The 57671-nt window shown below is 37.9% G+C and carries 68 protein-coding genes (1 of these 68 only partly in view); 51 read left to right on the plus strand and 17 right to left on the minus strand.

What is annotated here, in order from left to right; genetic code table 11:
- The 20 genes from sov to tsaB form a co-directional block, all read left to right on the plus strand.
- Positions 1-2823, plus strand: the final stretch of a protein-coding gene (gene sov / locus RM549_RS05835; protein WP_311682730.1) for a T9SS outer membrane translocon Sov/SprA. 4350 nt of this gene lie to the left of the window's left edge; only the last 2823 of its 7173 coding nucleotides appear in the window; its start codon lies off the left edge, out of view; its stop codon occupies positions 2821-2823.
- A 62-nt stretch (positions 2824-2885) separates the two neighbouring features.
- Positions 2886-3266, plus strand: a complete 381-nt coding sequence (gene gcvH / locus RM549_RS05840; RefSeq protein WP_311682732.1) for a glycine cleavage system protein GcvH — start codon at positions 2886-2888, stop codon at positions 3264-3266.
- Positions 3256-3651, plus strand: coding sequence for a VanZ family protein (locus tag RM549_RS05845; protein ID WP_311682733.1), 396 nt, complete (start codon positions 3256-3258; stop codon positions 3649-3651). The genes gcvH and RM549_RS05845 overlap by 11 nt, the downstream gene beginning before the upstream one ends.
- Before the next feature lie 170 nt (positions 3652-3821).
- Positions 3822-4544, plus strand: a complete 723-nt coding sequence (locus RM549_RS05850; RefSeq protein WP_311682734.1) for an energy transducer TonB — start codon at positions 3822-3824, stop codon at positions 4542-4544.
- 121 nt (positions 4545-4665) lie between these two features.
- Positions 4666-6813: a gliding motility protein RemB gene (locus RM549_RS05855; RefSeq protein ID WP_311682736.1), complete on the plus strand. Its 2148-nt coding sequence runs from the start codon at positions 4666-4668 to the stop codon at positions 6811-6813.
- Positions 6814-6900: 87 nt separating this feature from the next.
- The gene (gene cyoE, locus RM549_RS05860; protein WP_311682737.1) at positions 6901-7803 is read left to right on the plus strand and encodes a heme o synthase; all 903 of its coding nucleotides are present in this window, start codon (positions 6901-6903) and stop codon (positions 7801-7803) included.
- The gene (locus RM549_RS05865; RefSeq protein WP_311682739.1) at positions 7794-8375 is read left to right on the plus strand and encodes a cytochrome c oxidase subunit 3; all 582 of its coding nucleotides are present in this window, start codon (positions 7794-7796) and stop codon (positions 8373-8375) included. Before cyoE ends, RM549_RS05865 begins: the two co-directional genes overlap by 10 nt.
- A gap of 45 nt (positions 8376-8420) precedes the next feature.
- Positions 8421-9401: a cytochrome c oxidase subunit 3 gene (locus RM549_RS05870; RefSeq protein ID WP_311682741.1), complete on the plus strand. Its 981-nt coding sequence runs from the start codon at positions 8421-8423 to the stop codon at positions 9399-9401.
- A gap of 20 nt (positions 9402-9421) precedes the next feature.
- Positions 9422-9784, plus strand: a complete 363-nt coding sequence (locus RM549_RS05875) for a cytochrome C oxidase subunit IV family protein (protein ID WP_311682743.1) — start codon at positions 9422-9424, stop codon at positions 9782-9784.
- 79 nt (positions 9785-9863) lie between these two features.
- Complete coding sequence (locus RM549_RS05880; RefSeq protein ID WP_311682745.1) at positions 9864-10511, plus strand: hypothetical protein; 648 nt, start codon at positions 9864-9866, stop codon at positions 10509-10511.
- A 25-nt stretch (positions 10512-10536) separates the two neighbouring features.
- A complete protein-coding gene (locus RM549_RS05885) occupies positions 10537-11268 on the plus strand; it encodes an SCO family protein (protein ID WP_311682747.1) in 732 nt (243 codons plus the stop codon).
- Positions 11265-11804: a DUF420 domain-containing protein gene (locus RM549_RS05890; protein WP_311682749.1), complete on the plus strand. Its 540-nt coding sequence runs from the start codon at positions 11265-11267 to the stop codon at positions 11802-11804. The genes RM549_RS05885 and RM549_RS05890 overlap by 4 nt, the downstream gene beginning before the upstream one ends.
- Before the next feature lie 74 nt (positions 11805-11878).
- Complete coding sequence (locus RM549_RS05895) at positions 11879-12103, plus strand: hypothetical protein (RefSeq protein ID WP_311682752.1); 225 nt, start codon at positions 11879-11881, stop codon at positions 12101-12103.
- 244 nt (positions 12104-12347) lie between these two features.
- A complete protein-coding gene (locus tag RM549_RS05900) occupies positions 12348-13049 on the plus strand; it encodes an ABC transporter ATP-binding protein (RefSeq protein WP_311682754.1) in 702 nt (233 codons plus the stop codon).
- A complete protein-coding gene (locus RM549_RS05905; protein WP_311682755.1) occupies positions 13042-14289 on the plus strand; it encodes an ABC transporter permease in 1248 nt (415 codons plus the stop codon). The genes RM549_RS05900 and RM549_RS05905 overlap by 8 nt, the downstream gene beginning before the upstream one ends.
- A gap of 1 nt (position 14290) precedes the next feature.
- A complete protein-coding gene (locus tag RM549_RS05910) occupies positions 14291-15556 on the plus strand; it encodes an ABC transporter permease (RefSeq protein WP_311682756.1) in 1266 nt (421 codons plus the stop codon).
- A 25-nt stretch (positions 15557-15581) separates the two neighbouring features.
- On the plus strand, positions 15582-16700 hold the full coding sequence (locus tag RM549_RS05915; RefSeq protein ID WP_311682758.1) for an efflux RND transporter periplasmic adaptor subunit: 1119 nt from the start codon (positions 15582-15584) through the stop codon (positions 16698-16700).
- Between the two features lie 58 nt (positions 16701-16758).
- A complete protein-coding gene (locus tag RM549_RS05920) occupies positions 16759-18195 on the plus strand; it encodes a TolC family protein (RefSeq protein WP_311682760.1) in 1437 nt (478 codons plus the stop codon).
- A gap of 3 nt (positions 18196-18198) precedes the next feature.
- On the plus strand, positions 18199-19467 hold the full coding sequence (locus tag RM549_RS05925; protein ID WP_311682762.1) for an efflux RND transporter periplasmic adaptor subunit: 1269 nt from the start codon (positions 18199-18201) through the stop codon (positions 19465-19467).
- Between the two features lie 13 nt (positions 19468-19480).
- On the plus strand, positions 19481-20140 hold the full coding sequence (gene tsaB, locus RM549_RS05930) for a tRNA (adenosine(37)-N6)-threonylcarbamoyltransferase complex dimerization subunit type 1 TsaB (protein WP_311682764.1): 660 nt from the start codon (positions 19481-19483) through the stop codon (positions 20138-20140).
- Positions 20141-20151: 11 nt separating this feature from the next.
- On the opposite strand, the gene RM549_RS05935 is transcribed toward tsaB, so the two are convergent.
- The gene (locus RM549_RS05935; protein WP_311682766.1) at positions 20152-21027 is read right to left on the minus strand and encodes a mechanosensitive ion channel family protein; all 876 of its coding nucleotides are present in this window, start codon (positions 21025-21027) and stop codon (positions 20152-20154) included.
- Positions 21028-21325: 298 nt separating this feature from the next.
- On the opposite strand from RM549_RS05935, the gene RM549_RS05940 reads away from it, so the two are divergent.
- The gene (locus RM549_RS05940; protein WP_311682768.1) at positions 21326-23590 is read left to right on the plus strand and encodes an inorganic phosphate transporter; all 2265 of its coding nucleotides are present in this window, start codon (positions 21326-21328) and stop codon (positions 23588-23590) included.
- 20 nt (positions 23591-23610) lie between these two features.
- On the opposite strand, the gene RM549_RS05945 is transcribed toward RM549_RS05940, so the two are convergent.
- Positions 23611-24528, minus strand: coding sequence for a NifU family protein (locus RM549_RS05945; RefSeq protein WP_311682770.1), 918 nt, complete (start codon positions 24526-24528; stop codon positions 23611-23613).
- Between the two features lie 148 nt (positions 24529-24676).
- On the opposite strand from RM549_RS05945, the gene RM549_RS05950 reads away from it, so the two are divergent.
- The gene (locus tag RM549_RS05950; RefSeq protein ID WP_489752689.1) at positions 24677-25651 is read left to right on the plus strand and encodes a PorP/SprF family type IX secretion system membrane protein; all 975 of its coding nucleotides are present in this window, start codon (positions 24677-24679) and stop codon (positions 25649-25651) included.
- Here the strand turns inward: RM549_RS05950 and murI are convergent.
- From murI to RM549_RS05990, 8 genes are all read right to left on the minus strand, one after another.
- A complete protein-coding gene (gene murI, locus RM549_RS05955; RefSeq protein ID WP_311682774.1) occupies positions 25648-26439 on the minus strand; it encodes a glutamate racemase in 792 nt (263 codons plus the stop codon). The two genes, RM549_RS05950 and murI, sit on opposite strands and share 4 nt — an antisense overlap.
- Before the next feature lie 67 nt (positions 26440-26506).
- Positions 26507-27016, minus strand: coding sequence for an OmpH/Skp family outer membrane protein (locus RM549_RS05960; RefSeq protein ID WP_311682776.1), 510 nt, complete (start codon positions 27014-27016; stop codon positions 26507-26509).
- Positions 27017-27048: 32 nt separating this feature from the next.
- Positions 27049-27834 (minus strand): OmpH/Skp family outer membrane protein, encoded by a 786-nt coding sequence (locus RM549_RS05965; protein ID WP_311682778.1) that lies wholly within the window; start codon positions 27832-27834, stop codon positions 27049-27051.
- Between the two features lie 52 nt (positions 27835-27886).
- The gene (locus RM549_RS05970) at positions 27887-30595 is read right to left on the minus strand and encodes a BamA/OMP85 family outer membrane protein (protein ID WP_311682779.1); all 2709 of its coding nucleotides are present in this window, start codon (positions 30593-30595) and stop codon (positions 27887-27889) included.
- Entirely contained in the window at positions 30528-31268 is a 741-nt protein-coding gene (uppS, locus tag RM549_RS05975; protein ID WP_311682780.1) for an undecaprenyl pyrophosphate synthase, read from the minus strand. The genes RM549_RS05970 and uppS overlap by 68 nt, the downstream gene beginning before the upstream one ends.
- Before the next feature lies 1 nt (position 31269).
- On the minus strand, positions 31270-31971 hold the full coding sequence (gene porG / locus RM549_RS05980; RefSeq protein WP_311682782.1) for a type IX secretion system protein PorG: 702 nt from the start codon (positions 31969-31971) through the stop codon (positions 31270-31272).
- Between the two features lie 100 nt (positions 31972-32071).
- Complete coding sequence (locus RM549_RS05985; protein ID WP_311682783.1) at positions 32072-32956, minus strand: NAD kinase; 885 nt, start codon at positions 32954-32956, stop codon at positions 32072-32074.
- A 56-nt stretch (positions 32957-33012) separates the two neighbouring features.
- Positions 33013-33669, minus strand: coding sequence for a CBS domain-containing protein (locus RM549_RS05990; RefSeq protein WP_311682784.1), 657 nt, complete (start codon positions 33667-33669; stop codon positions 33013-33015).
- A gap of 87 nt (positions 33670-33756) precedes the next feature.
- On the opposite strand from RM549_RS05990, the gene RM549_RS05995 reads away from it, so the two are divergent.
- The 13 genes from RM549_RS05995 to RM549_RS06055 all read left to right on the plus strand — a co-directional run bounded on the left by RM549_RS05995 (position 33757) and on the right by RM549_RS06055 (position 45113).
- Positions 33757-34470, plus strand: a complete 714-nt coding sequence (locus RM549_RS05995) for a pyridoxine 5'-phosphate synthase (protein WP_311682786.1) — start codon at positions 33757-33759, stop codon at positions 34468-34470.
- Between the two features lies 1 nt (position 34471).
- Complete coding sequence (locus RM549_RS06000; RefSeq protein ID WP_311682787.1) at positions 34472-35233, plus strand: alpha/beta fold hydrolase; 762 nt, start codon at positions 34472-34474, stop codon at positions 35231-35233.
- Positions 35234-35354: 121 nt separating this feature from the next.
- Complete coding sequence (locus RM549_RS06005) at positions 35355-36614, plus strand: OmpP1/FadL family transporter (protein WP_311682788.1); 1260 nt, start codon at positions 35355-35357, stop codon at positions 36612-36614.
- A gap of 11 nt (positions 36615-36625) precedes the next feature.
- The gene (locus tag RM549_RS06010; RefSeq protein ID WP_311682790.1) at positions 36626-38197 is read left to right on the plus strand and encodes an SGNH/GDSL hydrolase family protein; all 1572 of its coding nucleotides are present in this window, start codon (positions 36626-36628) and stop codon (positions 38195-38197) included.
- Positions 38198-38278: 81 nt separating this feature from the next.
- Positions 38279-38620 (plus strand): phage holin family protein, encoded by a 342-nt coding sequence (locus tag RM549_RS06015; RefSeq protein ID WP_311682791.1) that lies wholly within the window; start codon positions 38279-38281, stop codon positions 38618-38620.
- A gap of 86 nt (positions 38621-38706) precedes the next feature.
- Positions 38707-40029 carry a trigger factor gene (gene tig, locus RM549_RS06020; RefSeq protein ID WP_311682792.1) on the plus strand — a complete coding sequence of 441 codons (1323 nt, stop codon included), beginning with the start codon at positions 38707-38709 and terminating at the stop codon, positions 40027-40029.
- 167 nt (positions 40030-40196) lie between these two features.
- On the plus strand, positions 40197-40877 hold the full coding sequence (gene clpP / locus RM549_RS06025) for an ATP-dependent Clp endopeptidase proteolytic subunit ClpP (RefSeq protein ID WP_311682794.1): 681 nt from the start codon (positions 40197-40199) through the stop codon (positions 40875-40877).
- Between the two features lie 67 nt (positions 40878-40944).
- Positions 40945-42177: an ATP-dependent Clp protease ATP-binding subunit ClpX gene (gene clpX, locus RM549_RS06030; protein ID WP_311682795.1), complete on the plus strand. Its 1233-nt coding sequence runs from the start codon at positions 40945-40947 to the stop codon at positions 42175-42177.
- Positions 42178-42296: 119 nt separating this feature from the next.
- Positions 42297-42626, plus strand: a complete 330-nt coding sequence (locus RM549_RS06035; protein ID WP_311682797.1) for an ArsR/SmtB family transcription factor — start codon at positions 42297-42299, stop codon at positions 42624-42626.
- Positions 42627-42675: 49 nt separating this feature from the next.
- A complete protein-coding gene (locus RM549_RS06040) occupies positions 42676-43146 on the plus strand; it encodes a DUF6428 family protein (RefSeq protein ID WP_311682798.1) in 471 nt (156 codons plus the stop codon).
- Between the two features lie 25 nt (positions 43147-43171).
- On the plus strand, positions 43172-43804 hold the full coding sequence (locus RM549_RS06045) for a low molecular weight phosphatase family protein (protein WP_311682800.1): 633 nt from the start codon (positions 43172-43174) through the stop codon (positions 43802-43804).
- A gap of 11 nt (positions 43805-43815) precedes the next feature.
- A complete protein-coding gene (arsB, locus tag RM549_RS06050) occupies positions 43816-44853 on the plus strand; it encodes an ACR3 family arsenite efflux transporter (RefSeq protein ID WP_311682802.1) in 1038 nt (345 codons plus the stop codon).
- Positions 44854-44897: 44 nt separating this feature from the next.
- On the plus strand, positions 44898-45113 hold the full coding sequence (locus RM549_RS06055) for a VF530 family protein (RefSeq protein ID WP_311682804.1): 216 nt from the start codon (positions 44898-44900) through the stop codon (positions 45111-45113).
- Position 45114: 1 nt separating this feature from the next.
- Here the strand turns inward: RM549_RS06055 and RM549_RS06060 are convergent, their stop codons facing one another.
- From RM549_RS06060 to RM549_RS06080, 5 genes are all read right to left on the minus strand, one after another.
- Positions 45115-46026, minus strand: coding sequence for a sulfotransferase domain-containing protein (locus tag RM549_RS06060; RefSeq protein WP_311682806.1), 912 nt, complete (start codon positions 46024-46026; stop codon positions 45115-45117).
- Between the two features lie 360 nt (positions 46027-46386).
- Positions 46387-46935 carry a hypothetical protein gene (locus tag RM549_RS06065; protein ID WP_311682808.1) on the minus strand — a complete coding sequence of 183 codons (549 nt, stop codon included), beginning with the start codon at positions 46933-46935 and terminating at the stop codon, positions 46387-46389.
- Positions 46936-46959: 24 nt separating this feature from the next.
- A complete protein-coding gene (locus RM549_RS06070) occupies positions 46960-47319 on the minus strand; it encodes a hypothetical protein (RefSeq protein WP_311682810.1) in 360 nt (119 codons plus the stop codon).
- Between the two features lie 37 nt (positions 47320-47356).
- Positions 47357-48307: a hypothetical protein gene (locus RM549_RS06075; RefSeq protein WP_311682812.1), complete on the minus strand. Its 951-nt coding sequence runs from the start codon at positions 48305-48307 to the stop codon at positions 47357-47359.
- Between the two features lie 119 nt (positions 48308-48426).
- On the minus strand, positions 48427-48885 hold the full coding sequence (locus tag RM549_RS06080) for a helix-turn-helix domain-containing protein (RefSeq protein ID WP_311682814.1): 459 nt from the start codon (positions 48883-48885) through the stop codon (positions 48427-48429).
- 144 nt (positions 48886-49029) lie between these two features.
- On the opposite strand from RM549_RS06080, the gene RM549_RS06085 reads away from it, so the two are divergent.
- The 15 genes from RM549_RS06085 to RM549_RS06155 all read left to right on the plus strand — a co-directional run bounded on the left by RM549_RS06085 (position 49030) and on the right by RM549_RS06155 (position 54997).
- Positions 49030-49323 (plus strand): hypothetical protein, encoded by a 294-nt coding sequence (locus RM549_RS06085; RefSeq protein ID WP_311682815.1) that lies wholly within the window; start codon positions 49030-49032, stop codon positions 49321-49323.
- A gap of 2 nt (positions 49324-49325) precedes the next feature.
- Positions 49326-49511: a hypothetical protein gene (locus RM549_RS06090; protein ID WP_311682817.1), complete on the plus strand. Its 186-nt coding sequence runs from the start codon at positions 49326-49328 to the stop codon at positions 49509-49511.
- Between the two features lie 5 nt (positions 49512-49516).
- Entirely contained in the window at positions 49517-49789 is a 273-nt protein-coding gene (locus RM549_RS06095) for a hypothetical protein (RefSeq protein WP_311682819.1), read from the plus strand.
- Complete coding sequence (locus RM549_RS06100; protein ID WP_311682821.1) at positions 49790-49996, plus strand: hypothetical protein; 207 nt, start codon at positions 49790-49792, stop codon at positions 49994-49996. It begins immediately after the preceding gene.
- 75 nt (positions 49997-50071) lie between these two features.
- A complete protein-coding gene (locus RM549_RS06105; protein WP_311682823.1) occupies positions 50072-50371 on the plus strand; it encodes a hypothetical protein in 300 nt (99 codons plus the stop codon).
- Positions 50368-50541: a hypothetical protein gene (locus tag RM549_RS06110; RefSeq protein WP_311682825.1), complete on the plus strand. Its 174-nt coding sequence runs from the start codon at positions 50368-50370 to the stop codon at positions 50539-50541. The genes RM549_RS06105 and RM549_RS06110 overlap by 4 nt, the downstream gene beginning before the upstream one ends.
- Entirely contained in the window at positions 50538-50747 is a 210-nt protein-coding gene (locus RM549_RS06115; RefSeq protein ID WP_311682828.1) for a hypothetical protein, read from the plus strand. Before RM549_RS06110 ends, RM549_RS06115 begins: the two co-directional genes overlap by 4 nt.
- Position 50748: 1 nt before the next feature.
- Positions 50749-51135 (plus strand): hypothetical protein, encoded by a 387-nt coding sequence (locus RM549_RS06120; protein WP_311682830.1) that lies wholly within the window; start codon positions 50749-50751, stop codon positions 51133-51135.
- A 69-nt stretch (positions 51136-51204) separates the two neighbouring features.
- A complete protein-coding gene (locus tag RM549_RS06125) occupies positions 51205-52980 on the plus strand; it encodes a hypothetical protein (RefSeq protein ID WP_311682832.1) in 1776 nt (591 codons plus the stop codon).
- Positions 52970-53275, plus strand: coding sequence for a hypothetical protein (locus tag RM549_RS06130; protein ID WP_311682834.1), 306 nt, complete (start codon positions 52970-52972; stop codon positions 53273-53275). The genes RM549_RS06125 and RM549_RS06130 overlap by 11 nt, the downstream gene beginning before the upstream one ends.
- Entirely contained in the window at positions 53272-53637 is a 366-nt protein-coding gene (locus RM549_RS06135) for a hypothetical protein (protein ID WP_311682836.1), read from the plus strand. Before RM549_RS06130 ends, RM549_RS06135 begins: the two co-directional genes overlap by 4 nt.
- Positions 53638-53650: 13 nt before the next feature.
- Complete coding sequence (locus tag RM549_RS06140; RefSeq protein ID WP_311682838.1) at positions 53651-54073, plus strand: hypothetical protein; 423 nt, start codon at positions 53651-53653, stop codon at positions 54071-54073.
- Positions 54074-54233: 160 nt separating this feature from the next.
- Positions 54234-54509 (plus strand): hypothetical protein, encoded by a 276-nt coding sequence (locus RM549_RS06145; protein WP_311682840.1) that lies wholly within the window; start codon positions 54234-54236, stop codon positions 54507-54509.
- 121 nt (positions 54510-54630) lie between these two features.
- A complete protein-coding gene (locus RM549_RS06150; protein WP_311682842.1) occupies positions 54631-54774 on the plus strand; it encodes a hypothetical protein in 144 nt (47 codons plus the stop codon).
- 49 nt (positions 54775-54823) lie between these two features.
- Positions 54824-54997: a hypothetical protein gene (locus RM549_RS06155; RefSeq protein ID WP_311682843.1), complete on the plus strand. Its 174-nt coding sequence runs from the start codon at positions 54824-54826 to the stop codon at positions 54995-54997.
- 18 nt (positions 54998-55015) lie between these two features.
- Here RM549_RS06155 and RM549_RS06160 read toward each other — a convergent pair whose 3' ends face one another.
- Complete coding sequence (locus RM549_RS06160; RefSeq protein ID WP_311682845.1) at positions 55016-55873, minus strand: hypothetical protein; 858 nt, start codon at positions 55871-55873, stop codon at positions 55016-55018.
- A gap of 104 nt (positions 55874-55977) precedes the next feature.
- On the opposite strand from RM549_RS06160, the gene RM549_RS06165 reads away from it, so the two are divergent.
- Complete coding sequence (locus RM549_RS06165; RefSeq protein ID WP_311682847.1) at positions 55978-56673, plus strand: SOS response-associated peptidase; 696 nt, start codon at positions 55978-55980, stop codon at positions 56671-56673.
- 587 nt (positions 56674-57260) lie between these two features.
- Here RM549_RS06165 and RM549_RS06170 read toward each other — a convergent pair.
- Positions 57261-57647 carry a hypothetical protein gene (locus RM549_RS06170; RefSeq protein ID WP_311682849.1) on the minus strand — a complete coding sequence of 129 codons (387 nt, stop codon included), beginning with the start codon at positions 57645-57647 and terminating at the stop codon, positions 57261-57263.
- Between the last annotated feature and the right edge of the window lie 24 nt (positions 57648-57671).

The following is a 57671-nucleotide window of genomic DNA, read 5'->3' on the forward strand; positions in this document are numbered from 1 at the left end:
GAAGATCTTCAGCTCACCGACGAACAGGCAGCTTACGACACCGGAAGAATCAGAATAGGAGTAAAAGGAAACCCCAGCTTTGGGAACATCAGAATATTAATGTTGGGTGTAAAAAATGGTACCAGAAGAGATGGAGTTCAGGATCTTTGCGGGGAAGTCTGGTTTAATGAGTTACGTCTTTCAGGTCTTAAAAATGAAGGAGGCTGGGCAGGAATTGTGAATATGGATACCAATCTTGCAGATTTTGCGACCGTATCTGCAACCGGAAGAAGAAGCACTGTAGGGTTTGGCTCTATTGAGCAGGGCCCGAACCAGCGAAGCCGGGAGGATTTGCAGCAATACGATGTAGTGAGTAACATAAACGTGGGCCAGCTGCTGCCTGCCCAATGGGGTGTGAGGATTCCGTTTAATTATAGCAGGGGGGGAGAAATGATCACTCCAAAATACGATCAGGAATTTTTAGACGTTGAGCTGGATACAAGATTGGAGGCCATTACAGATTCAGAAGAAAGGGAAGGTGTTAAGGAGCAGTCGCAATCCTATACAAGAAGACAAAGTGTAAATGTAATTGGTTTGAGGAAAGAAAGGATAGGGGAAGCTAAACCAATGCCTTATGATATCGAAAATTTTGCTTTTTCCACCTCTTATAACCAGATTAATCACAGGGATTTTGAAATTGAAGAGGCGCTGGATCAAAATGTGCGCGTAGGTTCTACTTACGAATATAATTTTGCTCCTAAAGTAATAGAGCCCTTCAAAAATATTTCTGTTCTGGATAGCAGCGATTATTTTACCGCTGCAAAGGATTTTAATTTTAATGTTTTACCAACAAATATTAATGCCAGCGCCAATATTTTCAGACAGTATAATGAGCAAAAATTCAGATCTCTGGAACTTTCAGAAAATGATATTGGAATCCCGACTTTGTACCAACGTAATTTTTTGTTTGACTGGCAGTATGGAATCAATTACAATCTTACCAAATCCCTAAGCTTTAATTTTAATGCCTCCAATAACAGAATTGTGAGGAATTATATAGATGAAGACGGCTTTGCTAATAATGAAATTGGACTTTGGGATAATTTTTTCAATATTGGTGAACCAAACCTGCATTATCAAAGTTTACAGGTGAATTACGATTTGCCTTTCGATAAAATCCCTGTTTTGAATTTTATAAAAGCTACGTATTCTTATACTGGAGATTTCCAGTGGCAGCGAGGTTCTAAAATTTATGAAAATCTGGAGGGAATTCCGGATATAGGGAACAGTATTCAAAACTCAAATTCACATCAGATAAACGCAAACCTTAATTTGCAAAATCTATATGATTATGTAGGTCTGGTAGAAAAGAAGAAAACTCCTCAGCGGCGAAGCATTAGGGAAAGGAGTGCAGGAGTGCCCACTCCAGATGCTGCGAATGATCCTACACGGGAAAAACCACAAGCACAGGTACAGGAAAATGCAGGAGGTAATAAGACGTTTAATACTGTGGTAAAAATCGTTACCGCCGTGAAAACAGTCCAGGTAAATTACCGTGAAAACAGAGGTATTTTTATGCCGGGCTATACTGAAAGTATTGGGTTTATGGGTACTATAAAGCCAACAACTGGCTTCACTTTTGGCCGCCAGGAAGATATACGGGCTATGGCTGCAAGAAAAGGATGGTTAACCTTATTCCAGAATTTTAACCAGCAGTATTCTGCAGTAGAAAATGAGCAGCTCAATATTCAGTCTTCAGTAAGATTATTGCCAGAGCTGACTATAGATATAAGTGCACAGAGAACTTATGCCGAAACGTATACCGAAAATTTTAAAGTTGATCCTGATACCAGGCAATATCAGTCCCTAACGCCCTATACCTACGGAAATTTCAGTATTTCAACTTTGCTTATTAAAACTGCTTTTAATCAAAGTGGCGAGCAATCTTCAGAAACCTTTGAAAATTTTAGACAGAACAGATTAGAAGTTGCACAACGGCTGGCTGTTGAGCAGGGACTGGATCCAAATGAAACGGATGAAGAAGGTTTTCCGGTGGGCTTGGGTAAATCAAACCAGGCGGTGCTTTTACCAGCGTTTATTGCAGCTTATTCCGGAAATAATGTGGAAGATATAAAGCTTGGTGCCTTTAGAAATGTACCTCTTCCTAACTGGGATATAAAGTATACAGGTTTTATGAGGTTAAACTGGTTTAAGGATAAATTCCGGCGATTTTCAATGAGCCATGGCTATAAGAGTGACTACACGATAAATCAATTTCAAACGAACCTGGATTACGATCCCGCAAGTAGGGAAGAAACAAATCAGGCCGGGGATTTTAAGAACCCTGTCTTATTTTCAAATATTGTATTATCAGAACTCTTTACTCCCTTGGTACGTATAGATCTGGAAACAAAAAATGCTATCCAGGTTCTGGGCGAGATCAGGAAAGACAGGGCGCTTTCTTTAAGTTTTGACAACAACCTCCTGACGGAATTTAAAGGAAATGAATATACTATAGGATTAGGATATCGTCTTAAGGATTTAAAGGTGGCAACTAAAATAGCCGGAAGAAATCGTATTCTAAGCAGCGATCTTAATTTAAGAGGAGATTTATCTCTACGGCAAAATAAGACCATAATCAGGTATCTGGACCTTGAAGATAGCCAGGTAGTTGCAGGACAAGACATTTGGGCTATTGGCTTTACGGCAGATTATGCGCTTAGCAGAAACCTTACGGCGCTTTTTTATTACGAGCATAACTTTTCTGAATATGCCGTTTCTACCGCTTTTCCGCAAACGACTATCCGTTCTGGTGTAACTTTAAGATATAATTTTGGAAATTAATTATTTGGTGGTTTGAACAATTGTATTAAAAAAGTAACTTTGCTGCACATTAAATTAATCTTATGAATATTCCACAAGAATTAAAATACACCAAAGATCATGAATGGGTGAAGATAGATGGAGACATCGCCACGGTGGGGATTACAGAATTTGCCCAGGGTGAGCTTGGGGACATCGTTTATGTAGAGGTAGAAACGGTGGACGAAACTCTGGAGAGGGAAGAAGTCTTTGGAACTGTGGAAGCAGTAAAGACTGTTTCCGATCTGTTTGCTCCTTTAACCGGGAAAGTAGTCGAGTTTAATGAAAGTCTTGAAGACGAACCAGAGAAAGTGAACAATGATCCTTTTGGTGAGGGATGGATGGTAAAAATAAAATTCACTAAACCTTCTGAAGTAGAAGATTTGCTATCTGCTCAAGCATACAAGGATATAGTTGGTAACTAAAATTGCCGCAGTAGCGGCTTTCTTATATACAGCATTAATAACTTATCTCTCCCTGGCTCAACTGGGGAAGATAAATGTAGGCACATTTAGTCCAACGGACAAGATGATGCATGCAGGGGCTTACTTCGTACTAGTAGGTGTTTGGCAGGTTTTTTTTATACTTAAATCACAAGACAACCAAAATTATAAGCAAAATTTATATAAAATTTCTGCTGCCAGTATCCTCTTTGGTATGTTAATTGAAGTTTTACAGGGAACCCTCACCAGTCACAGAGAACCGGATTGGTATGATATTTTAGCCAATTCAATTGGTGCTTTACTTGCTGTTTTAATTTTTTTATCGATTAAGAATTTTTTGAAAAGATTAAAAAGTAAGATTTTTTAGAGTAGGCGCCAGTAGTGGATGTCTATTACTTTTTCTTTAAAATTGAAGCCTATAATAGAATTCAACTTTCTAATCTTCAATTGAATGTCATTTAAGTAGTATATTATTGCAGATTAGTTCAGTTTTTTAGAAAAAATATTTATTTTAGCAACTCTTATTAATTAATAACCATGGAACCTAAGAAAAATCCGAAAGCAGATTTAAACAGAAGGAGTGTACTCTTTCTTCAATTAGGGCTAATATTAGTTCTTTTTATTACCTGGCAGGCCATAGAATGGAAAACTTATGACAGGGATGCCATAGATACAGGTCAGGTAAATATGGACGAATTGGATGATGAAGAAATACCAATTACTGAAATGCAGAATACTCCTCCACCGCCACCGCCACCGCCACCGGCACCGGAAATTATAGAGGTTGTGGAAGATGAGGAAGAAGTAGAAGAAGATGAAATTGAGTCTACCGAAACTAGCCTTGATGATATTGTAGAAGTCGAGGAGGTTGTAGAAGCAGAGCCTGAAGAGGAAGTAGATGATGTTCCTTTCGCGGTTATTGAAGATGTGCCAATATTTCCTGGTTGTGAGAATTTGAGTAATAACAATGAGCGTAAGCAATGTATGAGTGAGAAAATCAGTCAGCATGTTAACCGAAACTTCAATAAAGATTTAGGTGGAGAACTTGGACTTTCTGGTGTTAACCGGGTAATTGTTCAGTTTAAAATTGATAAAAGTGGTAAAATTACAGAAGTTCGTTCCCGTGCTCCTCATCCAAGATTAGAGCAGGAAGCAGCAAGGGTAATCAACAAATTACCAAGTATGCAGCCCGGGAAACAGCGTGGAAAAGCTGTTGGGGTAATGTACTCTTTACCAATTGTTTTCCAGGTTCAGGATTAATTTTACTTATATAACAGTATTCAAATCCCGGTTTAGGCCGGGATTTTTTATTTAAAAAAGTTATACTCTTGGAAAAAATGTATATTTCGCCTGTTTAACCAAATCTTTTGCCTCTAAAACTATGAAGTATCTCATACTTCTTCCGGTTCTGTTTGCTACGAGCTTTTTAAATAGTCAGGAGAAACTTAATGATTCTGAAATACCACCCGTTTTTCCGGAATGTGAAATGGTGGAATTTCAGCAACGATCTGATTGTTTTCGGGAAACTCTAAAAGACTTTATAGTTGAAAACATTAAAATTCCACAGGTTGTTGAAGAAGATAATTTCCGGGGTACCGTGGTTGTGCTTTTTGAAGTGACTAAAGAAGGGGATTTTCAGGTGCTTTATATAGATGCTGCTTACAACCAGCTTAAAGAGGAAATAATAAAAGTCTTTGAGTCACTTCCGCAGATCCGACCTGCAACGTATAATGGTAAGCCTACTTACATGCAATTTCGGATGCCTTTGAAAATTCCATTGCGATTAAATGAAGAAATTGCAATTATAAAGGAGGAAAGCACTAGTTGGGCAGGGGAAGCTGCACAAGATAAAACCACAGACTCTCCGTTTACAGGCTTAGATGCGAATAATGTGACCGAAGAATATGATCTTATACAATCCTCAGATTTTACAAAACCGCATTTAGAGAGTAAGTTAAATATTCCTTTTTCTCATGAAATGTATAGCAGGTTCGATGCTGAATTAAATAGGATTGGCACTAATACGCATACGTCTAGTAAGCCTTTTTTATATTCTGAAGTTGCCAGATATTATGATTTTAAGGCAGAACAGGAAAAAATTTTACAGGATAGATCAACCTGGTTGGGTAGAAAGATCTGGAATGAGCATCTTGTTCAATTCCAGACAGAAGATTACTGGTTTACTATAGATTTTGGACTGGATCTTCAGCTTGGAAAGGATTTTCAGCAGGAGGATTATAAATTTACCTATAATAATACCAGAATGGCAATTCTTAATGGGGGATTGGGCGATAACTTGAATTTTTATGCAGTCGCTTATGAGAACCAGGGACGTTTTGCTGAATACTTTAATGATTTTGCTCAATCTATCAGACCAGATGGAGGAGATCCTGCAATTATACCTGGTCGGGGAATCGCAAAGCCTTTTATGGATGGAGGGTATGATTATCCTGTTGCAGAAGGCTATCTTTCCTATTCCCCTGGAAAATATTTTAATATACAGTTAGGTCACGGTCAGCATTTTATTGGTGATGGATACCGGTCTCTATTAATGAGTGATAATCCTTCTCCTTACCCATACCTTAAATTAAGTACTACTTTCTGGAAACTGAAATATACAAATACTTGGATGTCCTTAAGGGATGTGAGACCGGAAGTGACAGCAGATGGTTCCTTCAGGACAAAATTTATGGCTAATCATTATTTGAGTCTGAATTTGACAAAAAGATTAAATGTAGGTTTATTCGAATCTGTTGTTTGGCAGAATGATAACAACAGGGGTTTCGATGTAAATTATTTAAATCCGGTGATATTCTATCGCGCCATAGAATTTTCTACCGGTGCACGTGGTGGAAATGCTCTTTTGGGCTTGACGACAAAGTATAAATGGACGGATAAAATCAATACCTATGGCCAGTGGGTAATAGATGAATTTTCTACAGGAGATATATTTGGAGGATCTCAAAGTTGGAAAAATAAACTTGGCTATCAATTGGGTGTAAAATATTTTGACGCATTTAATATTCCCAATCTGCTTCTGCAGATGGAATACAACCAGGTTCGGCCTTATACTTATTCCCATAATAAAGAAGTAGTGCTCAACTATGGACATAATAACCAGTCCATGGCGCATTTGTGGGGTGCTAACTTTCGGGAAATTATCGGAATTGCACGTTATAAGAAAGAAAGAATGTACGGCCATGTGAAGTTTATCTATGGAAAGCGGGGCTTCGATTTTAATAATGGGGAAGATAACGCCGCTTATGGAGGTGATATTTACAGAAATTACAATGAGCGGCCGTTTGATTACGGCGTGAAAATCGGGCAGGGAAACACAACCAATTCATTATTTGCTGAAGTAGAGGGTGGTTACATTATAAACCCTGCCAGTAACCTCAAGCTCTACGGAAAATTTATTTACAGGAATTTTGAAACTCAGGTAAAAACACCACTTCATTCTGATAATTCCACCGCCTGGATCAACTTTGGTTTAAGGACAGATATCTTCAACTGGTACTATGATTATTAGACAATGTAGAGCCTGAAAATTAACAATTTTCGTCCCTTGTTAAAACCTAATTAAGGAGTATCTTTGCGGCAATTTAAAAAGGGCTTTTTGAGCAACACGCAAACACATACTCTCTCTGCTTCAGTTTTATCAGATTTTAAGGAAATAACTAAAATGCGACTGGCGATCAGCGTAGTGTTTTCCTCTGTAGCTGGTTACTTTCTGGGTGCAGAAACTATTGATTTCGTGACTGTGCTTTTGCTGGCCATAGGAGGATATTTGATGGTGGGCGCATCTAATGCCTATAATCAAATAATTGAACGCGATCTGGACGCTTTGATGGACCGGACGAAGAACAGGCCTATCCCTGCTGGACGAATGTCGGTTTCTACGGCTTTTACAATTGCCAGTGTTTTCACTATTCTTGGTTTAATTGTTCTATACGTGATCAATCCCAGGACAGCAATGTTTGGTGCGATAAGCATTTTCCTTTATGTAAGTGTGTATACCCCATTAAAGACAAAAACTCCTCTTTCTGTTTTTGTTGGAGCTTTTCCCGGTGCAATACCTTTTATGCTGGGTTGGGTTGCTGCTACTGGTGATTTCAGTATAGAGCCTGGAACATTGTTTATGATTCAGTTTTTCTGGCAATTTCCGCATTTTTGGGCAATTGGCTGGTGGTTATATGACGATTATAAAAAGGGAGGATTCTTCATGCTTCCAACAGGGAAAAGAGATAAAGGTACCGCCGTTCAGGTAGTACTGTATACTATCTGGACTGTTTTGGTTTCTTTAATTCCGGCATTTGGTGTGACAGGAAGTTTATATCTTACTCCGGTGGCAGCGGTTATAATCCTTCTGCTAGGGTTAGGGATGCTTTATTATGCTTTAAAATTATATAAAGAAAAAACTGCTGAAGCAGCTAAGAAGTTGATGTTTGCCAGTGTGTCTTACATTACCTTGCTTCAGATAATTTATGTTTTGGATAAATTTATAAGACAATGGATTTAACAGAAGGATCAGAAAGGAACAAACACAACAGGGCCAAAAAAATGATGCTCTGGTTTGGAATAATAAGTATGATTATGACCTTTGCTGGTCTTACCAGTGCTTATGTGGTGAGTAAAACACGGCCAGATTGGTTGGTTGATTTTGAGTTGCCAGGCTCCTTCTTTTGGAGTACTGTTGTAATTATTTTAAGCAGCGTAACTTTTGCCCTGGCGAAAAAGAATATTGCTGCCGGGAATCGTAGAAATGGAGCGGCTTTGTTAATAGGAACACTTGTACTGGCAATTCTGTTTGTAGCGCTGCAGTTCCAGGGTTTTTCTGAATTATTTGGACAAGGCTATTTCTTTACAGGAAGTGAGAGTACAGTCACTACATCCTTTATATATGTTGTAGTTTTGGCCCATCTAGTACACCTCGCGGCGGGCTTAATTGTTCTTTTAGTCGTAATTTATAACCATTTTAAACAGCGTTACCATAAGGGGCAAATGCTTGGTATAGAGTTGGGTGCAACCTTCTGGCATTTCGTGGATTTCCTATGGATTTACCTGTTTTTGTTTTTATATTTCTTTAAATAATAAAATTGCGTATTTTTGCGCATCACTTAAATTTAAATTTCATTTATGGAAGCTTCTGTTGTAAGAACAGGCACCGAAGGTAAAGCTTGGGGCGGTGGTAATGAACCATTGGATGCTAGTTATGGAAAAATGATGATGTGGTTTTTCATCGTTTCTGATGCACTCACCTTTTCCGGATTTTTGGCAGCCTACGGTTTTTCCCGTTTTAAATATGCAGATATTTGGCCTATTGCAGATGAGGTATTTAACCATTTTCCATTCCTCCATGGGGTAGATGCTCCCATGTATTATGTGGCTTTAATGACATTTATTCTTATCTTTTCTTCTGTGACTATGGTTTTGGCTGTAGATGCAGGGCATCATCTAAATAAGGCTAAGGTCACTTTTTATATGTTTTTAACCATTATTGGTGGACTTATTTTCCTTGGTTCCCAGGCCTGGGAGTGGTCGAATTTTATTAAAGGTGAATACGGTGCAGTTAGTACCACTGGAGGAAACATTCTTCAGTTTGTAGATAATGAAGGTCATAGAGTGGCTTTAAGTGATTTCGCAATACCAGAAGCTTCAGAAAGAATTGTACATGAAGAGAATGAGGGGATTTGGTTTGAGTCAGGTGCTACACTTCCAACTTACTCTATAGAAGAAGTAACTGCAGGCTTTGCTGCAAATGAAGATCTTTACGTAAGAACCGGGGTTTTAAATGAAGAGGGGGAGAAAACAATACTTTCCAGACGCGAATCTTTGCAGAAGCTTGAAACCGAAGGAATAGGTGTGGTAGAAGGTGCTAATCTTACACAGAATGAATATGGGCCGCCACTATTTGCGGACTTCTTTTTCTTTATTACTGGATTCCACGGATTCCACGTTCTTTCTGGTGTTATTATAAATATAATCATCTTCTTTAATGTTATCGTAGGAACTTACGAGCGTCGCGGTAATTATGAAATGGTAGAAAAAGTTGGTCTTTACTGGCACTTCGTAGATTTAGTTTGGGTATTTGTATTCACATTCTTTTACCTGGTTTAATTCTGAAGAAATAAAATAATATGGCACACGATACTGCACATCATCACGAATCCAACACCAAAAGAATTTGGTCTGTATTTATAATTTTATCTGTTGTAACACTTGTAGAAGTTGTTCTTGGTATAATTAAACCTGAATTTTTAACAGATACAGATCTGGTGAATATGTCACTGTTAAACTGGATATTTATTCTTCTTACTTTGTATAAGGCATATTTAATAGCATGGGCATTTATGCACCTTGAAGCTGAGAATAAATGGTTGCGCAGGGTTATTGTCTGGACTGCAATTTTTCTTATTCTATATTTGGTTTTTATTCTTCTTAATGAAGGATTTTATATATATGAAGTCTATAATGAGGGATATATGTCCTGGGATTTCTAGAAAAGTTAAAAGCATTTAGAAAGGCGGTTTTATAAACCGTCTTTTTTATTTTTGCACTCCTTTTGTCTTATAGTTTAATATGAAAAAGATTTTTATAGTAGGAGTGCTTTTCGCTTTACCAATTGTAGCCTACCTTTTCTTTTCTTCAGGTAAAAATAATTTTGCAAGGCTTCCAGTTCTAACCCCTGAGGTGCAGGATATTTCTCAGTTCGAAAGTTTAGCTGGTAATAAAGTCGCTCTGGAGGACAAAATAACTGTTCTGGCTTTCTTCGGAAGTAACCTTGAGGAGATACGAGGGAATACTTTTAATCTAGATCAGGAGATATTGGACAAATACTACGAATTTGAAGACTTTCAGTTTGTAATCCTTCTTCCGGAAGAAAGCAGGTCCAAGGCTTCTGATTTTGCAAGAGAATTTTCAGCAATAAGCAATTCAGAGCAATGGAAGTTTGTTTTTGCCGCCCCTGAAGAAATTCAGCATGTGTTTAATAGCCTGGGATCTTCTTACAGTCTTGATGGCAAAAGTTATTCTCCTTACGTGTTTATTATTGATAAAGATGCTGCCCTTCGTGGACGGAAGGATGACGAGGATTACGGAAAATTGTATGGCTATGATTCGAGATCTGTTGCAGAGCTTAATAATAAAATGAATGATGATGTAAAGGTGATATTGGCAGAATACAGGCTGGAATTAAAAAAGTATGAAACTGAAGGACTTGAGGATTAAGTGGAGGAAAAATGAAATTAACTAGATGAAAAATTACTCTTATATAGGAATTTCATTGGTCATCCTGATATTCGGGATCATTTTTGTGCCTAAAATAATTGACCGGGTTAGCGATAAGGACACCGTTTCTTCAGACAGGCTAAGCAGGAAAGCAGAAGGTTCAGAAAAAAAGGTTGGGGAGGAGCTATCTTATATTCTCATTAACGGAAAGAAAAGAAAGGCTCCGGAGTTTGAGTTGATAAATCAGGACGGGGATACTATTTCCAATGAAGATTATAATGGCAAAGTGTACGTGGCAGAATTCTTTTTTACCACCTGCCCTACAATTTGCCCGGTGATGAATAAAAATTTAGTAGAAGTTCAAAAAGAATTTAAAGAAGATGATTTTGGAATAGCTTCTTTTACTATAGATCCCAAGCATGATACTCCGCAGGTGCTTAAAGCATATGCTGAAAACTACGGGATAACCAATCCAGATTGGAATTTTTTAACAGGAGATAAAGAAGAAATTTATGGCCTGGCAAATGAAGGATTTTATATCTATGCTGGAGTAGATGAAGCTGTTCCAGGTGGTTTTGCCCATTCGGGATTGTTTGCATTGGTAGATCAGGAAGGTTATATAAGGTCGAGAATTGACAAATTTGGCAATCCGCTTATTTACTACCGGGGCTCTGTTGAAAGGAATAAATCCATTACTGAAGGTGAAGAAGAACCTCAGATCGATATTCTTATTGAAGATATAAAGAAATTACTGTGAGAAAGACATTATCAAGACAGGATAAAGTTGCTGTACCCATAATTATTACATTATCAATTGTGGTACCCTTACTTGTACTCGTACTGATGTTATTGCCTGAACGTTACAACTTCCTCGGAGTACAAGCAGGTAGTTTTCCATTATTCCATGCTGTTTTAAATGGTTCGACAGCAGTTTTATTAATGTTGGGTTACTTTTTTATTAGTATCAGGGAATATAAGCTACACCGTAATGTGATGATTATTGCCTTTTTTCTTTCTGCCATTTTTCTGGTAAGTTATGTGCTGTCAAAGATTAGTAATGATCCTGTTCCATATGGTGGAGATGGTTTTCTTAGAAACCTTTATTTCTTTATCCTTATAAGCCATATCATATTATCGGCAATTATCGTCCCACTCGTACTGTTTACGATGTATCGGGGCCTTACGGGAGAATATGAGAAGCATGCTAAAGTTGCGAGATGGACTTTTCCTATATGGTTTTATGTGGCAGTGACGGGAGTGCTGGTTTATGTTTTTATGTTGCCGTATTACTAGAAAACTGATGCCGATAATTGCCATTTTAGAGGCATAGTTGTATTTTTGCATTTTATTTTTAGACGCCTGAGATCATGAAGTATAGAAAATTTTTCTTTATCGCTGTGTTGATGTTTTCGCCTATAATTGCTGAAGCCCAATGTTCCATGTGCCGGGCAGTACTAGAAAGTGAAACCGACCAGAGTGCAGCAGAAGGGATTAACAATGGTATCGTGTATCTTATGGCGTTTCCATACATCCTTATTGGTGGTATAGGATATTTTATTTATCGTTCCAGAAAGAAAGATAAGTCTATATAATCTACACCTGAATTTTTTCAGATATATCTTCATTTTTTCCTATCGACTTTACCCTCCTGCTAATTTCATTGCAGGCTTATATGTAATCATTTTAATTTTCTGCTACTACAAAAAATTGTTTTTTTCCGTAAAACTTAATTTTTTAAGATTTTTTGGCACCTTCAGTGTAACTTTCTCAGATGATCATAGTCTTATAGCTTGAAGCCGGTAAATTCCTGCTATTAATTTTCATCTTCTCGTCATTATGATAGAAATTAAAGACTTGCATAAATCCTATAAAATGGGGAGCAATTCCCTTCATGTATTAAAGGGAATTAACTTTAATGTACAGGAAGGAGAACTTGTTTCGATTATGGGATCTTCAGGTTCGGGAAAATCAACGTTACTTAATATTCTGGGAATGCTTGATGAGGCAGATAGCGGCTCTTATACGTTAGATGGTTTGCCTATTAAAAATTTAAATGAAAAAATAGCTGCCCGTTACCGCAACAAGTTTTTAGGCTTCATTTTCCAGTCATTTAACCTTATTTCTTATAAAAGCGCCTTAGACAATGTAGCACTTCCACTTTATTATCAGGGAGTAAAACGTAATGAGCGAATAGATATAGCTATGTCTTATCTGGAAAAAGTAGGACTTGCTAAATGGTCCGGCCATTTACCAAACGAGCTTTCAGGAGGTCAAAAACAGCGTGTGGCAATCGCCAGGGCTTTGGCTTCCAATCCAAAAGTACTACTTGCCGATGAACCTACCGGAGCATTGGATACTAAAACGTCCTATGAAGTTATGGACCTTATCCAGGGCATAAACGATGAGGGAAGAACAATTCTGGTGGTAACACACGAACACGATATTGCGCAAATGACCAAGCGTATTGTGAATTTAAAGGATGGGTTAATTATAGATGATACCAGGGTAGACCAGATAAGAGCACTTAGCAATGTTTGATATAGAACGATGGCAGGAAATTTTTGAAACGATCAGTAAGAACAAGCTGAGGACGTTTCTTACCGGTATTTCTGTAGCTTCCGGAATTTTTATTCTTGTAGTGTTATTGGGCATAGGGCAGGGTATGCAAAACGGGATTTCCATTGAATTCCAGGGTGATGCTGAAAATATTCTTTATATCTGGACCGGAGTAACTACAAAGGAATATAAAGGACTTAATCCCGGCCGACAAATTACAATGAGAAACGAGGATTTTAATTATACTGTTGCGGCACATGAGGATGAGCTGGAGTATAAATCTTCTATTTACAGAATTTGGAATGGGATCGTTAATTTTGGTAATGAATCTGGCTCCTACAGAGTTGAAGGTGTTATGCCCGATTATCAGTTTCTGGAAAATGAATCCATATTACAGGGAAGATACATAAATGAACAGGACCTGAAAAGTTCTGAAAAATATGCTGTAATAGGTAAGAAGGTAAGGGATGATCTTTTTAAAGATGGGCAAAACCCGATAGGGGAATATGTGCAGATATCAGGAATTAACTTTAAAGTGATTGGTGTTTTTTCAGATCCTGCAGGAGAACGGGAGGAATCACGCGTTTTTCTTCCGCTTGGTACAGCACAACGTGTTTTTGGTGGTTATGATGAAATCAGGAATTTGTCCTTTACCTTGAAGGAGGAGGAGAATTTTGAAGCGGCCCTTGCTTCATCAGAACGTTTTTCCGCAGAACTTGAAAGCTACTTAAAAGAAAAACATACTATTGCTCCAGATGATAATAGTGCGGTGAGTATCAATAATTCCCTGGAGAATGCCAAGCGGTTTTATGATCTTATGGATATGATCCGGTTTTTCTTCTGGGGAGTAGGAATTTGTACAATTATAGCCGGGATAGTAGGGGTGAGTAATATCATGCTTATCATTGTAAAAGAAAGAACAAAAGAAATTGGGGTAAGAAAAGCTTTGGGTGCGCAGCCAATTTCTATTATTGGAATGGTCTTACATGAATCTATTTTTGTGACGACTATTGCAGGTTTTGCTGGATTAATTTTTAGCCTGGCGCTGCTGGAATTTGTGGGGCCTCTTATCGAAACCCAATACATCTCAAACCCTTCAGTAAACTTTAACGTAGCTATTTCTACCGTTTTTATCCTGATAGTTGCTGGTGCCCTCGCAGGATTTTTCCCGGCCAGACGTGCTGCTAAAATTAAACCAATTGTTGCCTTAAGAGACGAATAGTATGTTCAGCAGGGATAAATGGAGTGAAATAATTGAAGCTTTAAGTTCTAACTGGTTTAGGACGTTGCTCACCGCTTTTGGTGTTTTATGGGGAATATTCATCCTTGTAATACTATTGGCTGCGGGCAGGGGGCTCGAAAACGGGGTGAAACAAGGATTTGGAGGTATTGCTACCAACAGTATGTTTATGTGGACCAGGACAACTTCCAAAGCTTATAAAGGTATGCCTAAAGGGAGAAGGTATGATTTTAAACTGGACGATGTCACCTCACTAAAGCAGAATATTCCTCAACTAAGGTTTGTGTCACCGCGTAATCAATTGGGAGGTTTTGGAGGAGCTAATAATGTTGTGAGGGGTTTAAATGCAGGGGCTTATAATGTTTACGGGGATTATCCGGAAATTATTCAACAGGAACCCATGGACATTACTTCCGGCAGATTTATAAACTACAATGATATTAAGGATAATAGAAAAGTTGCTGTTATTGGAGAAGGAGTAAAGAGTGGGTTGTATGAAATTGGGGAAGAAGTTCTCGGGACTTATATAAAAGTTAGCGGAGTCAACTTTATGGTTGTTGGTACCTACAAGAAAAAAGGAAGTGGAGGAGGTAATGCTGAAGAAGGACAGAAAGAAATATTTGTTCCTTTCACAGCGTTTTCACAGGCATTCAATATGGGAGAAACTGTGGGCTGGATGGCATTAACTGCAGAAGATGGTTCTTCTATAACAAATCTTAAGTCAGATGTTTTTGATCTCATGAAGGAACGACATTCTCTGCACCCGGAAGAAGAACAGGCAATTGGTAATTTTGACCTATATGAAGAGTTTAGCAAAGTAAACGGACTTTTTATAGCTCTTAAGGGAGTCGCTTATTTTGTGGGGATTTTGGTTTTACTTTCGGGGGTAATTGGTATAAGCAATATAATGCTGATTGTGGTAAAGGAGAGGACAAACGAAATAGGGATCAGACGGGCCCTTGGTGCGACCCCATGGTCCATTAGAGGGCAAATTCTTATGGAGTCAATTTTCCTTACTGTTATTTCAGGTATGGCAGGGATAGCTATGGCAACCGGAATAATTGCAATTATTAATATGCAGATGGAAGGAGTGGATACATCAGATATGATGTTTGCAAATCCCAGTGTAGATCTGGGAGTAGTTTTCACAGCCCTGGCCATTTTAATAATTTCCGGTTTGCTGGCCGGTTTGATTCCGGCACAAAATGCTATTAAAATTCAGCCGGTTGATGCATTAAGAACAGAATAAAAAACGATAATAATACAATCAAAAAATGAAAAAAGTTTTCACCATCATCATTTTAGTACTAATAGCGGTAACCTTTTTTGGGGCCCTTTATTACCTGTATCAGAAAAACCAGGAAGACCCTGTGACTTATGAAACAGAACAACCTTCAGAGCAAACCATCATTAAGAAAACAGTTGCCACAGGAAGTATAGTGCCTAAAGACGAGGTACTTATCAAACCAAATATTTCGGGTATTATAGATGAAATTTATATTGAAGCGGGCCAGCAGATAAAATCGGGTGACCTGGTTGCGAGAATTAGAGTTATTCCTAATGTCTCTTCGTTGCAAAGTGCTAAAGACGGTGTTGCTACTGCGAAGATTAATTTTGATAACGCACAGCAGAATTACGATCGGCAAAAAGCTTTGTACGATAAAGGAGTAATTTCAGCTAATGATTTTCAGGAGATAGAAGTAACATATAAGCGGGCACAGCAATCCTATAAATCTGCACAGCAGAATTTTGAAATTATCCGAACCGGTACTACCAGCGGGATAGGAACTGCCGCTAATACATTAATTCGTTCAACTATAGATGGAATGGTGTTGGATGTACCTGTAAAAACAGGAAACCAGGTTATTGAAAGTAACAACTTTAACGATGGTACTACCATTGCTACTTTGGCAGACGTGAACAGGATGATTTTTGAAGGAAAAGTTGATGAAAGTGAAGTAGGTAAAATAAAGGAAGATCTTCCGCTTCAAATAAGCGTGGGAGCTATAGAAAACAAAACTTTTAATGCAGTTCTGGATTATATTGCTCCAAAGGGTGTTGAAGAGAATGGTGCAATTCAGTTTGATATTAAAGGAACGCTGGAAAAGTCAGATACTACTTTTATACGTGCAGGTTTAAGTGCCAACGCTTCTATTATTTTGGCAAAAGTGGATAGTGTATTGGCAATAAAGGAGGCGCTTGTCCAATTTGATACAGAAACCCAGCAGCCATATGTGGAGGTTGAAACTGGTGATCAGAAATTTGAGCGTAAAAATTTGGAGCTTGGAGTGAGTGATGGGATATATGTGGAAGTGAAAAGTGGTATTAACAAAGGCTCAAAAATTAAAGTTTGGAACCAGCTGAAGCCGGCACAGGCTTTTACGTCTAACTAGAACAATTAGAGTGTAACATCTTTCAATTATTACATACGTATCTTTCACAACCAATATTATGAATAAATTTAGCTTTTTAGCCATTTTTCTTTTTTCAGGTCTTTTGGCTAACGCACAGGAAAAAGAATGGACACTTCAGGAATGTGTAAACCGCGCTCTGGAAAATAATATTTCCATTAAACAATCACAACTGGATATTGAAGCAGCCGAAATAGAAAGGCTGGATGCCCTTGGTAATTTTATTCCCAGTGTAAATGCTTCAGCAAGTAATTCGTGGAATACAGGTTTAACTACTAATGTTACTACAGGTGTTCTCCAAACACAAACCACCAGAAACTTTTCCGCAGGAGTTACCGCCAGTCTTACTTTATTTGACGGGCTGCGTAATTTTAAGCAGTTACAACGGGCAAGAATATCCAGGGTTGCAGCAGAATATTCCCTGGAGCAGATGGAAAATGATATAACACTTTTTGTGGTAGATTCTTACCTTCAGGTTCTGTTCAATAAACAAAATCTGGAAGTTTTAAGATCTCAGAATACCGTCACTTTGGAACAAATGGAAAGAACGCAGGAACTTGTAGATGCAGGAAGCCTTCCCGAAGGAGATCTGCTGGAAATAATGGCCTCTAATGCAGATGAAAAGCAGCGAATTATTCTCGCTCAAAACAATGTTCGAATCTCGCTTATTAACCTGGCGCAAATCCTTTTGATTAAGGATTATGAAAATTTCGATATTGTAGAAAGAGATTACGATATACTAGGTGCCGAGGTGCTTGAAAATTCTGTTAGCAGTATTATTGAAAGAGCTAAAGAAGAACGATCTGAACTAAGGATAGCTGAGACAAATAGAGAGCTTGCAGAATTAGATGTAGAAATGGCGCGTGCGGCGTACCTGCCAAGCGTAGGAGCCTTCTTTAATTATAACACCAGGGAATCGGGTGCCGGCAGAATAACAGGCTTTGAAACCGATCCCGATGAGCCAACCCGCCAAATTGGAGTAGTTGAAAGTACCGGTGATATTGTGGTAACGCCTAATACAGTGAGTACTCTTGGTAATCCGTTACCATTTTTTGAGCAATTGCAAAGGAACGACGGTATTAGTTATGGTGTACAGGTGAATATTCCAGTTTTCAATGGATGGTCTACACGTAACCAGGTAAAGAGAAGTGAAATAAACGTGAAAAGGGCAGATTATCAACTGGAGCAGGCAGAGCTGGACCTTGAGGCTAACGTTTATCAGGCATATGTAGATGCAGAAGGAGCTTATGAAGCATATGAAGCCGCCATTGTTGCTGCAAATGCTCAGGAGTTAGCTTATGAGTATGCCAATGAGCGATTTGAAGTGGGGCTTACAAATGCTTTCGATTTTAGCCAGGCTAAAGTGCGCTACGAAAATGCTCAGAGAGAGGTTTTAAGGACGAAATACGACTATATTTTTAACATTAAAGTTATAGAATTGTACTTTGGAATGCCTGTAACGGAATTAAAATTTTAGGAAATGAAAAAGAGAACGATTTATATTATTGTTGGGGTTGTTATAGTCTTTATTGTACTGCTTATTGCAGGGAAGAAAGCAGGGTGGTATGGCAAAACCGGAAATTTTAAGCCAGTTGAGGTTACCCAGGTACAACCTATTAATATAACCGAAACAGTTTCTGCAACAGGAAAGATCCAGCCGGAAGTGGAGGTGAAATTATCATCAGAGGTTTCTGGGGAAATAATAGAGTTGCCCGTAGTTGAAGGACAAATGGTAGAAAAAGGTGATCTTCTTGTACGTGTAAATCCGGATATCTATTTATCGAATGTACAGCGGGTGGAGGCAGGACTTCAGAACATGAGAGCCAACTACGCACAAGCTCAGGCAAGTTTAAAACAGGCGACTGCGAATTACGAGAGAAACAAGCAGCTCTTTGAAAAAGGAGTTATTTCAAAATCAGAATGGGATCAGATCGTCTCTAATTATGAAATGGCAGAAGCGAGTAAAGAGTCGGCTTTTTATAATATGCAGAGTTCGGCAGCTTCTGTTACCGAAGCCAGGGATAATCTTAGCAGAACAAATATATATGCTCCCATGACGGGAACAGTTTCCAAACTGGATGCCGAACTGGGAGAAAGAGTGGTAGGAACCCAGCAAATGGCCGGAACCGAGATTATGAGAGTTGCCGATCTTTCAAATATGGAAGTTGAAGTTGATGTAAACGAAAATGATATTGTAAAAGTTTCTGTGGGAGATTCGACTCTTGTTGAAGTTGATGCTTATCTTGGGAAAGAATTTACAGGATTGGTGACGGAAATTTCCAATTCTGCCGATTCCCAATTGACTGCAGATCAGGTGACGAATTTTAAGGTTAAAGTGCGTATTCTTGAAGAGTCTTATCAGGATCTTATGGAAGGAAAGCCAGAGAATTTCTCACCTTTTCGTCCGGGAATGACCGCAACTGTAGATATAATAACCAACAGCAAAAATAATGTATTGGGTGTACCTATAAGTGCCATTGTTATCAAAAGTGACACTACAGCAAACGAATCGGAACCTGGAAATACAACTGCTTCACAAGAACGTTTTGAAGCTGTATTTCTAAAAGAAGGGGATGAAGCCAGGCTGCAGTTAGTCCAAACGGGAATACAGGATGATTCACAAATTGAAATTACAGAAGGACTTGCAGAAGGCGACCTGGTAATTACCGGTCCATATAACACAGTTACCAAAAGCCTTAAAGCCGGGGATAAGGTAGAAGAAGTGGGAAATCCTGCTGAAGAGGAATAAAAAATAAATCAATTTGGCCATTATACTTTGTTTAGAAACTGCCACTACAAATTGCTCTGTAGCTATTGCTAAAGACGGAATTGTGCTGGCATTAAAGGAAGATTACAATAACAACTATTCCCATGCAGAAAAGCTGCATGTGTTTATTGAGGAAATACTGAAGGAGAACGATTTGCGAACGAAAGATCTTGATGCTGTCGCTATTAGCAAAGGACCAGGATCTTATACCGGGTTAAGAATAGGTGTTTCTGCTGCGAAGGGACTTTGTTTTTCTCTTGATATTCCTTTAATCTCTGTTCCTACGCTTACATCCCTGGCGCACCAGGTTGCTTCAGAAGAAGGATTGATTATTCCTCTGCTGGATGCCAGGAGAATGGAAGTTTATTCTGCGGTATTTAATAAAAATTTTGAACAGATAAGGGAAACTAAAGCAGAAGTTTTGGATAACGATTCGTACCGCTCATACCTTGATAACCAAAAAGTACATTTTATCGGAAACGGAGTGGAGAAATTTCAGAAGATTTGTACCCATCCAAATGCTTTTTTTATAGATAGTAAAATGCCTTCGGCAAGGGAAATGGCTTCTTTGGCAAATGATAAGTATCAAATAAGCGACATGGAAGATGTCGCTTATTTTGAACCTTATTATTTGAAAAATTTTATAGCCGGCTAACGGCTTAGCGTTTATACTTCTTTTGTTGGTCTGGTTTCTTTTTGAACTGTTCCATTCATCTTGGTCTGATCGTAAAAATATACATCCCGTTGCGGATAAGGTATAGTCATTCCGGCAGCTTCCAATCGTATTTTCCCTTCTTCGATCATATACCAGTGGAGATCCCAAAAAACAGTATTTGGAGCAAAATATCTTACCAGTAGATTAACAGAGCTATCTCCCAATTCCCCCACCAGGATTTGGGGTGCCGGATCTTCAATAATATCTTTTTGTTCCTTTACAAGATTTTCAAGTACTTCCTTTGCTTTCTTTATATCATTATCATAAGAAATTCCGAAGGTCAGATTCTCTCTTCTCGTCTCATTATGGCTATAATTGGTTATATTATCATTACTTAGTTCCCCGTTCGGGATTACTACACGCTGGTTTCCAAAGGTATCAAGTTTTGTATAAAAGAGAGAAATCTCTACCACACTTCCTGAAACTCCCTGGGCCTCGATCCAATCTCCAATTTTAAATGGTTTCAGCATAATTATTAAAACTCCGCCTGCGAAGTTGGAAAGGGAACCCTGCAAGGCCAGCCCAATGGCTAAACCAGCGGCACCTATAGCGGCGACAAGTGAAGTGGTTTCGATTCCTAATTGAGAAATCACTACCACAAACAGCAAAATCTTTAGCCCCCAATTTAGAAGATTTACGATAAAATTTTCAAGAGCAGGATCATAATCTCTCGTGTCAGCTAATTTGCGAATGTATGTTATGATAAATCGAATGATCCACAATCCGACAACCAACATGAAAATAGCTGCTAAGAGATCTGGCAAAAAGTCAATTAATTTTTGGGTGTATTCCTTTGCATACATTTCCCAATCCTGAATCTGATCCATTTTTAAAAATTTTTTGCAAATTCAGATTTTACCTTAACAAAACGGAATTTTTCCTGTTTAAGTTTTGTTAAAAACGTTTAAGAGGAGCTCTCAAAATCTCTACAGAAGTTAATCATGTTGGAGTTGCTTCTGATAACTTACTTTTAATACAGCCATAAAAATTAATTTTTTATGATTAATAAATTAGTGTATTCTTAAGCTACGAAATATGAAGGCGTAATTGTTAAAGTTTTAATAACCTTTACCCGTACGATTTTTATTAAAAAAGCGTCACTTTTGCTGGTTGAAATTTAGGTTTATGGAGGATGTTTACATCGTAATGTTAGTGGCTTTGCTTGCTCTGGCAATTACAGATTTGGTGGTAGGGGTAAGTAATGATGCCATCAATTTTTTGAATTCAGCAATAGGCTCCAAAGCGGTCTCCATGAGAACGATTCTTATAGTGGCAAGTCTTGGAGTTGCCGTTGGCGCTATATTCTCAAGTGGGTTAATGGAAGTTGCGAGAAAGGGTATTTTCATGCCGGGCCAGTTCTATTTTGAAGAAATTATGATCATATTTATGGCAGTAATGATCACAGATGTGCTTCTTCTTGATTTTTTTAATTCCCTTGGTCTTCCAACTTCAACAACAGTCTCTATTGTATTTGAATTATTAGGCGCAGCAGTCTGTATGGCGGCTATAAAAATCTATGCAGACACAGGGAACATTAGTGAATTATCTTCCTATATAAATACTTCAAAGGCCACAGAAATTATTCTGGGAATATTTCTGGCTGTATTTATTGCTTTTATTGTAGGTGCGGTTGTACAATATGTTTCCCGGCTTATTTTTTCCTTTCAGTATGACAAGAAGATAAAGTATGTAGGAGCGCTTTTTGGTGGTGTTTCTTTAACGGCGATTTTGTTTTTTATCCTTATTAAAGGACTGAAAAGTGTCTCTTTTATTTCTGATGGTACAGTGGATTTTATAAATGATAACACTCTGGCAATTATAATTGCTGGTTTTGTGGTTTTTACCCTCCTCTCGCAATTTGTAATGAGTGTTTTGAAAATAAATATTCTCCGGATAATTATTGTGATAGGTACATTTGCACTTGCACTTGCTTTTGCAGGAAATGACCTTGTGAATTTTATTGGAGTACCTATAGCGGCCTGGCAATCTTTCGAAATTTGGCAATCTGCTTATCAGTCTTCAGGTATTTTACCTTCAGAATTATTAATGACAGATTTATCCGGAGAAGTTGCTACTCCGGAAATATTTTTGGTTCTGGCAGGAGTGGTTATGGTAGTTACAATCTGGTTTTCCAAAAAAGCACGATCTGTAGTCGATACGGGGGTAAATCTTGCCCGGCAGGGCGATGGCGAAGAACGTTTTGAACCTAATTTCCTGTCCCGGACTATAGTTAGATATTCTGTTCTTTTTGGAAATGCAGTGTCAGTGGTTGTTCCTTCTCCCTTAAAGAAACGAATAGACAATAAGTTTAATAAACCTACCTCCCATGTTAGAAGTAAAAGATTAGATGCTCCTGCATTCGACATGGTGAGAGCTTCTGTAAACCTGGTGGTAGCAAGTATCCTAATCTCCATAGGGACTAGCCTAAAATTACCATTATCGACCACATATGTGACATTTATGGTAGCAATGGGAACATCATTATCAGATCGTGCCTGGGATCGTGAAAGTGCGGTGTACAGAGTGGCAGGTGTGTTAAATGTCGTTGGTGGATGGTTTGTAACTGCCCTGGTTGCATTTACTGCAGCAGCTCTTTTTGCTGCTGTAATATATTATGGTGGAACGATTGCTCTTGCTGTGCTCATTATTATTGCAGCTGTCCTTGTGGTGCGAAGTAGCATTTTGCATTCAAAAAAATCTAAAGAAGAAAAAAATAAAAAGCGTTATAATCGTGCAGATATAATTACTATTAATGAAATTACTTCTGAAACTTCAGAAAATATTTCCAGTGTGATTGGTGGTGTTAATAAGATGTATACCAAAACAGTTGACAATTTGGGGTATCATGATCTCGGAAAACTTAAAAAGAATAATAAAGCAATTAAAAAACTGGAGAAAGAAGTAGATGAATTAAAAGGGAATATATTTTATTTCATAAAATCCCTTGATGAAGATTCTGTAGAAGCCAGTAAATTTTACATCCTGATTCTTGATTACTTGCAGGATATGGTACAATCTATAAGCTTTATTACCCGTAACAGCTATAACCACGTTCACAATAATCACAAGAACTTAAAGTTTAACCAGATACGGGATCTGAAAAAGATCGATGAGAAAATGCAGATCCTTTTTGATGAAATAAAAACTCTTTTTGATAACCACGAATTTGGAGATATAGAGCGGGTGCTTTCAGAAAAACAGGAGCTTTTGGATTCTATTTCTGATTTAATTCAGAAACAGATTAATCGCATTCGTACTTCAGAAACTAGTCCCAAAAATTCGAAACTATATTTTGGTCTGCTTCTGGAAACAAAAGATCTGGTAAGCTCTACTATGAGCCTGTTGCAACTTTTTCAGGATTTTTATACAGAGGCTAAGAGTACCTTGTGAATAAAGAAAAAGCCATAACGCTAACCGTTAATGGCTTCTACAGTTTCTACTTTATCCCTAAGCATATCCCTAAGCATCGTTTCTATTCCATTTTTTAAAGTCATTGTGGAAGAAGGGCAACCACTGCAAGCTCCCTGCAAAATTACTTTTACAGTTTTTGTATCTGCGTCGTAGGATTCAAACAGAATATTTCCTCCATCACTTGCTACTGCTGGTTTAATATATTCGTCCAGTATGGCAATTACTTGCTGGGAAGTGTCGTCTAATCCGCTTAATTTTACTTTTGTTTCCTGGGAATTGTATTTTTCTTCTTTTTCTTGTGCTGATGCAGCTTCAGCAGAAATTACTTCATTTCCTTCCTGAAGAAAAGCGGTGATAAATTCTCTTATTTCTATGGTGATATCATTCCAATCGGCAACTTCATATTTATTAATGGATACATAATTCTCATCAATAAATACTTCCTTTACAAAAGGGAAGTGGAAAAGCTTTTGAGCTAAGGGAGCGTCTTTTGCGTCATCAATATTTTTAAATTCAGCCGCGTTTATAACAAGTTTTTTATTTGCAACAAACTTCATTACCGCTGGATTAGGTGTGCTTTCAGCATATACAGTAACAGGGATATTTTTTGATTTTTCCTCTTTTACCTTTATAACAGGACTACCGGAATTAAGATATTCTTCGATTTGCTGAGCTACTTCCTCCTCTACATCTTTCCAATCGACAATATCGTATTTTTCAAGCGCAACAAAATTTTGCGCGATATAAACTGTTTTTACAAAAGGAAGGTAAAATAATTGCTGAGCCAACGGGGAGGCAGAGGCTTCATCTATATTTTTAAATTCGAAGCTTTCGTGCTGTGTCAGGAACTTGTTAGTTTCAAATTTAACAATTCCCGGTTGGTTTGTGTGCTGAATATTTATTTTAAAGGTATCCATATCAAATTTTATTACAAAAATACTAAAGAAAAGTCATGTAATCTATATATTTACTGCACTTATGGGGACTATTAGTTTATTAAAATTCCGACAGTTACATCGGTTTATTTTCATTTTTTATGGGAGCAGAATAAGAGACAACCTATTTATTCTTCTCATATTTATTTTCTCTCTTCAGACTACTGCTCAGGAGGTCATTCCAACCTACTCAGATTACCTTACAGATAATCTTTTTTTATTGCACCCATCAATGGCTGGCGCAGCGAATATGAACCAAATTAGATTAACGGCCAGGCAGCAATGGTTTGACGTAGAAAATGCACCCAGCTTACAAACCTTGAGTATTAATGGAAGAGTAGGTGACAAAATAGGTCTGGGAGGGATACTTTTTAATGATTCCAACGGAAATTTTTCTAAGAGTGGAGCTTATGCAACCTTTGCTTATCATTTAATGTTTTCACGAAGCAATGTAGACCTTAATCAATTATCTTTTGGGATTAGTGGGGGGTTAATACAGCACAGGCTCGATCAAAGTGGTTTTACAGAATTTGATCCTGCGCTGGGCGGAAGTAATGCTGATATATATGCCAATATGGATTTTGGGGTGTCTTATTATTATATGAACTTCTATAGCCATTTTGCGGCAAAGAATCTTTTGTCAGTTAAACGAGATTTATTTTTTTCTAATGCAGTTCCCAGTAATCAGAGAAAATATTTTGCTTCGGCAGGATATATTTTTGAGGAAGTTTCTGATGACTTTAGTCTGGAGCCTTCCCTTTTATTTCAATTAAAAGAGGCGACAAATGAAAAAGCTATAGATCTTAATCTTAAAGCTTACAGAGATATGAATTTTGGTCAGTTTTGGGGAGGTTTATCCTATAGAAATAACTTTGAAGGGGCGGAGTATGCCGAAGAGGGAGAAGAATTAAGAAATCAGCTTTCAAGTTATATTACTCCTTTTGTAGGGGCTAATTATAATAATTTTCTGGTTGGCTATACTTTTACATATCAATTAAATTCTCTAGTTTTAAGTAATAATGGTTTTCACCAGATTACGCTGGGATATAATTTTGGAAAAAGCAGGAAGCGTTACGACTGTAAATGTCCCGCGGTAAATTACTAGAATTCCAGGAAAGAAACAGGATATCGATTTTCCTCTGAATTTATAAGATCTGCCAGAACCAAGGGATCTTTATTGGTGAAGAATTCAGGAATATGGCGATCCAAGGTTGAGGAGTTTAGTAATTCATCTTTGGTAAGTACAGCTTTGGTTTGCCGGGCTACCGCCTCTCCTGAATCAATAATCTGCACATCCTCAGGCAATATTTTTTTCAAAGTGGGGATGAGGTAGGGATAATGGCTGCAACCCAGTACCAGGTAGTCAATTTTTTCCCGGAGCATAGGTTTCAGAAGCTCCTTTAATAAATTTTCTGTTTCATAAGAATCTTTTTTCCCGCTTTCGATTAGCTCTACTAATCCATTGCCTTCTACTTCAATCACTTTAATGTTCTGGGCATATAATTCTGATGTTTTAGAGAAAAGGGCACTGCTAAGAGTTCCTTTAGTGGCGAGAATTCCTATTGCCTTAGTCTGGGACTTAAGGGCGGCAGGTTTAATGGCGGGCTCAATTCCTATAAAGGGAATATTATAATGTAATCTTAATGTTTGAATAGCATTAGTAGTGGCAGTATTACAGGCTACCACAATTACCTTGCAGTTCATGGATAGTAGTTTCTCAGTATTTTTTTTACTGAGGTTAACAATTTCCTCAACTGTTTTTTTTCCATAAGGTGCATTTCTACTGTCGGCGAGATAAATAGTTTTTTCGTGTGGTAACAGGCTAAAAATTTCTTTCCAGATGGAAGTGCCGCCTACCCCAGAATCAAAAATACCAATAGGATTAGAACTCATAGATACAAAAATAAAAACTGCGCAGGATTACTGCGCAGTTTTTCAATTTATTATTTTAAGGCTAAAATTACATTCCCAATTCCTTTTTAACATCGGGCATAAGATCATAACCGTCAGCAAGTATAACTCCGGTTCCTGTAGTAGAGTCAAGTACATAATCATACCCTTTAGCTCTTGCTACTTTTTGAATAGCTCCACGTGCTTTTTCAATTACCGGGGCAATAAGTTCATTCTGTTTTTTCTGAAGTTCCTGTCTGGCTTTTTGGCTATGCTCCTGGATTCTTCTTTGAGTCATTTGCATTTCCTGAGAACGTTTTTGATTCTCTTCATCAGTTACTGTTTCAACTTCAGCCTGATACCTTTGCATGGTACTTTGAGCTTCTGTCAGCATATCATTGATTTCAGCATCGTAAGTTTTTTCAAGTTTTTCCAGTTGAGTCATAGCATCACTATAAGCCGGCATAGATTCAACCAGATCCTGTGTTGCTACATGTGCAACTTTAGACTGTGCGTTTGTAAAAGCTGTAGCTCCAACGGTTAATGCTAAAGCTATTAAAAGTGTTCTGAATTGTTTCATTTTAATCGTTATTAGTGTTAAAGTATTTAAAGTTAATTAATTGTGTCCTTTTGTTTTCTCAAATTCCTAATGGAATCCATCCTGCGTTGGCGTTCTTCAATTATTTTAGCACGCCTCTCTTCCAGTTCTTGCTGTTTAGCAGCTTTTATGGAATCTCTTTGTCGCTGCCGCTCAGCCAATATAGCTTCCCGTGCAGTCTGTTTATCCTGAATTATTTGTGCCTCTTCATTGATCTTCTCATCCTCTTCTACAGTTCTTTCTTCTGCTATTTCCAGCTCCTGGCGTTCCTGACGTGAATCAATTTGTCTTCTATTTGCAGCCCGGTTAATACTCCTAAGAACCTGATCACTTATATCATGCTCTTCTGCGGCATATAACATTCCTGTATCTGCTGTGCGATCGAAGACCATATCTAAATTCCTGTTTTCAGAGATTTCTCTAACCGCTGTAAAAACCTGATCCTGGATTGGCCGTACAAGCTGCTTTTTTTGTATCAGGTAATCTCCATTGGGCCCAAATCTTTTTTGCTGATAATCCAGCGCTTGTTCTTCCTGGTATGCTATTTCTTCTTCACGCTCTTCTATTAATTCCCGTGTAAGAAGTGCTCTTTCGTTCTCAAGTCTGGATTTCATTTGCTCAATATCCCTTTTTTTTGCTTCAACTTCAGATCTCCATTCCTGAACCCTTGAATCGAGTTGAGAAGAAGCTTCCTGGTATTGAGGAACGTTTTGTAGAATATATTCCATATCGACATAACCAATGCGGAAGGTTTTTTGTGCCTGTAAACCCTTTCCGGAAAAAAGTATTAATAATGTCAAACAGAAAACTCTATTTTTCATATTCTGGAATATAGAAAATACCGTGCCAAATTTAAAACTGCTGGTTGAGAATAAAATGTGTTTCCCAGCCATGGGGTCCCTGTTCTCCTACAACGGGATCGAAACCATAACCGAAATCAATTCCTAATAAACCGAACATCGGCATAAATATCCTGATACCTGCCCCAGCCGATCTGTTTAACTGAAATGGATTAAAATCCCGAAAATTGTCATAAGAAGCACCCCCTTCAACAAAGCTCAGTGCATAAATAGAGGCTGATTGCTTCAGGGTTATAGGGAAACGTAATTCTAAGGAATATTTATTGTAAATAGTGGCTCCGTCATCTGTTGCTCCTGTAGGGCGATCCAATGGAACTACAGATTGGTTTGCATAGCCCCTTAACTGTATAGTTTCCCTGCCGTCAAGACTAAAAGCTCCTAAACCATCACCTCCTACGTAAAAACGTTCAAAAGGTGGAATTCCTCTTTCATTATTGTAAGCACCAAGAAATCCAAATTCTGAATTTGTTCTTAAAACAAGGTTCTTATTACTTCCGAAATTGGCTAAAGTCGTGTACCATGTACCATTAAATTTAATTTTATAAAATTCGAGCCACTTGAATTTTTCCTGGTCTACTTTTCTCTGGTCTGGAATCGCATTTTCTGGTGCCACTCTTTGCCCGTTAGCGCCAATAAAATTACCCTCTGCATCTTTTAATTGAAATTCTTCCTGCTCTCCTAAATTTGCGTAGTCTGTTCCATTCCACAAGGAGTAAGGAGGGGTTAACTTAGCAGTTAATCTAAACTGAGACCCTCCAATTGGGAAAACAGGATTTGTATAGGTATTATCCCGGGTTAACCCGAAGGTATAAGTAAAATTATTAGAATAGCCGTCCCCGAAGGTAAACAGCCCTGTGTTATAGTTATTGAGATCATATCTCTGGAAACCTACTGCATGAGAAACTGTCATAAACCTGTCTGGAACACTTAAACGTTTGGCTAAGCCTACGCTTACTCCAAGAATGTCAAAACTTCTGGTTTTATCTGCTCTTCTGCTCAGGTAGTCGAATAGAAACTGTCGTGTATAGCTAAAAGATGTAGAAAAACTTACCGGCTTTACACCCCCTAACCATGGCTCCCGGAAGGAAAGGCTGTAAGTCTGATAAAAAGTACTGGCCTGGGCTCTAAGGGAGAGGCTTTGGCCATCACCCATTGGTACAGGTTTATATGATTCTTTATCAAAAATACCCGCAATAGAAAAATTATTAAAAGAGAGCCCTAAAGTACCAATAAAACCGCCGCCGCCATAACCACCTTGTAATTCTATCTGGCTTGCTCCTGCCTCTACTACAGAATATTCTAAATCTAAAGTACCTGTATTAGGGTTGGGATCTATAAGATTAGGGCTTAACTGTTCAGCATCAAAGAAGCCTAATCTACCCAATTCGCGCAAGGTGCCCATTATATTGGCTTTGCTGTACTTTTCCCCCGGTTTTGTAAGAAGTTCTCTATAGATTACGTTGTCTTTTGTTCTATCGTTTCCTGTAACTCTTATTTTATTAAAATAAGCTTCTTTACCTTCAGAAATTCTAACTTCAAAATCTATGGTGTCATTTTCAACACTTGTTTCCACAAGGTTTATGTTTGAAAAAAGATATCCATTGTTCTGGTATAAATTTGTGAGATCCTGGGCATCAGGTTTTGTGTTGTCCATGATCCTTTTATCCAATAAAACTCCATTATAAATATCGCCTTCCTGAATTCCAAAAACCCGAGACAGTTGTTCGTCTGTATAAACGCTGTTCCCAACAAATTCTATATCTCCAATATAATAACGGTCACCTTCCTCAATCTTTAATTGCAGAGCGATGGTCTCCTCATCTTTCCGAATCAAAGAATCGGAAACAATCCGGGCATTTCTAAATCCGTTTTCTTTATATTTATCTATTACGGAAACTTTGTCTTCCTGGTAGTCGCTACGAACAAATTTTGATCTTTTCCAGATGCGGAAAATATTTTTTTGTTTCGTATTCTTCATGTTACGCCTTAGCTTGGCGTCAGAAAATACTTCGTTTCCAATAAATTCTATATTGTCAATTTTTACCCGGTCTCCACGATCTACATTTACGACCATATTTACCCTACTGGTTTGTGCCTGGGTGGCCGTGTCTTCTACAGGAATAGTATTAATAGCTACTTTGGTATTAAAGTAACCTTCTTTTTTATACTTGTTTTCAATGTAATTTTTAGTTGTCGTAATGAGGTTTTCAGTTACTTTTGTACCTGGCGTCAAGTTGTTTTCCTCAATTAACTCTTCTTTTTCCCTTTTCTTTTTCACACCTTGAATACGAGCCTGGGCAAGTTGAGGTACCTCCTGAATTTCAAGTTCAAGATCTGCAACGTTTCCTTCTACATTAGTGATGTAGAAATTAATATCACTAAAACTACCAATATCCCAGAGTTTTTGAACAACTTTACTCAAACGTTCTCCGGGAATAAAAATTTCTTCACCTTCTTTTAAGCCAGTGTAGGCGATTACTGTCTGCTCATTAAAGCTGACAGTTCCGGTAACTTTTATGTCACCAATAATATATTTTTCCCCGTTCGCAAGAGGTAGATCTTGAGCTTGTGTAGATATACTAAAAGTAAATATGAATGCTAAGAGTGTTAAAAATCTCTTTGTGGTGGATGCATTAACTGAGTTGCTCACTAGTTTTTCCAAATCTTCGTTCTCTGTTTTGATAATTGTATATGGCTTCAAAAAGATCTTCTTTCCTGAAATCTGGCCATAAAATATTTGTAAAATATAATTCTGCATAGGCTATTTGCCATAGCAGAAAGTTGCTTATTCGCTGTTCACCGCTTGTTCTTATTAAGAGGTCTACGTCCGGCAAATTGTGGGTGTAAAGATGCTTATTTATAATCGATTCATCAATAGCATCAATGGATAATTCTTTATTTTTTACTTCCTGACTTATGCTCTTTATGCAGTTTGTTAATTCTTCTCTCGAGCCATAACTTAATGCAAGGGTAAGAACCATTCTGTTATTAGAGCTGGTTTTGTCAATAACCTCTGAAAGTTCCCTGCGGGCTTTTTTAGGTAGGGTGTGGATATTACCTATTGCTTTTAACTGAATATCGTTATCCTGAAGTGTCTTTATCTCCTTTCTAAGAGAAGATACTAATAACTTCATGAGTAGATCTACTTCAAGTTTTGGGCGGTTCCAGTTTTCAGTGGAAAAAGCATATAGGGTAAGATTTTTCACTCCAATTTCAGCACATCCTTCTACCACATCCCGAACAGCAGTAGTGCCTTCCTCGTGTCCCGCAGCCCTTAAAAAACCTTTTTTCTGAGCCCACCGCCCGTTGCCATCCATAATAACCGCAATATGCAGGGGTAATTTCTTCAGGTTTATTTCGTCTCTAAAAATCATATTAAAAGTGGCTATAGCACGGTTTTCTTCCGAAGGTAAAAGTAAGGGTTATCCCAGTAAATACATACCAGTCTGAAGTATTTCTATTTCCAAATTCAATAGGTGGATCCCTTCTCCCAAGGAGTTCAGAAGGCCAGCTTCCATCCAGGTTATCACTAAATGTATAACGAGCACCTACTTCCAGGCCTCCTATTATGTTTTGCGTAATTGTCTCTTTATATCCTAAAACCATTGGAATCGAAAATTCCCAGTTTGTTCCTTCATTTTCCAGATTACCACCCCTTCCATTCTGTAGGTACACATGATCGGCTCTAAAAAAGGTTAAACCTGTGTACAGGTATGGCGTGCTCTGCGGAATTCCTTCATGCAAATCATAGTTCCAAAAATTAAATTCAATACCCAAAGAAGCTTCAGCAATAGTGTTGCTAAAAGAATAGCCTCGCTGCTGTCTCCTAATTTCGCTGGAGTTTGCATCGTCGGCAGCTATTTCCCCGTAAAGTAAGGATGCTCTAAATGCATGCCGGGGACTTCTGTTCCATTTTGCAATCGCACCGCCTACCAATGTATTCGGATTAATGAAATTAGATTTTCCTACATCTCCTATATAGTTAGCGCCACCAATAAATGGCCCTATCTCAAAGGTCTGGGAGTGGGAAAAGGTGGTGCAAATAACCAAAAAGGCAAAAGCAAGTAGGTGCTTCATAGGTTTTTAAAAGTCTGCAAATATAACAATTATGTTTGCTCCACAATAATTTGAGCATTTTTGTACACAGTTATAAACAGATTTGAGGAGCTTTTATTGTCTAATTACGTTTATCTTCTCCCCATAGCAGCTTCTTTCGGAGTGTTTTTAAAAAGCTGTCACCATGCAATTCTACTATTTTAATAGCAAAAGGAGCTTTCTCTACCGTTATTTCTGTATCATTTTGCAGCGTTGCAATTCGGGAATCCATAGAAACGAGATAAGAATCTTCTCTTCCGGACACCTTCAGCCTTATTTTAGTATCGTCGGTAATCACCAGGGGTCTGGCATTAAGATTATGTGGTGCAATAGGAGTGATAATGAGGGAATTCACGTTAGGAGTAATTACTGGACCTCCACAACTTAAGGAATAACCTGTGGAACCTGTGGGGGTCGAAATTATTACGCCGTCTGCCCAATAAGAAGTAAGGTATTGGTTATCGAGCCAGGTATCTACTGTAATCATCGAAGTAGTATTTCTTCGGCTTACCGCAATTTCATTAAGGGCTACGTATTTAAATACACCGTCTGAGCTTTCAGGATTGGTTGAGATTTTTAAAACAGTCCTTTCTGAAATGCTATAATTTTTCTGAAGTATACTGTGTATGGTAGCTTTAATCTCTTCTTTTTGAATCGTGGCAAGAAATCCAAGTCTGCCGGTATTTATTCCTAATATTGGTATGTCCAGATCACGAATGTAATTAATAGATTTCAGGATTGTTCCATCACCCCCTATACAGAAAAATAAGTCGTAGGAATTATCCAGTTCTTCGAACGTCCTGAAGTGATTGTATTCTTTATGTATGGTTTCATTTTTATTTATAAGATCCAGGAAATTTTCTTCTATGATAACCTCAACATTTTCCTGATCGAGCAGTTCCAGTAACTGTCCAATATATTTTCCCGCGTTTGTATGATAAAACTGTCCGTAAATCCCTATTTTCATCCAGATAAGTATTAAAAATTTCCTCCTGTTCAGAAGTAAAAAGTGACTTCAGATTATTAAATATTCAAGTATTTATCGAGATATTTCGATCTGTCTTTCATATTTTTTTTGAATGTATCTTCCTGATGTTCAGAAATGATATTGTAGCCATAACGTCTAAAAGCCTGGATAATCGCAGTCATGGCAGTGGGGCTGGTTTTAACGGTAATCTGAGCTACATCATTTTCGATTTTGGAAACAAAGGCACCCAAAATATGCCCATTATTGGTCTCTACGATCTGGCTCACTTCACTAATAGAATAATCTTTAAAACTTTTTTCAACTACAAGAATATTTCCTGCTTCATTTAAAAAAGGTGTTTCATTAAAGAGGCTAATCATATCATTAACTTCAAAATAGCCCTGGTAGAGATTGTTTTCATCAAGTACCGGAAGCAAATTGGTATCATTCTGGGCGAAAGCTTCCAAAATATCCAGCCAATATCCATCTTCCCTTACAAAAAAGCCTTCTAGAGCATATTGATAATCCTCAAGAATCTTATCTGCATCAAAACAGCGGATGTCATTTTCTGAAATACATCCAATATAGGTTCCGCTCTTTTCTACCGGCAAATGTGTATATGTAAGATTGTTGAATAGATCCTGTGTTTCTCCAATTTTATCAGAAAGTTTCAGGATTTTTACATCGTTTAGAATATATTCCTCCATGCTCATATCTTGCTCCTTTTTCTGCAAATTAATCAAAATAATATTCAATGAAGCAGGGGCAACTTTGTATTTTTGTTATATAAAGTGGAAAATATGACCAAATTAAGCGTAAACATTAATAAAATTGCGACTCTAAGGAATGCCCGTGGCGGAAATATTCCTAATGTGGTTCAGGTGGCAAAAGATATAGAATCTTTTGGAGCAGAAGGAATAACGGTTCATCCAAGGCCAGATGAGCGGCATATTACTTATCAGGATGTGCTTAATCTCAGTAGCGCCTTGACTACAGAATTTAATATAGAAGGGAATCCTATTACAAAGTTTGTCAATCTTGTCCTGCAGGTGAAACCTGCGCAAGTGACCCTTGTTCCAGACAAAGAAGACGCCATTACTTCTAATGCCGGTTGGGACACTGTAAAGCATAAAACCTACTTAAAGGAAATCATTTCTGTGTTTAAAGAAAACAACATCAGAACTTCAATTTTTGTAGATCCAGATCCCGAAATGATACGAGCAGCTGTAGAAACAGGAGCAGATAGAATTGAATTGTATACCGAAGCTTATGCTGTTTCTTATGCAAAAGGAGAAAAACAGGGAGTAATGCCTTATGCGGAATGTGCTAGAATTGCTCATGAACTAGGCCTGGAAATTAATGCAGGACACGATCTTTCTTTAGATAATATTAAATACTTTAAACAGCAGGTTCCTCATGTAGACGAGGTGTCCATTGGCCATGCCTTAATTTCGGAATCCCTTTATACAGGCCTGGAAAAAACGATACAACAATATCTAAAATTGCTTAAATAAGATGAAATTACATTCAACGATAATTGGTGAAGGGAAGCCTTTTCTCATTTTGCACGGATTTTTAGGGATGAGTGATAACTGGAAAACTTTAGGAAATTCCTTTGCAGAAGAAGGGTATGAGGTGCATCTTATAGACCAGCGTAATCATGGAAAAAGTCAGCATAGTGACGATTTTAACTATAATCTTCTTGCTGAAGATGTTGCAGGTTATTGCCAGGATAAACAACTTGAAAATATTATTCTCCTGGGCCATTCTATGGGTGGGAAAACTGCCATGTTAACAGCTTTTCTTAATCCTGAATTAGTAAAAAAATTACTTGTAGTAGATATTGCACCTAAATATTATGCTCCTCACCATCAGGAAATTCTCGCTGGTCTAACAGCTTTAGATGAAGCAACGATTACATCAAGAGGTTATGCAGAAGATTTTTTAGCAGATTTTGTTCCAGATAAGCCTACACGGCTATTCCTGCTTAAAAACCTATACTGGAAGACTAAAAAAGAACTTTCTTTAAAACTTAATTTAGAAGCTCTAAAAGATAATATTGAAGATCTTGGTGCGGCACTTCCTGTGCAATATACTTACGATAAGCCCACACTTTTTATTAAAGGCGGGAATTCGAGATATATTAAGGAGGAGGATTGGGAGCCAATTAAAGAACAATTTAGTAAAGCTGAACTAGTGACTATACCCCGCGCCGGTCATTGGGTTCATGCAGAAAAAAGAAAAGAATTCTATACTGTGGTAATGTCATTTCTATAAAACTTCAAGGAAAATATTATGTATGCATAATATTTTGAGGCTAATTGTTGCGTAATATGTAATTTATTTTAATTTTGATCATTATATATTATTTCACACGAAATTTAATCCCATCAAAATTATGAAAAAATTACTTTTACTGGCCGTTATAGGTTTAGCCTCAGCGGTGACCTACGCCGGAGGCTACAGGGTCAGTCTTCAGGGTCAGCGTTCTTTGGCTATGGGCCATACCGGAGTGGCTTTGGTGAATAATGCTGAACTTGCATTTTTTAACCCCGCAGGTTTGGTGTATTTGGAGAATAAGATAAACGTTGCCGTTGGCGCAAGTGCGGTTTTCTCTAATGTGATCTGGCAGAATGATGAATTTGGGCAGATGGCAGAGACTGATAGTCCGGTTGGAACTCCTTTTTATGCTTACTTTTCCTATAGTGTAAATGACTGGTTGACTTTGGGTTTAAGTGCCTATACTCCTTACGGGAGTTCTGTGGAGTGGCCTGATGATTGGGCTGGTTCTCATCTTGTTAACAATATTGATTTGCAGGCAATTTACATCCAACCGTTAGCATCTGTTAAAATTTCAGAGAAGCTAAGTGTTGGGGGTGGTCCAATCTATGTAAGCGGTTCGGTTAATTTCAACAGAAATTTGAACAGAACGTTAACTGATATTGATGGAAACCGCGCTAATGTTACTGTTGATGCTTCTGGCGTTAGCGCATGGGGATGGTCTCTTGGAGGTATGTACAGTCCTACCGAAAATTTACGTTTTGGAGTGAATTACCGTTCAGAAATAATTATGGATGCCGAAGGCGGAGATGCAGATTTTGAAAATATTCCAAATTCTCCTCGTACACCTTTCGCAGATACTCAGTTTAATGCTGCCTTGCCTTTACCAGCAGAACTTTCAGTAGGTGCTTCTTATCAGTTTGATAAATGGACACTGGCGGTAGATTACAACAGGAATTATTGGGACGTCTATAATTCTTTAGATATAGATTTCGCAGATGCAGCCATTCCTGATTCTGAAAATCCCAGAAATTATAAAAATTCATCTATTTACCGATTCGGACTTCAATACTGGGCAAATGAAACTTTTACGCTTCGCGCAGGTTATTATTTTGATGAATCACCGGTACAGTCAGGTTATTTTGCTCCTGAAACTCCTCGTAACGATTCCAACAACTTCACAGGAGGACTTTCCATAAATATTAATGATCGTTTTGCTATAGATGCTTCTTTCCTTTACAGCAGGTTTAAAGAAATTGATGAAACTTACGATCATTATACAGAACTTGACGGTACTCAGGAAGTGCAGGTGCCTTTTGGGGGAACTTTTAAATCCAGTGCTTTTATACCTGGACTTGGATTAACAATCAAAATTTAATAGGAATCACTATGAAAAATTATTTTAAATATATAGCAGTTCTGGCTTTAGGTATTGTTTCCTGTGAACCGGAATTCGAAAATTCCATAGAAGAAGAAGGTTTTTACAGTAACGGAGAAGCCGATTTTTCAAACTATGTAGCCCTGGGAAACTCCTTAACAGCGGGATATGCCGATGGATCACTTTATAGAACAGGACAACAAAATTCTTATCCCAATATTCTTGCAAAACAATTCTCACTGGTACAGGATAACCAGGAGTTCACTCAGCCGTTGGTGAATGACAATGCCGGAGGGCTTGTTTTAGGTGGTCAAACCGTTCCCGGCTTTGATACGCGACTCGTTCTCGCTTTTGATGCAGAAGGAAATCCTAGCCCACAAAGATATCGCGGAAGTCAGCCCACAACAGAGGTAGGTGCAAAATTAGAAGGTAGCTATAGCAACATGGGCGTTCCCGGTGCTAAAAGTTATCATCTCGCCTTTCCGCATTACGGTGACCTAAGCGGACTCACAACGCAGCCTGCGACAGCCAACCCTTATTTTGTAAGATTTGCTTCCTCGCCAGGAACTACTGTTGTTCAGGATGCTTTAGCACAGGAACCTACATTCTTTTCCTTATGGATAGGAAACAATGATGTGTTAGGCTTTGCTACTTCAGGTGGAACTGGAGTAGACCAAACCGGAACGTTCACTGGTGCTAATCCAATGGAATATTTTAGTACGTATGGGCAAAACGATATTACAGATCCAAACGCGTTTGCAGCTGTTTATGGGCAGATGGTTCAGGCCTTGGCAGCTTCAACATCCGGCGGAGTGTTAATTAATATTCCAGATGTTGCTTCTGTTCCCTATTTTACTACAGTTCCTGTAGACGCCATTCCATTAGATGCACAAACAGCAGCGGCTTTAAATGCACAATTTGCAGCATATAATGATCAAATTCTTCCGGGACTTATGCAAATTGGTCTGTTAACTGCAGAAGAGGTGCAGGCAAGAAGAATTAATTTTACTGAAGGCGATAATTTTGTAACGCTTGCAGACGAAAGTTTAACCGATATAAGTCAGATAATACAGGGAGCTCCTTTTAATCTTGATCCGCAAACGGCTGGATTATTGGGGCAGTTAAGACAGGCGACTGTTGGAGACCTTATTCCGCTTCCGGCTTTAGGTTTTCTGGGAACTACTGTAGGAGATGATCCTATGATGGTAAACGGAGTTTCTGTTCCTCTTGGTGACCAGTATGTTTTGACCACAAGTGAGCAGGAAATGATTGCTGCGGCAACTGCAAGCTATAACCAAACAATTGCGGCTCTGGCACAAACTAATGGTCTGGGTCTGGTAGATGCAAATGCAATGTTGACCCGGTTGGCAAACGAAGGTATCGCTTTCGATGCCGGAACAGTTACTTCAGAATTTGTTACTGGAGGCGCTTTCTCTCTGGATGGGATTCATTTAACTCCAAGAGGTTATGCTATTATTGCAAATGGAATTATTGATGAAGTCAATGAAACTTATAATTCAGAAGTTCCTAAAGTAAATGTAGGGGGCTACAATACAGTTACACTGAGTAACGACGTTCAGTAGTATTAAATTTCACCCAAAGTTTTAACGCCGGATTTTTGTCCGGCGTTTTTTTTGCACTTTTGTGAACAAATCGATATTATTATGAAGTTTATTATTCGCATCCTGTTGTCTGCCATAGCGGTTCTTGTTTTAGCCGAATTTTTACCTCGTGTGAGTGTGGATAGTTATGGTACTGCCATAATTGTAGCGCTCGTTTTGGCAATTCTCAATCTTATAGTAAAGCCAATCCTGGTATTGTTTACCTTACCTGTGACCATAATTACCTTTGGATTATTTTTGTTGATAATAAATGCCATAATTATTCTTTTGGCAGATGCCTTTGTGGGTGGTTTTGTGGTAGATGGATTGTTAATGGCTATAATTTTCAGTTTGTTACTGTCACTTTTTCAATCACTGTTATTTTCCATTTTAGATTCAGATTAGAACCCTGCTGAAATTCAGTAAATTGAAACTTTGCGGGCTTACGAAAAAAGTGTAATTTTGCACTCCAATTTTTATAACAAGTCAAGATGAATATTACCAGAGAGAATATTGATGAACTAAATGCGATAGTAAAAGTAGATATCGCAAAAGAGGACTATTCGGGAAAAGTAGATAAAATTTTAAAAGATTATCGCAAAAACGCCAATATACCAGGGTTTAGGAAAGGGCATGTGCCTATGGGAATGGTGAAGAAGCAATATGGTAAAGCCGTTTTGGTAGACGAGGTAAATAAACTACTTCAGGAAGGTTTAAACAACTATCTTAAAGAGGAGAAGCTTGATGTGCTTGGAAATCCACTTCCTAAGGAACAGGAGAATTTTGACTGGGATAAAGATAACTACACCTTTGAATTTGAACTGGGACTTTCTCCCGAGTTTAATGTTGACCTTGATGTTAAAGAACCAATTACCCATTATAATATTGTAGCAGATGATGAGATGGTGGATAACCAGATCAAGAATATGCAGAAGCAATACGGGAAGCTGGTTTCTAAAGAAAAGGCAGAAGAAGGTGATATCGTAGCAGGTACTTTTAAGAATGAAGAAGAAGGTATAGAGAATTCAACTTCTGTAGAATTGGAGAAAATTAAAGGAAAAGAAAATCTTGATAAATTTTTAGGAGCTAAGGCAGGTGATACCATCAGCCTGAATACTAAAGACCTTTTTGAAGATGATCACGATTTAATTCAGCATCTTAAAATTGAACATGACAAAGCTCATGATTTAGATATTGAAGTAGAATTCACCGTTTCTGAAGTTAATCAACAGGAACTTGCAGATCTTGACCAGGAATTATTTGATAAACTTTTTGGTAAGGATGAGGTAAAGACGGTGACAGAGCTTAAGGAGAAGATAAAGGAGGATGCAGCAAAACAGTTTCAGCAGCAAAGCGATCAGCAACTTATGAATGATGTTACTGAAGCTTTAATCGAGAATACGAAATTTGAACTTCCTAAAGAATTTCTTCAGAAGTGGATCCAGACTGTAGGTGAGGAGCCAATGACTGAGGAAGAAGCTGCAGAAGAGTACGAAAAGAGCGAAAAAGGTCTGCGTTACCAATTAATTGAAGGTAAAGTGATGAAAGACAATGGTCTTGAAATTAATTTTGAAGATCTTAAAGCCTTTGCTATAGATAAAATCAAAGTCCAGATGGCTCAGTTCGGGCAGATGGATCCTTCAGAAAAAGAATTAGATGATATCGCTGCGCGAATTCTTTCTAATCAGGACGAAGCTAAGCGTTTATCTGAGCAGGTGATGAATGAAAAATTGTTGGAATTCTATAAAGAAAATATGAACTTCAATGAGAAAGAGGTAACCTACGACGAATTTGTGAAAGAAATTTATGAGTAAGCTTTTTCTATAATTTATACTTATCTTTAAGGTGTTAAACCGAATTGGTCTAACACCTTTTTTAGTAACAGTTATCCGCTTTGGGTAAAGAAGAAGCCAATTTGACGTAAAAGTTTAATTGGCTGAATTTTTGAATGTCATAAAGCAGAAAATAAAAAATAGAATTGATGGACTACGGAAAAGAATTCGAAAAATACGCCACAAAACATCACGGGATTAATAGCAACTATTACGGTAAGTTAGTGAGCGCGGTAACTCCACCCGTGGGGATGACTCCTAACATTATTGAAGAGCGGCAGATGAACGCCGTTGCAATGGATGTTTTCTCACGTTTAATGATGGACCGTATTATCTTTATGGGTACGGGCATAAGCGATCAGATTGCAAATATTATCCAGGCACAGTTACTTTTTCTGGAGAGTACAGATGCTTCCAAGGATATTCAGATTTACATTAACTCTCCGGGAGGTAGTGTATACGCAGGATTGGGAATTTATGACACTATGCAATTTATAAAACCAGATGTGGCAACAATTTGTACAGGAATGGCAGCTTCTATGGGTGCAGTTTTACTTTGTGCCGGCGAAAAAGGCAAAAGAAGCGGACTTCCACATTCCAGGGTGATGATTCATCAGCCTTTGGGAGGTGCCCAAGGTCAGGCCAGTGATATTGAAATTACTGCCAGGGAAATACTGATTTTGAAGGAAGAATTGTACAAAATCATCTCCAAGCATAGTGGTCAGGATTATGATAAGGTACATGAAGATAGTGACCGTGATTACTGGATGAAGGCAGATAAAGCCAAAGAATATGGTATGATCGATGAAGTATTAAAAAGAGAAGCATAAATTGGAATTCAGGAATCATTTTTTATATTATACGAAACCTGAATTAATAATAGGAAAACCAAAGTAGATGGGTAAGGAAGATTTAGAATGTTCATTTTGTGGTAGGAAGAAGCCGGAGACCAGCTTATTGATAGCCGGTCTGGATGCTCATATTTGTGACAGATGTATTGAACAGGCTCACGGTATAGTTCTGGAAGAATCCCGGCAGGGTGAAGCCAAAGAACTTTCTTCAGATTTAATGCTGAGTAAACCAAAAGCTATAAAATCTTTTTTGGATGAGTATGTGATAGGACAGGAGGACACTAAAAAAGTAATGTCTGTTGCGGTCTATAATCACTATAAAAGATTGTTGCAGCCGGGTACAGATGATGATGTGGAGATCCAGAAAAGTAATATCATTATGGTAGGGGAGACCGGTACCGGTAAAACCCTTATTGCGAAGACAATTGCAAAGATGCTAAACGTTCCTTTGGCTATTGTGGATGCTACTGTTTTAACTGAAGCGGGTTACGTGGGAGAAGATGTAGAAGGAATTCTTACACGTCTCCTGCAGGCAGCAGATTATAATACAGAAAAGGCTCAACGCGGAATCGTTTTTATTGATGAAATCGATAAAATCGCCCGTAAAAGTGATAATCCCTCTATCACAAGAGATGTTTCGGGAGAAGGTGTTCAGCAGGCATTGTTGAAGTTGCTGGAAGGAACTACGGTAAACGTTCCGCCTAAGGGAGGAAGGAAACATCCCGATCAAAAATTTATTGAAGTAGATACAGAAAATATTCTGTTTATCGCCGGTGGTGCATTTGATGGTATAGAGAGAAATATCAGTAAGAGGCTCAACATGCAGGCGGTAGGCTTCAGTGCTTCAAAAAATGACGATACAATAGAGCGTACTAATCTGCTGAAATACATTATCCCGAAGGATTTAAAAGATTTCGGACTAATTCCGGAAATTATCGGGCGTCTTCCCGCACTTACTTATATGAACCCGCTGGATAAAGAAACGCTTAGACAAATCCTTACCGAGCCTAAGAATGCAATTATCAAACAATATCAGAAGCTCTTCGAGATGGATGATATAGAGTTTACGATGACTGAAGATGCTTTGGATTATATTGTTGAAAAAGCTGTGGAATACAAACTAGGCGCCCGGGGATTGCGCTCTCTTTGTGAAGCAATTCTTACAGATGCTATGTTTGAAATGCCGGAAAGTAACCAGACAAAACTCGTTGTTGATGCAGAGTATGCCGAAAATAAGCTGAACAAATCAACAATTAATAAGCTCAAGGCGGTTTCTTAAAACCGAATAACATTGAATCTAAAGCCACTTCTTTCGGGAGTGGCTTTTTTTTTTGAATTTTTATTTTGAGAATTGATATGTCTATCGTAATATTACAATGAATTAATACTGAAGAAAAAGTGGGCGTTACAAAATCTGAAATATTTACCAATTACCAGAACAAGCTGGCACTGGCTGCAAGGGTCTTGGGACATCCTGCCCGCATTGCCATTCTTCAGCATTTATTTAAAACCGATTCCTGCGTTTGTGGTGACCTGGTGGGAGTAATAGGTTTGGCACAGCCCACGATCTCCCAACACCTCAAGGAGCTTAAAAACCTTGGAATAATAAAAGGGAATATCGAAGGCACAAGGGTTTGTTATTGTATTAACACCCAAAAGTGGGAAGAATTAAAAGATCTTTTTGCAGGGTTTCTTAATCAAACAGCTTCAGATAAGAGCTGTTGCTAAAAAAATTTAATTTTAATCATCGCTTTATTGCGATTAAACAATAGTGGTTATGAAGTTATCAGAAATTAAAACACATTTGGGGGAGTTAGACCAGATCGCATTTCAATTACCAGATGGAACCTTGGTGTCGAGTCATTTTCATGTTACCGAAATCGGAAAAGTCAGCAAGAAATTTATCGATTGTGGAGGGACTTTAAGAGATGAAGAAGTTGTCAATTTCCAGTTGTGGGAAGCCATGGATTACGACCATCGCCTGCATCCTGAAAAATTAATGTCGATAATTGAACTTTCTGAAAGGGTGCTTGAACTAGAAGATTCAGAAATTGAGGTGGAATATCAGGGAAATACTATAGGGAAGTATGATCTTGGCTTCGATGGTAAACATTTTCTATTGCTGAATAAACAAACTGGCTGTCTTGCTTTAGATCAATGTGGCGTGAAGGAAAACTCAAGGCCGATAATTGCCAAATTCGAGGCATCACCTTCAGCGGCCTGTGAACCCGGTAGCGGATGTTGCTAATTATCCTATTCTGACCTATAAGAGGATGAAAAAAACACGATTACTGCCTTCAGTGCAGCAAAAAATAGCATCTTTTGATATAAATGGTGTTTCAGAAGAACGAAAGGAAGTTTTGAAGCCGCTAATTCAGTACATAAAGGGTAAAATAATTGAAAATGAGCAAATAAAGCTTCATTTCATTTGTACTCATAACTCAAGAAGGAGCCAATTTTCCCAAATTTGGGCCCAGGCGATGGCTGCTTATTGTGAGCTTGAAATTTTAGCCTTTTCCGGCGGAGTAGAAGTTACAGCATTTAACGAAAATGCAGTATCTGCTATTAAAAATGCCGGTTTTGAGGTGTCATCTGAAGGAACTGAAAATCCGGTTTATGCAGTTAATTATGCTCAAGATGCACCTGCTTTAAAGATGTACTCCAAGAAATTTGATGACACTGCAAACCCGGAAAAAAACTTTGCAGCGATCATGACCTGCTCTCATGCCGATGAAACCTGCCCGTTTATTCCCGGTGCCGAAAAACGCATTCCTGTGAAATATGATGATCCCAAAGCTTTCGACGGGACCCCGCAACAGGATCAGAAATACGAAGAACGGAGTAATGAAATAGCAACAGAAATGTTGTACGTATTCTCTACGGTTCAACAGCAGAAATTTGTATAATATCCACTTTAATGGCTGAGAACAACAAAAAACTTGGTTTCCTAAATACTTATCTTACGTTGTGGATATTTATTGCCATGGGAATTGGTGTGGCTGTGGGTTATCTCTTTCCATCTTTCCCAGAGAGGATAGAATCCTATAGTAGCGGCAGCACCAACTGGCCCATTGCAGTGGGGCTAATTCTTATGATGTATCCGCCGCTGGCAAAAGTCAATTACCGGCTTTTGCCTAAAGTCTTCCGGAATGTTAAAATCTTATCGATCTCCTTACTTCTTAACTGGATTATTGGACCAATTCTAATGTTCGCTTTGGCCATGATTTTCCTGCAGGATTACCCGGAATATATGGTGGGTCTTATCCTAATTGGTCTGGCGCGTTGCATCGCCATGGTACTGGTATGGAACGACCTTGCAGAGGGGAGTAGTGAATATGGAGCGGGTCTGGTAGCTTTAAATAGTATTTTTCAGGTTTTTGCTTACAGTTTTTACGCCTGGTTATTTATTACTGAGTTACCGCCGTTATTTGGGTTCGATGGTGCCGTAGTAGATATTTCTATCGCTACTATTGCAGAAAGTGTGGCAATTTACCTGGGAATTCCATTCGTGCTGGGCATCCTGAGCAGATACTTTTTAGTAAAACAAAAGGGGAGCGACTGGTACGATAACAAATTTATACCTGCAATTTCGCCTATTACACTTACCGCCTTGCTTTTCACAATTGGACTTATGTTTTCACTTAAAGGCGAACTCATTGTGGAAATCCCTATGGATGTGGTGATGATCGCCGTACCGTTGCTGATTTATTTTACACTTATGTTTATAATTGGCTTTTTTATCAGTAAAGCAATGGGGGCAACCTACGATAAAAATGCCGCTATAGCTTTTACGGCGGCCGGGAATAATTTTGAACTGGCTATTGCGGTTGCGATAGCTGTCTTCGGATTAAATTCGGGGCAGGCATTTGCGGGAGTAATAGGTCCTTTAATAGAAGTTCCGGCGCTTATTCTTTTGGTACGCGTCTCTTTTTGGCTGAAAAAGAAGTATTATTGAAATCTGAATTTTTTCAGAAGCTCATCTTTTTGAAATATATATTAATGGATCAACAGCAAAAAAATAATCCTTTACACGGAGTAAAACTGGTGGATATACTTAATGTACTTGTAGAAAAGTACGGCTGGGACGAACTGGGAAAAAGAATAAATATCCGTTGTTTTACACATGATCCTTCTATAAAGTCCAGCTTAAAATTTCTTCGGAAGACGCCCTGGGCACGGGAAAAAGTTGAACAATTATATTTGAAAAGTATTTAGTCTAAAGACTATTGCTGTTGTACAATTCATACCAGGAGATATCCTGAAGCATTTCTTTTAATTTATTTTGTGGAATATCAGAAGTAAGCGAAGGCAGTTTTTCCTGTCCTTCTATAATTTTTAACGGATAGTTGAGGTGCTGCATTAAGCCTCCTGCTTTTTCTATCGCAAGTTTCTTTTGTTCTTCGCTTAATTGCTCCATCCATTTCCCGAATTTTCCTTTGTTGAGGTGCTTCGGGCTTTTGTTTTTCATATTAGAAAAAGTCACGGCTTCCTCTATTTCCTTTTGTTGTTCTTCAGATAAACTAACCTGAAGGTAATTTAGTAAAGATTTTAATTCAGCAGGAAAATCGTGCAACAATCGTTCATAGAAAACAATATGAATATCTAATTCTTCTTTATGAAGTAGATAATTGCCATAAAACCATACCCAACGTTCCAGTAGGTTCGCATATTCATTTTGTATAAACTCTTCCGGCGAAGAATAAGGGGAAGGGTAGTGCTTTTTCATATACGGAGTAAAAGCAAATTTTGCAGCCGATAATGCCCTGTCTCTTGGATCCCGAACGATGCATATTCTCTTTGTGAAAAGAGGAAGAATATCAAAACTCATGGTGCATAAGGTGGAATGTGTCCAGGCCAGGCTGGTGGAATTTGCGTACGCTGCAGGATCTGGTAGTTTCTCCCTGAAAACTGAACTTATCCGATAATAACAATCATCTTGCTCAATATCCATCATATCAACCGCTGCCTGATCTTTAAAGCTGAGCTCCAGGTTTTTTGCATGTTGGTAAATTTCCTGTTGTTGAATAAAAGATTTCATAGGAATATCCTTCTTCTGAAGAATCTGATGTAAAATTGTGTGTAGCCAATAGCTTCCTGATTTTGGTGCACTTATCTGCAGAATGTTCATTTACCTGTACTTTTAAAACAAGCTAATAAAATTATTTGTTGCCAGAACAGCCGTTAATAAACTATTAGTAAAGAAGAACTTTATGAGTGCTAAAAATTTATTCAGGTTATAGAAGAATTTATTTCCTAATACAAGTTTAATCCACTATTTACAGGAGTTGAGGAGGATATAAAACGAAAAAACCCAGGACTTTCGTCTTGGGTTTTCAAGTGGTGCCTCCAGGAATCGAACCAGGGACACAAGGATTTTCAGTTTTGCAGATTTTATTATTAATTTTTAACTGGTTCATTTTCAATAGTTTTTTTAGGTAGAAATCCTTAGATATTGATTAAAGTTGGCTCGCTTTGTGGCCTTGTTGTTCTACTTCTTTTTATTAAAAACATTTACCCTCATATCTTCTCTCATTTCTACTACTAAGGAGTTAATATAGGTGTGGAATAAAGGTTCCCTGGTTATTTCCACTATGAAGGGTTTAAATCTTTTATTCACATTATCGAGGGTTGGATTTTCTTCATATATCGATTCTTCCTTAGCAATTATAAAATCACCAAAGAGCTTCAAAATACTTTCAAATTCTTTGTTCAATAGATTCAATTGCTTTAAGGTGCTAGTGGACCAGAAAGGCTGATTGATCATATTGTAGTAGATTAAGGATTGAAAATTGTTCCTTAATTCTTTTAGATCTTTTATTTCAGACTCTAAATTGAACATATATATGCCATCACTTACTTTGTTGATCTTTTCCAGTAGCTCTCTGTTGATCTTAATCTTTTCCTGAAATAAGCCTTGAAAAATGATGTTTTTCTGTTCGAAGGAATTTTGAATTCTACCCTTTACGAAATAGTAGAAAACAATATTTGTTACAATCGTGACAATGGCTGGCGTCAGAGAATAAAACCAATCTTCCATAGGAACTATTTAGCAGGTGTTTTATTAGTTATTAAGCTTCTTTAATTTCTCCTGTAATTCCTCATTATGCTGCATAAGCGACTTTTTTTCCTTCTCCAGCCAGATACACCGATTCTTATATCTTTTAAGATCGCTATTCTCCTTCCGTAATTCCTTTACTTCCTTTTCCAGTTCTGGATCTTTTAGCATCACCGGTTTTTCACGTTCCCATTTTCTAAAATATTCAGGAAAAGTTGTTCTTATTTTACGACTTAATTTTTTAGAAGGCCTCTTACGCTCTGCCAGGGAAATAGTAGCAATTGTAACATCAATCTGTTTTGCCAGTTCTTTTTGGGTGAGCCTGGCTTTAAAACGAAACGCTTTAATATCTACGGGATCTTCCATTCGCTTCTATTAAATCTCCGATAAGTATTGCTATTTATTATTTCTTTTTTTTTGTTCTCTGCTCTAATTTTTCTATTCTGGATTCAATTTTTTCAAGCCTTTGATAATTGGGGAACGTTTCTTTAATTTCTTTTGAAGAGTGTAACGATGGATGTATTTCACCACCGTTATAATTTAGAACTGCCAATTCCTTAAGAGCAAATTTTATTCTGCTAATTTGTTCTGGATCCTTATTGCTCTTGTAATATTTATCATATACATAATTGGCCTCTACTTCCGCAATTCTATCGACTTCTTTATCAGATTTCTCTTCTATTTCTTCCGCGGCCTCATTGGAAATTTTCATTTCACGGACCTTTTCCTGAAGCAATCTTCCTTCCTGGTATACTTTAAAAACAATAGCTCCGGAATAAGCTAAGCCACCAATAACTGTAACAGTTGTAGCTGAGTTTGCCAAAATATCTATCCAGTAGGAACCAGTATCAAAGTTTTTGATAGTTATACTTCCTCCGATATCCTCATGATAAATTGTCTGAGAGAATATTTTTTCAAGTCTAGTAGATATTTTTCCTAGCTCAGCAAAATTCTTGGGTGGTGGAATTTTGATACTTACAATGTTTTCATCATTCAGTTCAATTGTCTGGGAAATTCCATAAATCAATCCTTCAGTTGCAGTTCGTAAGTCCCCAATATACTTGCTTAACTTCAAATGGGTTGGTTGATCCAAGACCAAAGACGGAACTTTAGTGGGGAAGATACCGAGTTCTTTAATTGGTTCTATATATGAATCGAACAAATTTAATTTTTCCAGATCCATAATTGCTGTACTCAAGTATGCCGGATTGTTGAAATTCCAAGTCTGAGGATTATTACTTCTCAGTTTAGAATCTACCTTCAATTCCGGCAATTCCTCTTTTAGCAAATCGCGAATAACTCGTAATCTCAAATTGTATGCTTTTTTTGTTATTTTTAATTTAACCGACTTCACTGGCTACAATGCCTGGTTTACTTTCCTAGTCTAAATTATTATCAGGGGATTTTTCCCCTTTTTTGTTCTGTTCTTAAATTTTAGTTTCGTGGGTTTGCTTTTAGATTTCCATACTATTTTTAGGCGGTTTGCTGATTACCGCCAGGTTTAGTGGATAAATTTTCAATGTACTGTTGCAAGATTTTCTTATCATTTCTAAGGTCTTCTTTATCTCGTTTTAATTCTTCAATGTGATCTTCATATTGATTAGCTATTCTATGAAACTCTTCCGCAAGTTTTGCAACTTGATCTTCATAGCGCTCCCTTTCCTTCTCAATTTCTTCAGGAGAATCAACCTTAGTGGCAGTACGCCGTTCATCTGCTGAAATTTGCTCTTTACCGTGTTCACCCTCTACAGGATATAACCGCTCTTCTTCCGGAAGGTGTTGTGAAAATTCATAGCGAATTAACTTTTTTACTGTATCAGTAACTTTTCCGCCAGCTTCAAATTTGGTAATGCTCTGTGAAGTCAGTCCTAGCCTTGCTCCAAACTCTTTTTGAGACAATCCGGTTTTAGCTCTTAGTTCCTTAATATTCATCTAATTTCAGAATTGGAAGTATATTTTTTCACATTAATTTGTTTTTGTACTGATAAATTTTATATGTTTGCATGTGAATAATTATTACATAAGTGTGAATAAATAACACAAGCTCCCGTTAAAGGAGATAAAAGCACACAAGATATGAAAATTAAGGTAACAGATAAAGAACGTGAAGAGCTTCGTGCGATTTTTCCTAAAGGTTATGCGAAGCTAATTGCAGGAAGATTAAATGATGCAGGATTAAAACCTTCCAGATCCAAGGAATATACTATAAAAATCGTAAGCGATGTCTTGGCAGGGAATCAAAGTGACTTCAACGTCCTTCTGGAGCTTTTTAGGTATAAAGACGAAGTTTTAACCAAGCAGGAAGAACTAAAAAAATTGAGAAAGAAGAAATATGAACCCACGGCCCAACCGGTCGAAAAAACCCAATAAAAATGGAACAACAACAATTAGTAGAAAAAATCACCCACCTGGAAACCCAACTCAAACAATTAGAAAACTTTCAATTCGGGATAAGAAATACCTGCGCTATTGCCGGTTTTTTCTCCGGGAAAATTGCCAGGTACCGCGAGCAAATGAGCAAAGAAGAAACTGTTTTTGATAACCCGATATCAGCGTAATAGTGATGGCAACAGAGGCAGAGATAACAGAACTAAAAAAAAACTGGAAGAGAGATCCTTGTTGGGATATATACGATACAGAAGGTTTTGAGGAACACAGAGAAGAGCTTGAAACTTATCAGAAAGAGCAGGAGCTTATTTGGGAAACTCACAGAAGACATAAACTCAAACAGAAGGCAGAGCGTATGGGTGTACCAGGCAATTTGGTATTAGCAAGATACATTGAAGGTCTTGAAACTACAATTATCAAACTCAGAGAAGACATAGATAAAAAATAAATGAGCCAATTAACCGAACATATTGTTTACGCCACCTATTCCGCTTTAGATGAAGAGGCAAAGGAGGCGTTCATTCGGTTAATTGAAGAAGATAAAAAGAAGTATTCCCGCAAGAAACCAAAAAGAAAAAGCGTGTATGATAAGCTGCCGGCAAAATTTCATCCAGATAATATAGAAATGCTGGTTGCAGAAATAATGCATTCATGAAACCCGGGCGCATGCCCAAAATGGGCGCGAAGGTCTTTGCATAGGCTAGGAGCGCCCATTTTTTATAAAACCTTTATGGAAGAAATTAACCTACTCCCCCTTATTTTTTTAGCCGTTGCAATGGTTGCCCTACCAGCCGTTGCAGTGCGGCTATATCGCAGGATGCTACAGGTGGAGATCTTGCGCTACAAGTGCGATTTTGCCTTTAACCGTTCGGTGCTGCATAATGAGCAATTATCTAAGATTCACCGGGAACTGCTTCAGAAAAAATATTTACAGCAACGGCCTTCGTACCTGGTAATGTTCTTTTCCAGGAAACCCCTACAGATAGAACAATGGTACAACGGCGAACAACTTGATGCCTTTTTCTTATGACAAAAACAATTACAATCCAGGTAAATGCTTCAGGAGAATTTAATGAGGAAGATCTTCAGGAGTTTTTATACCACGAATTTGGAGGCGGACCATGCAAGGTGGGCAACCCCTTTATTGATGAATCTGGCAATGCTGAAATGGAAGTGATCAACTTAAATATAGAATCATGAGCAACCTACTCCAGATCATAGAAGAAAATGCAAACGAAAAGAGCGGAATTAGCCTTGTACAACTAGCTGTTAAAGCGGGAATTGGTATAGCTGCTCTTAAAAACTCCCTTAACCAAATGCACCGGGAAAAGAAGATCCGGGTGCGGGAAGGAATTAATTGTGACCTGGTTTTTTTAAGGAAGTCGAACCCTTTAAGTAAAAGCTAATATGAAAAAGGTAACTCAAAAATCAGCCTTTATTGTTTCCTACGCCTGCCAGGAATTTCAGAAAGGTAAGGGAATGATCAAAAGACACGAATTTCCTCTTCTGGTTATTTCGAATGTGGAAGAAATGAGAAAATTTCTTTGTCGATATACAAAGTATGCTGAATGGCAAAATAATGATCCTTTGGCTATGCGGGCAGATTTGAAAAATGCTTGCTGGTCAGTAGAGATAAGTGAAATGGATCTATTGCAAAAAGAAATAATGCATGATGACACCTATGGACTTCATAAGTACTACCGGGAAGAATATCCGGAACATTTAATTCATGTTCACCGGGTACCGTTGGGAATACAAAAGAAAACACTTATGAATGTTGACTTTATACCCTAGAAAAGAAAAAGCAGGACGCCCCCGCCCTGCTTACCCATTATCATTTGTCTATAACAACAAATAGTAGATATGCAAAAATACAAAAATAATTCAAAGCCCCCTATGCTTAACCGCGCAATATTAGAACTTAATGGAATTTTTAACGTAAATCCCAACGGCCAGCAACGGCAAATCAACGGCAAACCTACTTCGCCGTTGGAGCCGTTGCAACGGGAAGAACCCAAAGAGGTTAAATATGTTCATCCAATCATTATTCCGGAGGACATTAAAACCACGATGGGCAATTACTTAAAAGCTGCCGATGCCTATAACGAGCGGGTTACAACCGCCAATCAGGAAGTAAGGAGATACAACAAAGTTGTAGAAAGGCAACGTAAAAAGGAGCCATTGACAGAAAAGGAAATGGCTTCCCTGGTAAGCTTCTATAACATGATCAAGCCCCTGGATATATGGGAGAGGAACAAACGTGTTGTAGAATACAACCGTTGCAACGGCAAACCTATTGCTTCGCAGGAAAAGATCCAGACCCTTAAATATCAAACGCAGCTTGTTTTCCAGGCGATACTTTGGCACTACAGCAAACAATTGTACAAGCGCAAGGACCGGCACCAAAGGCTGGATCTACATTTCCCCAGCGAGCTGCCGGCTGTAGAGATCCATAGCGGATGGATAACAAGCGCAAAGATAAATAAGGAGCGAAGGCTTGATGTTTGCCAAAGAACGCTCAGGAGGCAACGCAAGCGGTTGCAGGAGGCGGGAATATTGCAGGATTACACTTTTGAAGGTTCGGCAAGACCTGTTAAAATCAGGATCAATCCTGCAATTTTAAGCATCACAGACAACCATGCGCCGAAAAAAACCGCTGCTGGAAATCAATCACTTACCCCCGACGGGCGGACAGTTTGTCCGCATAACAATGTATCTAATAGATCTTTCACAAACAATAAAGAAATAAAAGCGAATGTTGATAAACATTCGGGAGAAAGGAGTTCGGCCAAAAAAGGCCTCACGTCACCTAATTTTTCTTCTATTGGAAACACCCGGTCGCAAGGTGTAGAAAAAAATAATGCCGCCGCGGAAAAAAATAACACCAGGGCCGAAAAAAATCACACCGGCGGTCAAAAAAATACGCTCAGCCATTTTTTGAGACAGAAACTGGAAGAAAAAACAGACTTCGCTGCCCAGCTGGTCGCCCATCACTATGATGATTACACCCCAATCCGCAAGGAAATTCTTGAAAAGGAAGCTTTTTCAGGATCTATGAGCCGCGAAGAATTTAAGGAGCTCGTTCTTCAGGATTTTTTCAAAACTGCGGCGAAGCTCTACAAAACCGCCACGCCATACAAAGCCAGTTGGTTAAAGGCCTACAATACCTGGATGCAGGAAAAATTTATAACCAACGCCGGCCATAGTTTGAATAAGCAAAGCCTGGTAACGAAAATTCCTGAATTGCGATATGGTTTAGCGGCCGTTGGACGGTACCTCAAAAAACACCCCGATTACAATTTACTTTTCCCCGGAGAGTATTTCGACCTAACCAGGACCACGGCCAAAGAAGGCGGTTTTAAATATTATGCCGGCGAAGCCTGGAGAAAACACCAGGATTATTTAAAGCGAAAAACAACAGATACCAAAGTAGCCGCGAAGAAGCGAAAAAGAAGGCTTACAGACCTTCAAAAAGCTGAGAAACATGTAAAAAGCTACTTAAACAACAAGTTTGATCTTCAGGAATTATTTGCGAAGGTAGAGCAAATCGGGAACCGCTCAGTTACTCAGGATCTACCCGAGATCATTAGAAAATTGAATGAAAAGCAATCCATAAAATATTCCAGTTATGAGCTTTAATTCAAAAAAATGCCGCTGCGGATCTTCAAGAAATATCTATTGCAGCAACTGTAGTAAAATTTCTATGTGCATTCTCCTAAAAAACGGAAATGACCACTTGAAATTGACCAACGGGCGCGGAAGAAAAGTTTCTCCAGTGTGGTACAGCCCGATTAAAGAGAACCGAAAACCTGAGCGCGATATCATAGAAGGAATGCTTAGCAGGTTTGCCGCTTCACCTTTTGTAAACGTAACCCAACAGGTGAACTTCTATATAAACAACACTACGAACCTAATTTTTTCCTATACGCTATGAATGCAATAATTGAAGTAAAACAGGTAAAAGCTCAGGACTTCCAGTTGCTGAAGGATGTGCTAAACAACTACGTTTCTATGCAAAAAACGCTCTCTACCATCATGTCTAATCCTAGAAATTACATGAAGGATCTATCGATAGCTGTAGAAATGTGGTACGAATTCAACAAGAAAACTGCCGGGCAAACGGTTCCGGAGAATTCAACGCTAAAACTTTCCCTTCATAGAGCGCTGGTATTATTGGATGCCCTTCTGGAATTCCGCAAACAAGCTTCTACCATAGACGGTGAAATTAGCCGTTGCATCAGGTTTGCAACGGCAATAGATGAACAAATTCCAACAGCCACACAATTAATAGCATAAAATCAACAATATCATGAAAAAACTACTACTTCTTCTTTCCGTCCTATTGATCCTTACCGGTTGCGAGCCAGATTATGAGCATAATACCGGTTACGAAATGGAATTTGTCTTTTTTAATCCTGATGTTCCCGGCGAGATTATTATTTCTCCGGACTACCAGTTTAAAAATGGCAAAATTCACCAAAACGAGTCCAACGGGATCTATTTTGTGGAATGGAGCCAGTCTGAAGAACGTTTTTCTCTTCGTTTTTTGGCAAATGACCGTAAAATTGACTTCCTCTGGATCGAACAATGGAAATATGAGCACATGGAAGATGCCATTCCGTTTGAAATTATTAAACCAGGCCGTGAGTACCGATTAGAAGAAGATCTATCCTATATGCGTGCCCCTCAAAATGGCTATTATCGACTTGATGTACAACGTTTAAAGCAATAGTAAAAAATGACAATTATCGAACAACTATTATTTACTGCATTTGTCCTGGGCTGCACCTTTGTAAATACCTGGGCCTTTTTTAAAATCCACTTTCTGAAAAAAGAGAATGAGAAACTGAAAAATAAACAAAAATCTTAATCCTAAATCTACCCTGAAATCTATGAACTCAAAAATTACTCTAATAGCCTACGTTTTAGCCGCAATATTCCTTGTACTCTGTATAATAGCTCTTTACCGGGCAATTGTAAAAACACTGAAGCAACGGAAAATTGAAAAACAAATCGAATATTATGAAAAGAACAAAGCCGAAATGATCAAAAAAGGCCTGAAGGAATTCTCTTTTAACCGGGGAAGAACCAGAATTTGGGCTATGAACTACAAAGAAGCCAACGCACACTATCAAGCCAGCCGCAGAAATGGAATGTCTAATATCTAACCCAAATTTCACCATGTCTACGTCTAATCCCAATTCCTTAAAACCTATTCCATGCAGTCTGTCTAAAGGCAAAGCATACAAGATCTTCAACCACTTATCAAAGGGCTATGTTCAAAAAACAATGCACTGGATACAAGTTGAATTCAATCGGAACCCGAACGTTACCGAAGAAGAAGCGAAAAAACGGCATACGCTTAACAGCCTGGAAACAAAAGAGCTCTTTAAATCTCTTGGTTCTCCTTCCGGCTACGAGGAAGTAATCTAAATCAATCATGCCGTTGCAACGGTCTTGCAACGGCTAAATAACTTAACCTATGACCAAGAATGTAAATTATGTAGTGGTTTCAGAATTACCAATACTACACCAGGCACCGTTTACAGAATTCTTAAAAAATAAAACCTTACCAACAGTTGAGAAGGAAAAATCTAGTGCCATTTGCGCACCCATAAAGTTATATCGGCAGTGGTTGAATTTGAGAAGCAAGTAAATGAATTCAAAACAACGGTTAACCGTTCTTTCTTACGGAATTGGGCAATTTGAAGTTATTACTTTCCAAGTATATATTAATCAACTCTTGGACCTCATTTCTATCGCGATCACCCTTAAATTTATAATTAACCATAAATCCCCCTTTATTTTCTAGAGGATCCCAACCAGTGTATTCAATTGTACCGTTAGTTTCTTTCTCTATGTAAGACGATAATTCAGCCAATATGTCATTAGTACCAATTTTATTTTTATGATTAATTATCAATGCAAATTGACCATGAAATTCTTCTCCATTCTCGAATAAATTTTTCCATTCAGCGTTATTGGCTATACTAAACAATCTGGCATTTTCTTTTTGGGCTTCTTCTATTTTTTTTAAATGTTCCTCGTTTCGTTTATTTAGTTGGGCATTTTTCTCTTGCAGATTAGATATTTCCTTTTTATAATTATCAATTTGTAGATTAATGTTCTGCTCCCTTAAAAGTTCACTTTTTTGGTTTTCAAATTTTAATTCTTTTTTATCTCTTTCAAATTTCCTACCTATCTTATCTAATAGGTGTTGATTTTTAATTTCTCTTCTTTTATTAATTTCTCGATAAGTAACCTTTTCAACAATCCTCATAAACAGGTCTTGGAGGAAAGTGTAAACCAAAGCGATTAACAAAGGAACAACCAAAGAAGTATAAATATTTAAATAATTGTCTTCGACAAAAAATATTCTCTTTTCTATAGAAGATTCCGAAAAAAGAAGGATTAAAACGCTTTTCCAATTTATTATCAATAAGGAGATAAAAAAGGAAAATAAAAGAGGGTTTCTTAGACGTTCAGATGATACTTCAAATAAAGATCTGAATTGATTTACTATTCTTTCCAAAGAAGAATTAATTTAAGTTTAGTGAAAAATAATTTTTTAGAATTTATTAAATGTAATTAAATAAAAATAAATACTTTATCTGAACTCTTTTTTAAAATAAAAAAATGTGCTACGAAACCTCTCTTACCAAAACCACCAGGCAAATAGAACAACGCTTTAGTTCTACTATGAAAGTGCCGTTGCTGTATGAGCCGTACTACCATAGAAGCGCTTATACCTATCCTAATTTGTTCTGCATTCCCCAGGAAGATCCTTCAGAAATTTTCCCGATGGAGTGGGGGCTTGTGCCTTTTTGGGTCCACGATCTGGAAAAGCACAGAAATTCCAAGTACAAAAATTGGAACGCGAAGAAAGAAAATGTTTTCACCAGCAAATCTTTTAAGGGATCTATTAAAAACAAACGTTGTCTTATTATAGCAGACGGTTTTTTTGAACCGCATTATGAGCCTGGTGTAAAAGGTGCAATTCCAAAATATTGTTACCTGGAGGAAAGGAAACTTTTCACTTTTGCAGGGATTTACACAGAAATTGATTCTGATTACTGGACAGTAGGCCTAATTACTACAGAGGCTAACGATTTTTTTGCGGAGATCCACAATAGAAAAAAACGGATGCCTCTTGTTTTAGATGAAGATTTTGAGGGGGAGTGGTTAAACCCTTCTCTGAATGAAAAAAATGTCCAGGAACTAATGGACAATGGTTTCACTAAAGAAGATTTCTTTGCCCATACAGTAAGAAGGGATTTCTACACCAGGGACGCAAATTTGAATGTACCGGGAACTTTGGAGCCGGTCGATTAAATTTCCTTATCCAAATTTAGCCTTTAACAACTGCCGGAAGTTTTTGACGTACTTTGACGCAATTTGATGCATTTTGATATATATTTGTAACCAAATTACAAGAAAAAACCCACCTGATTTATCAGGCGGGTTAAAACAAAGCTAAGGGTACTATTATTCACCTTAGATACTTGGCGCTTAGCGCCCTTTAATGATCAGATAGATCAATAATAAAATAATATAATCTTGCATCGTAGTAAGATTTAAAGCGGTTCAACAATCGTTTTATCAAAAGCCGGAGGTCTCCAAACTTGCCGGCTTTTTTAGTGTCTCAAAACACATGGTAAAAGTAATGCTCCTTTTCAACTTCAATAATTTTATTCTAGAAAGCTTTTCAACAAAGTTTTTAACGTAGAGGTAATATTAGCGCTTATAAGTGTAAATTTATCCGCATCCATAACTCTGTAAATCAAGGTTTAAAGGTTTCCTGTTATTAGTGGTGTAAATCTATAAAAGGTAATTGATTTAAAGTGTGACATGTTTTTTGAGGATGCGTAGTTACCACCGATGATTAAAAAAGCCGTTGCCGATTCATTGCAACGGCTTTTTTAATCCTTATTCAATTTAGCCTTTAGTTCTAGGAACTCCTTTTCAAATTTCTCCATAGTCCTGTAGTGGGAATTATCCACTTCAAAAAAACGAAGCGAACTTTTTATAAAGGCAGATCCCACGCTCAGATCTACCATTTGTGATTTAAGTTGACTTTCAAAAACTTCTTTCCACCTTGCCGCTGAGCCCATGTAGTTGCAGTACCGTATAAAAAGGTGATCATCTACATCAATGATCCAGGTTAGTACAACCAACTCAATAATTTCACCATTCCTGGTTCCGGAAAAAAGGTAATCAAAAGAAAATTCCGCCAGGTCATTACCAATGAGGTCCGCAGCAAAGAAATCACTGCATTTTCTTTTTATTAATGGAGGATAAGAGGCCATTCAGCTATTTACAGGATATACAAT

Origin of the sequence: Autumnicola patrickiae, from assembly GCF_031846525.1 — a bacterium.
GTDB classification, from domain to species: domain Bacteria; phylum Bacteroidota; class Bacteroidia; order Flavobacteriales; family Flavobacteriaceae; genus Autumnicola; species Autumnicola patrickiae.

Bases quoted from the DNA above. Each gene is read 5' to 3' on its own strand.
- RM549_RS06095 (WP_311682819.1), top strand. From the start codon at position 49,517: ATGGCAACAGAGGCAGAGATAACAGAACTAAAAAAAAACTGGAAGAGA.
- uppS (WP_311682780.1), bottom strand. From the start codon at position 31,268: ATGATTTTTAGAGACGAAATAAACCTGAAGAAATTACCCCTGCATATT.
- RM549_RS06040 (WP_311682798.1), top strand. From the start codon at position 42,676: ATGAAGTTATCAGAAATTAAAACACATTTGGGGGAGTTAGACCAGATC.
- RM549_RS06015 (WP_311682791.1), top strand. From the start codon at position 38,279: ATGAAGTTTATTATTCGCATCCTGTTGTCTGCCATAGCGGTTCTTGTT.
- RM549_RS05865 (WP_311682739.1), top strand. From the start codon at position 7,794: ATGGATTTAACAGAAGGATCAGAAAGGAACAAACACAACAGGGCCAAA.
- RM549_RS06140 (WP_311682838.1), top strand. From the start codon at position 53,651: ATGAAAAAACTACTACTTCTTCTTTCCGTCCTATTGATCCTTACCGGT.
- RM549_RS06105 (WP_311682823.1), top strand. From the start codon at position 50,072: ATGGAAGAAATTAACCTACTCCCCCTTATTTTTTTAGCCGTTGCAATG.
- RM549_RS05900 (WP_311682754.1), top strand. From the start codon at position 12,348: ATGATAGAAATTAAAGACTTGCATAAATCCTATAAAATGGGGAGCAAT.
- RM549_RS06125 (WP_311682832.1), top strand. From the start codon at position 51,205: ATGCAAAAATACAAAAATAATTCAAAGCCCCCTATGCTTAACCGCGCA.
- RM549_RS05875 (WP_311682743.1), top strand. From the start codon at position 9,422: ATGGCACACGATACTGCACATCATCACGAATCCAACACCAAAAGAATT.
- RM549_RS06100 (WP_311682821.1), top strand. From the start codon at position 49,790: ATGAGCCAATTAACCGAACATATTGTTTACGCCACCTATTCCGCTTTA.
- murI (WP_311682774.1), bottom strand. From the start codon at position 26,439: ATGAGTTCTAATCCTATTGGTATTTTTGATTCTGGGGTAGGCGGCACT.
- tig (WP_311682792.1), top strand. From the start codon at position 38,707: ATGAATATTACCAGAGAGAATATTGATGAACTAAATGCGATAGTAAAA.
- RM549_RS06135 (WP_311682836.1), top strand. From the start codon at position 53,272: ATGAATGCAATAATTGAAGTAAAACAGGTAAAAGCTCAGGACTTCCAG.
- RM549_RS06055 (WP_311682804.1), top strand. From the start codon at position 44,898: ATGGATCAACAGCAAAAAAATAATCCTTTACACGGAGTAAAACTGGTG.
- RM549_RS06110 (WP_311682825.1), top strand. From the start codon at position 50,368: ATGACAAAAACAATTACAATCCAGGTAAATGCTTCAGGAGAATTTAAT.
- RM549_RS06045 (WP_311682800.1), top strand. From the start codon at position 43,172: ATGAAAAAAACACGATTACTGCCTTCAGTGCAGCAAAAAATAGCATCT.
- RM549_RS06170 (WP_311682849.1), bottom strand. From the start codon at position 57,647: ATGGCCTCTTATCCTCCATTAATAAAAAGAAAATGCAGTGATTTCTTT.
- RM549_RS05995 (WP_311682786.1), top strand. From the start codon at position 33,757: ATGACCAAATTAAGCGTAAACATTAATAAAATTGCGACTCTAAGGAAT.
- gcvH (WP_311682732.1), top strand. From the start codon at position 2,886: ATGAATATTCCACAAGAATTAAAATACACCAAAGATCATGAATGGGTG.
- RM549_RS05850 (WP_311682734.1), top strand. From the start codon at position 3,822: ATGGAACCTAAGAAAAATCCGAAAGCAGATTTAAACAGAAGGAGTGTA.
- RM549_RS05895 (WP_311682752.1), top strand. From the start codon at position 11,879: ATGAAGTATAGAAAATTTTTCTTTATCGCTGTGTTGATGTTTTCGCCT.
- RM549_RS06000 (WP_311682787.1), top strand. From the start codon at position 34,472: ATGAAATTACATTCAACGATAATTGGTGAAGGGAAGCCTTTTCTCATT.
- RM549_RS05920 (WP_311682760.1), top strand. From the start codon at position 16,759: ATGAATAAATTTAGCTTTTTAGCCATTTTTCTTTTTTCAGGTCTTTTG.
- RM549_RS05880 (WP_311682745.1), top strand. From the start codon at position 9,864: ATGAAAAAGATTTTTATAGTAGGAGTGCTTTTCGCTTTACCAATTGTA.
- RM549_RS05990 (WP_311682784.1), bottom strand. From the start codon at position 33,669: ATGAGCATGGAGGAATATATTCTAAACGATGTAAAAATCCTGAAACTT.
- RM549_RS06080 (WP_311682814.1), bottom strand. From the start codon at position 48,885: ATGAATATTAAGGAACTAAGAGCTAAAACCGGATTGTCTCAAAAAGAG.
- porG (WP_311682782.1), bottom strand. From the start codon at position 31,971: ATGAAGCACCTACTTGCTTTTGCCTTTTTGGTTATTTGCACCACCTTT.
- RM549_RS05945 (WP_311682770.1), bottom strand. From the start codon at position 24,528: ATGGATACCTTTAAAATAAATATTCAGCACACAAACCAACCGGGAATT.
- RM549_RS06130 (WP_311682834.1), top strand. From the start codon at position 52,970: ATGAGCTTTAATTCAAAAAAATGCCGCTGCGGATCTTCAAGAAATATC.
- RM549_RS05910 (WP_311682756.1), top strand. From the start codon at position 14,291: ATGTTCAGCAGGGATAAATGGAGTGAAATAATTGAAGCTTTAAGTTCT.
- RM549_RS06090 (WP_311682817.1), top strand. From the start codon at position 49,326: ATGGAACAACAACAATTAGTAGAAAAAATCACCCACCTGGAAACCCAA.
- RM549_RS05870 (WP_311682741.1), top strand. From the start codon at position 8,421: ATGGAAGCTTCTGTTGTAAGAACAGGCACCGAAGGTAAAGCTTGGGGC.
- arsB (WP_311682802.1), top strand. From the start codon at position 43,816: ATGGCTGAGAACAACAAAAAACTTGGTTTCCTAAATACTTATCTTACG.
- RM549_RS05905 (WP_311682755.1), top strand. From the start codon at position 13,042: ATGTTTGATATAGAACGATGGCAGGAAATTTTTGAAACGATCAGTAAG.
- RM549_RS06060 (WP_311682806.1), bottom strand. From the start codon at position 46,026: ATGAACATTCTGCAGATAAGTGCACCAAAATCAGGAAGCTATTGGCTA.
- RM549_RS05960 (WP_311682776.1), bottom strand. From the start codon at position 27,016: ATGAAACAATTCAGAACACTTTTAATAGCTTTAGCATTAACCGTTGGA.
- RM549_RS06085 (WP_311682815.1), top strand. From the start codon at position 49,030: ATGAAAATTAAGGTAACAGATAAAGAACGTGAAGAGCTTCGTGCGATT.
- RM549_RS06155 (WP_311682843.1), top strand. From the start codon at position 54,824: ATGACCAAGAATGTAAATTATGTAGTGGTTTCAGAATTACCAATACTA.
- RM549_RS05935 (WP_311682766.1), bottom strand. From the start codon at position 21,027: ATGGATCAGATTCAGGATTGGGAAATGTATGCAAAGGAATACACCCAA.
- RM549_RS05925 (WP_311682762.1), top strand. From the start codon at position 18,199: ATGAAAAAGAGAACGATTTATATTATTGTTGGGGTTGTTATAGTCTTT.
- RM549_RS06115 (WP_311682828.1), top strand. From the start codon at position 50,538: ATGAGCAACCTACTCCAGATCATAGAAGAAAATGCAAACGAAAAGAGC.
- RM549_RS06120 (WP_311682830.1), top strand. From the start codon at position 50,749: ATGAAAAAGGTAACTCAAAAATCAGCCTTTATTGTTTCCTACGCCTGC.
- RM549_RS06070 (WP_311682810.1), bottom strand. From the start codon at position 47,319: ATGGAAGATCCCGTAGATATTAAAGCGTTTCGTTTTAAAGCCAGGCTC.
- RM549_RS06145 (WP_311682840.1), top strand. From the start codon at position 54,234: ATGAACTCAAAAATTACTCTAATAGCCTACGTTTTAGCCGCAATATTC.
- clpX (WP_311682795.1), top strand. From the start codon at position 40,945: ATGGGTAAGGAAGATTTAGAATGTTCATTTTGTGGTAGGAAGAAGCCG.
- RM549_RS05855 (WP_311682736.1), top strand. From the start codon at position 4,666: ATGAAGTATCTCATACTTCTTCCGGTTCTGTTTGCTACGAGCTTTTTA.
- RM549_RS06010 (WP_311682790.1), top strand. From the start codon at position 36,626: ATGAAAAATTATTTTAAATATATAGCAGTTCTGGCTTTAGGTATTGTT.
- RM549_RS05915 (WP_311682758.1), top strand. From the start codon at position 15,582: ATGAAAAAAGTTTTCACCATCATCATTTTAGTACTAATAGCGGTAACC.
- RM549_RS05885 (WP_311682747.1), top strand. From the start codon at position 10,537: ATGAAAAATTACTCTTATATAGGAATTTCATTGGTCATCCTGATATTC.
- RM549_RS06165 (WP_311682847.1), top strand. From the start codon at position 55,978: ATGTGCTACGAAACCTCTCTTACCAAAACCACCAGGCAAATAGAACAA.
- clpP (WP_311682794.1), top strand. From the start codon at position 40,197: ATGGACTACGGAAAAGAATTCGAAAAATACGCCACAAAACATCACGGG.
- RM549_RS06150 (WP_311682842.1), top strand. From the start codon at position 54,631: ATGCACTGGATACAAGTTGAATTCAATCGGAACCCGAACGTTACCGAA.
- RM549_RS06005 (WP_311682788.1), top strand. From the start codon at position 35,355: ATGAAAAAATTACTTTTACTGGCCGTTATAGGTTTAGCCTCAGCGGTG.
- RM549_RS05985 (WP_311682783.1), bottom strand. From the start codon at position 32,956: ATGAAAATAGGGATTTACGGACAGTTTTATCATACAAACGCGGGAAAA.
- RM549_RS06065 (WP_311682808.1), bottom strand. From the start codon at position 46,935: ATGGAAGATTGGTTTTATTCTCTGACGCCAGCCATTGTCACGATTGTA.
- RM549_RS05940 (WP_311682768.1), top strand. From the start codon at position 21,326: ATGGAGGATGTTTACATCGTAATGTTAGTGGCTTTGCTTGCTCTGGCA.